This is a genomic window from Microbaculum marinisediminis (assembly GCF_025397915.1).
GTDB classification, from domain to species: domain Bacteria; phylum Pseudomonadota; class Alphaproteobacteria; order Rhizobiales; family Tepidamorphaceae; genus Microbaculum; species Microbaculum marinisediminis.
In genome coordinates, this window is record NZ_JALIDZ010000002.1 from 564,513 (window position 1) to 606,545 (window position 42,033).

General features: G+C 63.5%; 39 protein-coding genes and 1 pseudogene. 8 read left to right on the forward strand and 32 right to left on the reverse strand.

Annotated features, from left to right (window positions below; translation table 11 throughout):
• Window positions 1-171 precede the first annotated feature (171 nt).
• The 15 genes from MUB46_RS05960 to MUB46_RS06030 form a co-directional block, all read right to left on the reverse strand.
• Window positions 172-933, reverse strand: a complete 762-nt coding sequence (locus tag MUB46_RS05960; protein WP_261614958.1) for a gamma-glutamyl-gamma-aminobutyrate hydrolase family protein — start codon at window positions 931-933, stop codon at window positions 172-174.
• A 45-nt stretch (window positions 934-978) separates the two neighbouring features.
• Window positions 979-1,956, reverse strand: a complete 978-nt coding sequence (locus tag MUB46_RS05965) for a glutaminase (protein WP_261614959.1) — start codon at window positions 1,954-1,956, stop codon at window positions 979-981.
• A gap of 26 nt (window positions 1,957-1,982) precedes the next feature.
• On the reverse strand, window positions 1,983-2,927 hold the full coding sequence (locus MUB46_RS05970; RefSeq protein ID WP_261614960.1) for an alpha/beta hydrolase: 945 nt from the start codon (window positions 2,925-2,927) through the stop codon (window positions 1,983-1,985).
• 10 nt (window positions 2,928-2,937) lie between these two features.
• Window positions 2,938-4,185, reverse strand: coding sequence for a YlbE family protein (locus MUB46_RS05975; RefSeq protein ID WP_261614961.1), 1,248 nt, complete (start codon window positions 4,183-4,185; stop codon window positions 2,938-2,940).
• A complete protein-coding gene (locus tag MUB46_RS05980; protein WP_261614962.1) occupies window positions 4,182-4,946 on the reverse strand; it encodes an SDR family NAD(P)-dependent oxidoreductase in 765 nt (254 codons plus the stop codon). Before MUB46_RS05980 ends, MUB46_RS05975 begins: the two co-directional genes overlap by 4 nt.
• Window positions 4,947-4,988: 42 nt before the next feature.
• The gene (locus MUB46_RS05985) at window positions 4,989-6,377 is read right to left on the reverse strand and encodes a glutamine synthetase family protein (RefSeq protein WP_261614963.1); all 1,389 of its coding nucleotides are present in this window, start codon (window positions 6,375-6,377) and stop codon (window positions 4,989-4,991) included.
• Window positions 6,378-6,502: 125 nt separating this feature from the next.
• Window positions 6,503-8,134 carry a flavin-containing monooxygenase gene (locus MUB46_RS05990; RefSeq protein ID WP_261614964.1) on the reverse strand — a complete coding sequence of 544 codons (1,632 nt, stop codon included), beginning with the start codon at window positions 8,132-8,134 and terminating at the stop codon, window positions 6,503-6,505.
• A 160-nt stretch (window positions 8,135-8,294) separates the two neighbouring features.
• Window positions 8,295-9,668, reverse strand: a complete 1,374-nt coding sequence (locus MUB46_RS05995) for a glutamine synthetase family protein (protein WP_261614965.1) — start codon at window positions 9,666-9,668, stop codon at window positions 8,295-8,297.
• Entirely contained in the window at window positions 9,665-10,756 is a 1,092-nt protein-coding gene (locus MUB46_RS06000) for a hypothetical protein (protein WP_261614966.1), read from the reverse strand. Before MUB46_RS06000 ends, MUB46_RS05995 begins: the two co-directional genes overlap by 4 nt.
• Window positions 10,756-11,799 (reverse strand): branched-chain amino acid ABC transporter permease, encoded by a 1,044-nt coding sequence (locus MUB46_RS06005; protein ID WP_261614967.1) that lies wholly within the window; start codon window positions 11,797-11,799, stop codon window positions 10,756-10,758. Before MUB46_RS06005 ends, MUB46_RS06000 begins: the two co-directional genes overlap by 1 nt.
• Window positions 11,796-12,695, reverse strand: coding sequence for a branched-chain amino acid ABC transporter permease (locus MUB46_RS06010; protein WP_261614968.1), 900 nt, complete (start codon window positions 12,693-12,695; stop codon window positions 11,796-11,798). Before MUB46_RS06010 ends, MUB46_RS06005 begins: the two co-directional genes overlap by 4 nt.
• Window positions 12,696-12,697: 2 nt before the next feature.
• On the reverse strand, window positions 12,698-13,411 hold the full coding sequence (locus MUB46_RS06015; RefSeq protein ID WP_261614969.1) for an ABC transporter ATP-binding protein: 714 nt from the start codon (window positions 13,409-13,411) through the stop codon (window positions 12,698-12,700).
• Complete coding sequence (locus MUB46_RS06020; RefSeq protein WP_261614970.1) at window positions 13,411-14,577, reverse strand: ABC transporter substrate-binding protein; 1,167 nt, start codon at window positions 14,575-14,577, stop codon at window positions 13,411-13,413. Before MUB46_RS06020 ends, MUB46_RS06015 begins: the two co-directional genes overlap by 1 nt.
• A 4-nt stretch (window positions 14,578-14,581) precedes the next feature.
• Window positions 14,582-15,409, reverse strand: a complete 828-nt coding sequence (locus MUB46_RS06025; RefSeq protein ID WP_261614971.1) for an ABC transporter ATP-binding protein — start codon at window positions 15,407-15,409, stop codon at window positions 14,582-14,584.
• Window positions 15,410-15,520: 111 nt separating this feature from the next.
• Entirely contained in the window at window positions 15,521-16,285 is a 765-nt protein-coding gene (locus tag MUB46_RS06030) for an SDR family NAD(P)-dependent oxidoreductase (protein WP_261614972.1), read from the reverse strand.
• Window positions 16,286-16,386: 101 nt separating this feature from the next.
• Here MUB46_RS06030 and MUB46_RS06035 point away from each other — a divergent pair, with 101 nt between their 5' ends.
• From MUB46_RS06035 to MUB46_RS24260, 3 genes are all read left to right on the forward strand, one after another.
• Window positions 16,387-17,160 carry an SDR family NAD(P)-dependent oxidoreductase gene (locus tag MUB46_RS06035; RefSeq protein ID WP_261614973.1) on the forward strand — a complete coding sequence of 258 codons (774 nt, stop codon included), beginning with the start codon at window positions 16,387-16,389 and terminating at the stop codon, window positions 17,158-17,160.
• A 273-nt stretch (window positions 17,161-17,433) separates the two neighbouring features.
• Window positions 17,434-18,249 (forward strand): FadR/GntR family transcriptional regulator, encoded by an 816-nt coding sequence (locus MUB46_RS06040; protein ID WP_261614974.1) that lies wholly within the window; start codon window positions 17,434-17,436, stop codon window positions 18,247-18,249.
• Window positions 18,250-18,720: 471 nt separating this feature from the next.
• Window positions 18,721-18,852 (forward strand): hypothetical protein, encoded by a 132-nt coding sequence (locus tag MUB46_RS24260; RefSeq protein WP_315902711.1) that lies wholly within the window; start codon window positions 18,721-18,723, stop codon window positions 18,850-18,852.
• 57 nt (window positions 18,853-18,909) lie between these two features.
• On the opposite strand, the gene MUB46_RS06050 is transcribed toward MUB46_RS24260, so the two are convergent.
• Genes MUB46_RS06050 through MUB46_RS06060 form a run of 3 tightly spaced genes read right to left on the reverse strand, consistent with a single transcriptional unit; the run spans window position 18,910 to window position 22,618 of the window.
• Entirely contained in the window at window positions 18,910-19,554 is a 645-nt protein-coding gene (locus MUB46_RS06050) for a GntR family transcriptional regulator (protein WP_261614975.1), read from the reverse strand.
• Between the two features lie 51 nt (window positions 19,555-19,605).
• Window positions 19,606-21,273: a dihydroxy-acid dehydratase gene (ilvD, locus tag MUB46_RS06055; RefSeq protein ID WP_261614976.1), complete on the reverse strand. Its 1,668-nt coding sequence runs from the start codon at window positions 21,271-21,273 to the stop codon at window positions 19,606-19,608.
• A 10-nt stretch (window positions 21,274-21,283) separates the two neighbouring features.
• Window positions 21,284-22,618 (reverse strand): FAD-dependent oxidoreductase, encoded by a 1,335-nt coding sequence (locus tag MUB46_RS06060; RefSeq protein WP_261614977.1) that lies wholly within the window; start codon window positions 22,616-22,618, stop codon window positions 21,284-21,286.
• A 252-nt stretch (window positions 22,619-22,870) separates the two neighbouring features.
• On the opposite strand from MUB46_RS06060, the gene dctP reads away from it, so the two are divergent.
• From dctP to MUB46_RS06075, 3 genes are all read left to right on the forward strand, one after another.
• Complete coding sequence (dctP, locus tag MUB46_RS06065) at window positions 22,871-23,920, forward strand: TRAP transporter substrate-binding protein DctP (RefSeq protein WP_261614978.1); 1,050 nt, start codon at window positions 22,871-22,873, stop codon at window positions 23,918-23,920.
• Between the two features lie 67 nt (window positions 23,921-23,987).
• Window positions 23,988-24,527 carry a TRAP transporter small permease subunit gene (locus MUB46_RS06070; protein ID WP_261614979.1) on the forward strand — a complete coding sequence of 180 codons (540 nt, stop codon included), beginning with the start codon at window positions 23,988-23,990 and terminating at the stop codon, window positions 24,525-24,527.
• Window positions 24,527-25,855: a TRAP transporter large permease gene (locus tag MUB46_RS06075; protein WP_425256216.1), complete on the forward strand. Its 1,329-nt coding sequence runs from the start codon at window positions 24,527-24,529 to the stop codon at window positions 25,853-25,855. The genes MUB46_RS06070 and MUB46_RS06075 overlap by 1 nt, the downstream gene beginning before the upstream one ends.
• Window positions 25,856-25,983: 128 nt before the next feature.
• On the opposite strand, the gene MUB46_RS06085 is transcribed toward MUB46_RS06075, so the two are convergent.
• From MUB46_RS06085 to MUB46_RS06135, 11 genes are all read right to left on the reverse strand, one after another.
• Window positions 25,984-26,355, reverse strand: a complete 372-nt coding sequence (locus MUB46_RS06085) for a RidA family protein (protein WP_261614980.1) — start codon at window positions 26,353-26,355, stop codon at window positions 25,984-25,986.
• Window positions 26,356-26,366: 11 nt separating this feature from the next.
• Window positions 26,367-27,395, reverse strand: a complete 1,029-nt coding sequence (locus MUB46_RS06090) for an alanine racemase (RefSeq protein ID WP_315902712.1) — start codon at window positions 27,393-27,395, stop codon at window positions 26,367-26,369.
• An 86-nt stretch (window positions 27,396-27,481) separates the two neighbouring features.
• On the reverse strand, window positions 27,482-27,835 hold the full coding sequence (locus MUB46_RS06095) for a hypothetical protein (RefSeq protein ID WP_261614981.1): 354 nt from the start codon (window positions 27,833-27,835) through the stop codon (window positions 27,482-27,484).
• Window positions 27,835-28,836 carry a Gfo/Idh/MocA family protein gene (locus MUB46_RS06100; protein WP_315902713.1) on the reverse strand — a complete coding sequence of 334 codons (1,002 nt, stop codon included), beginning with the start codon at window positions 28,834-28,836 and terminating at the stop codon, window positions 27,835-27,837. The genes MUB46_RS06095 and MUB46_RS06100 overlap by 1 nt, the downstream gene beginning before the upstream one ends.
• Before the next feature lie 12 nt (window positions 28,837-28,848).
• Window positions 28,849-29,628: an SDR family oxidoreductase gene (locus MUB46_RS06105; protein ID WP_261614982.1), complete on the reverse strand. Its 780-nt coding sequence runs from the start codon at window positions 29,626-29,628 to the stop codon at window positions 28,849-28,851.
• Window positions 29,625-30,803: a hypothetical protein gene (locus MUB46_RS06110; RefSeq protein WP_261614983.1), complete on the reverse strand. Its 1,179-nt coding sequence runs from the start codon at window positions 30,801-30,803 to the stop codon at window positions 29,625-29,627. The genes MUB46_RS06105 and MUB46_RS06110 overlap by 4 nt, the downstream gene beginning before the upstream one ends.
• Window positions 30,800-32,017, reverse strand: a complete 1,218-nt coding sequence (locus MUB46_RS06115; RefSeq protein WP_261614984.1) for an amidohydrolase/deacetylase family metallohydrolase — start codon at window positions 32,015-32,017, stop codon at window positions 30,800-30,802. Before MUB46_RS06115 ends, MUB46_RS06110 begins: the two co-directional genes overlap by 4 nt.
• 52 nt (window positions 32,018-32,069) lie before the next feature.
• Window positions 32,070-33,155 carry a Gfo/Idh/MocA family protein gene (locus tag MUB46_RS06120; protein ID WP_261614985.1) on the reverse strand — a complete coding sequence of 362 codons (1,086 nt, stop codon included), beginning with the start codon at window positions 33,153-33,155 and terminating at the stop codon, window positions 32,070-32,072.
• A 68-nt stretch (window positions 33,156-33,223) separates the two neighbouring features.
• Entirely contained in the window at window positions 33,224-34,387 is a 1,164-nt protein-coding gene (locus tag MUB46_RS06125; protein WP_261614986.1) for an ABC transporter substrate-binding protein, read from the reverse strand.
• Between the two features lie 73 nt (window positions 34,388-34,460).
• Window positions 34,461-35,306: an ABC transporter permease gene (locus MUB46_RS06130; protein ID WP_261614987.1), complete on the reverse strand. Its 846-nt coding sequence runs from the start codon at window positions 35,304-35,306 to the stop codon at window positions 34,461-34,463.
• Window positions 35,307-35,326: 20 nt separating this feature from the next.
• Window positions 35,327-36,157, reverse strand: a complete 831-nt coding sequence (locus MUB46_RS06135; RefSeq protein WP_261614988.1) for an ABC transporter ATP-binding protein — start codon at window positions 36,155-36,157, stop codon at window positions 35,327-35,329.
• 254 nt (window positions 36,158-36,411) lie between these two features.
• Here MUB46_RS06135 and MUB46_RS06140 point away from each other — a divergent pair, with 254 nt between their 5' ends.
• Together MUB46_RS06140 and MUB46_RS06145 are read left to right on the forward strand one after the other, a co-directional pair.
• The gene (locus MUB46_RS06140; protein WP_425256217.1) at window positions 36,412-37,362 is read left to right on the forward strand and encodes a MurR/RpiR family transcriptional regulator; all 951 of its coding nucleotides are present in this window, start codon (window positions 36,412-36,414) and stop codon (window positions 37,360-37,362) included.
• Between the two features lie 72 nt (window positions 37,363-37,434).
• On the forward strand, window positions 37,435-39,210 hold the full coding sequence (locus MUB46_RS06145) for an NAD(P)/FAD-dependent oxidoreductase (protein WP_261614989.1): 1,776 nt from the start codon (window positions 37,435-37,437) through the stop codon (window positions 39,208-39,210).
• Between the two features lie 368 nt (window positions 39,211-39,578).
• Here the strand turns inward: MUB46_RS06145 and MUB46_RS06155 are convergent.
• From MUB46_RS06155 to MUB46_RS06165, 3 genes and pseudogenes are all read right to left on the reverse strand, one after another.
• Window positions 39,579-40,747, reverse strand: a pseudogene (locus tag MUB46_RS06155) (IS3 family transposase).
• A 269-nt stretch (window positions 40,748-41,016) separates the two neighbouring features.
• Window positions 41,017-41,517, reverse strand: coding sequence for a GNAT family N-acetyltransferase (locus tag MUB46_RS06160; RefSeq protein ID WP_261614990.1), 501 nt, complete (start codon window positions 41,515-41,517; stop codon window positions 41,017-41,019).
• A gap of 2 nt (window positions 41,518-41,519) precedes the next feature.
• The gene (locus tag MUB46_RS06165; RefSeq protein WP_261614991.1) at window positions 41,520-41,819 is read right to left on the reverse strand and encodes a type II toxin-antitoxin system TacA family antitoxin; all 300 of its coding nucleotides are present in this window, start codon (window positions 41,817-41,819) and stop codon (window positions 41,520-41,522) included.
• Window positions 41,820-42,033: the final 214 nt, after the last annotated feature.

A 42,033-nucleotide genomic window follows, 5' to 3' on the forward strand; every position in this document is an offset into this window, starting at 1 on the left:
CGGCTATTCAATCGTGTCAATCGGTAGCCAAAGCCGTCCCCTCGGTCACGGATAGCCGGCCAAGGCGGGGTGGTTTCCACGGCGCGCAGCCGGATCACACCATGGGCCCAGAAAGCGACCGTCGAGCCGCATAACGCTCCGACCGGCTGTTGCCCGCGTCGAAGGGTCCGCTCATCCCTCGATCGGAGCGTCCTCGCGGCAAGCGGCAAGGAAGGCGTTCAACAACGGGTAGAGATCCTCGACCGACGCCGCCGGATCCTCGGGGTGCCACTGGACGCCGAGCAGCCAGGCCCCATCGGTATGCTCCACCGCCTCGATCACACCGTCGGCCGCCCGAGCACTGGCCCGCAGCCCCTTGCCGAGCCGCCCGATGGCTTGATGATGGCCGGACAGAACCTGTCGCGCGTCCGTCCCCATGATATCGGCCAGCCTGCTGCCCGGCAGGACCTCGACCTCATGCCGGACCATGATGGCATTGTCCGACGTCGCATTGTGCAAGGTCGGCTGCCCGAGATCCTGAATCAGTGTGCCGCCATGCACCACGTTGATCAGCTGCAACCCGCGGCAGATCCCGAAGACCGGCAGCTTGCGAACCAGCGCGGCGGCGATCAGTGACGCCTCGAGCTCGTCTGCGGCCCGATTGACGCCGTAGAGCGTGTCGGTGTTCGCCTCCTGGGCGTATAGCGTCGGGTCGATATCGGCGCCGCCCAGCACGACCAGGCCCGCGATATGCTCCGACAGCAGGCCGCTGGCAGGCGCCTGAGACACGGACGCCTCGATAAAACGCACCTCGGCCCCCAGCGCCCGTAAATGGCGCATGGCGTTTTCGGCCTCGGCGCTCAACGCATCGCAGACCATCGGACTGACCAAGGGAGAGGCCAGTGAAGCCGTGACCAAAACCACAGGGCGGGACAAATTCGGAGGGTTGAGCATGAGGATATCTTGCAGAGGCGTTGAGGGGTCAGAAGGAGCGCAGAATCAGAACACCGACCAGCACATTCGGCGCGACAGAATGTCCAGCGCCTCGATGCCGAGCAGCGAATTGCCCTGTGCGTTTAGGCCGGGCGACCAGACCGCGATCGAGGCCACCGCCGGCACGATGGCGAGGATTCCGCCGCCGACCCCGCTTTTCGACGGGAGGCCGGTACGGAACGCGAAATCGCCCGACCCGTCGTAGTGGCCACAGGTCATCATCAGCGCGTTAACCCGACGGGTCCGTTCTTCCGAGACCACGCTATGGCCGGTGGCGGGATTGCGCCCCCGCGCGGCGAGAAAACGCCCGGCCATGGCCAGCTGTCGGCAGGACATGGCGATGGCGCAATGATGCACATAGACCCCCAGGACATGCTCGGGGTGGTTGGTCAGATTCCCGAAGGAACTGAGGTAATTCGCGAGCGCCGCGTTGCGATAGCCGGTGGCCTTCTCCGCCTGCGCCACGACCGGGTCGATGGCGATCCCGTCGTCTTCGGCCACGAAACGCAGAAAGCGCAGGATTTCGCCGATGGTTTCTCGCGGCGCGCGCGCCGAGGACAGCAGCGCATCGGCCACGACCAACGAACCGGCATTGAGGAAAGGATTGCGCGGAATGCCGCGCTCATACTCCAGGAGAACGATGGAGTTGAACGCATCCCCCGAGGGTTCGCGCCCGACACGACGCCACAGGCTGTCGCCCAACATGCCCAGTGCGAGGGTCAGCGTGAACAGCTTCGAAATGCTCTGGATCGAGAAGGCCTGCTCGGCGTTTCCGGCCGTGAAGACACGGTTGTCCACCAGCGCCACGGCGATGCCGAAACAGGCGGGATCGACGCTTGCCAGGGGCGGGATGTAATCGGCTGGAAGACCACGTTCAGCTCGGCCGGACATGTCGCACACGATCTCATCCAGAACAGCCTGAAGCCGCGGGCCGACGATCTCCGCCGACCCGGCGGCTAGAACAGGGCCTTCCCGGTCGATCATGCCCAAGCGCCCGGCATCGGGGACCGTCAGAGCAGCCGCGCCAGTGCGGACCCGGCCTCGCGCAACGAGGCGTCGGCCTCGTCCAGAAGGCCACGCAGCGAGCTGAAACCGTGGATCATGTTGTCGTAATGCAGGTGCACCACCTCGCCCCCGGCCTCGCGGAGCTTCTCGGCATAGGCGACACCCTCGTCGCGCAACGGATCGTAGCCCGCTGTGATGACGATGGCGGACGGCAGCCCGGCGTGATCCTCCGCCAGAAGTGGCGAGGCCAGTGGATCGGCGGCATTACCGTCGGGCCCGAGGTAGCTCGCGGTATAGAAGGGCATCGAATTCAGAAGATAGCCCCGGGAAAACAGCCGCGCCGAGTCGGTCTCGTTCAGCAGGTCGGTCACTGGGTAGATCAGCAATTGCGCCTTGATCGCCGGGCCGCTGCCGTCCCGCGCCATCAGGGTCAGCGCGGCCGAGATGTTGCCTCCGGCACTATCCCCGCCCACCGCGATGCGGGCCGGATCAACCCCGAACTCCGCCGCCCGCGCGACAATCTGCGCGACGGCGGCGTGGGCGTCCTCCACGGGCGCGGGGCACCGCGCCTCCGGGGCCAGCCGGTAGTCGACCGAGATCACCGCGACGTTGGCGGCCTCAGCAAGAACGCGACAAACTGAATCATGGGTGTCGATGTCGCCCCGGATGAAACCGCCGCCGTGGAAATAGACCAGGCAGGGTCGGTTCTCGGCGGCAAGACCGGCCGGAACATAAAGCCGCGCCGACAGGTCGCCCGCCGGGCCCGCCAGGACGATATCTCGCGTCTCGGCCATCTCCGGCGCGGGGCCGTCCACCGCGCTCATGTCGCCCTTCCACTCGGCCCGGGCCTCGTCCGGCGTTTGCTCCTCGACCGCGGTGGCATCCGGGTTCTCCGGAACCGCCAGGATCTCCTTCAGTTTCGGATGCAGCTTGTCATTGATATCCGTCATGATTGCCTCCTCAATCGCCATACCGCGCGGCATACAGCTCCGCCGCCTGCCGGAAACAGTCCATCGGAGCCGAGACGACGCCGGCGCCGATCTGTCCCCCGCCCTTGCCCGCAATGCCGATATCCATCACCGGCAGGATCCCGGTTTTCAGTACCTTGAACAGGTCGATCCCGGTCGGGGTGCCGCGATAGCCGAACGCCGCGATCTTGTAGTCGGGGTTCTCGCCCTCGACGATGTCGTACAGCGTCTCGTTCCGGGCCATCATCGCGGCGTAGCTGCCGCCCTGATAGGCCTGCAGCGTGGGGGCCCCGCCCTGGGCGAACCCGCCCAGACCGATGGTCTCGGTAATCGGGCTTTCCCCGCCCATCCAAGTAATTTCAGAGGCGTCGTGCCCGTCGAAGAGCTTGGCCTCGACCGAGGCATGCGGGCCGCGGATCCAGCCGTCCAGACCGGACACCCGGATCGAGAACTCCCGGCACGAAAACGCCATGGCGGTGACAATGGACGCCCCTTCGACACCATGGGCGAGATCGGCCGACACCTTGGCCGCCGCCATCGACAGCCGCAGGAAGAAATAATGATCCTCCGTCAGCAGCTCCACCGTCTTTTCCACATGGCTGCCGAGTTTAGAAAACAGCCTCAGGAAACCCGGCGTAAGTTCGCGGGCGAACATCAGGGACGCCGCCGTATTCCGCGAATGCAGCTCGTCCCCCATGTTCAGCGCCCGGATCATCAGCGGCTTCAACGGAACGCCGCCAATGTCCCGCACCGTTTCGGCCAGAGTCGGAGCAAGGATCGTCTCGACCATCTTCAGCTGGCGATGGACGGTCTCATCGTAGGTGCCGTAGTTCAGCCGCTTGCGCGACTTGCCTTCGTACATGTTGCAATAGGCCCGGCGACCAGTGGCACGGTCCTCGACCACGAATACCGGCATGGACGGCGTGTAGATGCCCGCAAGCGAGCCGACACAGGCATGGTCCTGGCAGGCGCCGACGGCAATCCCGCCGCTGTCGAACAGCGCGATCGCCTCCTCGCGGGTGCCGGCCCAACCCTCGTAGAGAGCGCCGCCGATCAGCCCTTCCCGCTGGCCGCCTTCATAGTCTTCCCAAGGCAGCGGCGCGCCGGAGGTCAGGACGATCCGCCGGTCCATCCCCGGCACCACATCGCGAGCGGGGAGGATGTCGACGAGCACAGGCTCGGCTGCGGTCATCCGGCGAAACGCCTCGGCATTGGCGGCGGCGCGGTCGATCCCGGTCATCGCGCGGCCACCCCGCCGTCAACGAGCAGCGTGGTGCCCGTGATGTAGGACGCGCGCGGCGACAGCAGGAATTCGACAGAATCCGCAATCTCCTCGCACTTGCCGAAGCGGTTCATCGGGATCTCGGCCTTGAGCCGGGCAACCACCTGTTCTTCAGAGCCGCCCCAGCCGATCGCCTTCATCGACTCAGACAGAGGCAGGGCAAGGATGAAGCCGGGGGCGATGGCATTCACCCGTATTCCCCGTTCGGCCAGCTCACAGGCGAGATACCGGGTATAGGCCTGCAGGGCCGATTTCGACGCGCCGTACATCGAGGCGCCGGGCAGCCGGCCGAGCCATGCGGTGACGCTGGAAATATTGATGATCGCGCTGTCCGCGCTCATGTGCGGCACCGCCGCCTGACAGACCCGGGCCGAGCCCGCCACGTTGACGTTCCAGACCATGCCCATCTGATCGTCCGTCACGGTTTCGATCGGCGTATGGCGCACGATCCCATGACAGTTCACGACGCCGGCCAGTGACCCGCCGCCTATCTCGACCGCCGATTGCACGCAGGCCACGACACTGTCGCTGTCCTGCACCTCGACCTGGTGCAGATAGACTTCCGCCGTCCCGGTCCGCCCCAGCGCGCCGTTCTGTGACGGGTCGATATTCAGGTCGGCCGCGACCACCTGATAGCCCTCGGCGGTCAGGCGCTCGTTGATCGCCGTACCGATGCCGCCGGTGCCTCCGGTCACGAGGACGGTTTTCTTTGCTGTCATATCTGTCTCCTTGAAGGACGCATGGGGGGCGGGCCCCGGTGCCTAGATGCGTTCGAAGTATCGGGTGAGTTCCCAGTCGGTGACGGTCTCCTGCTCGAAAGCATCGAGCTCCTGACCGGCGAAGTTGACCAGGTGCTGGTGAACCTGGTCGCCCAGCGACGCGCGCACGGTCTCGGCGGCGGCGAATTTGCGAATGCTCTCGCCCATCGTCACCGGAACCCGCGGTAGCGCGGGGTTGAGATAGGCGTTGTCGTCATAAATCTCGGGCGTGGCCATGCCTGCCTCGATGCCGTCCAGGCCGCTGGCGATCACACCCGCGAGTGCGAGATAGGGATTGGCGTCCGCACCGGGGATGCGGTTCTCGACACGGAAGTTCGCTCCCTCGCCCACCAGCCGAAAGCCGCAGGTCCGGTTGTCCTTCCCGACCACCAGCTGCACCGGCGCGAAGCTGTCCTTGCGGTAGCGCTTATAGGAGTTGATCGTCGGCGCGCTGAGCCAGCAGTACTCCGCCCCGCCCGCGATCATGCCGGCGACGAACGCGCCGAAGCGCTCGGACATACCGCCCGGTCGTGCCGGATCGTGACCGGCGGGCGCACCGCTGTCCTTGTCCCACATCGAGATGTGGACGTGACACGAGGAGCCCACCTCATCGATGAACGGCTTGGCCATGAACGTGGCGGAATACCCCTGCTGACCGAGGATCTCCTTCACCCAGGTCTTGTAGAGGGCATGCCGGTCGGCCATCTCCAGCGGATCGCAGTATTTCAACGCGATTTCCTGCTGGCCCAACCCCCATTCGGTCTTGGCGTTCTCGACCTCGATGCCGACCGCTTCCATGTGATCGCGCAGACACTGGAGGAAGGGTTCATCCAGGCTGGATTGCAGCACGTGGTAATCCGCCCGATACCGCGACGTAGGCGTCAAATCGCGGTAGCGCCGGTCCCAAGCGTCTTCGAAACTGTTGCGGAAGGTGAAGAACTCCAACTCGGTGGCGCATTTGAAACCGATGCCGAGCTTCGCCGCCCTGTCGATCTGACGCTTGAGGATATTGCGCGGCGCGATGGGCAGATCCTCGCCCTGCGCCGTCACCGCGTCGCACAGGCAGAAGGCGGTGCGCTCATGCCAGGGAAGAATACGGAAGGTCGACGGATCCGGCCGCAGCGTGAAATCCTGAAAGCCCTTTTCCCAGCCGGTCAGCCGGTAGCCTGGTCGCGGGTCCATATCCATGTCGGTGACGAACAGGTACACCGACGACGCGAACCCTTTCCCGCCGCGCAGCGCGTCGAGGAAGTACTTTGCCGTTAGCCGCTTTCCGACGAGCCGCCCCCAGATGTCTGGCAGGGCGCAGACCACCGTATCGATCCCGCCCTCGCGGATCGCCTGCTCCAGTCTCATGATATCGGGGGCCTGGGTGGTTTGACCGCTGTTCATGGTGATGTCCTCCCCTGTATCGCTTCACACATCTGGCTACCTGTCCGGCGGCCGCGACACGGCCGCCTCCAGACAGGATGTCTGGAGTTTATTGGGTCCGGCCCGGACGTCGGGCCGGACCGGTCCTATTTGAGGAGAAATCCCGAATAGCCCGCCTTCGCCGACTGTTGGCAGGCCTTGAGGTATTCCGGATAATCCATGTGCGAAACGAACTTGCGCGGCTTGCCCGGTACATTGGCGCCGACGTACCAGGAGTTCGCCAGCGGGTAGATCGAGGCTTCGGCCATTTCGGTCAGACGTTCGGCCCACTCCGATTGCGCGGCCTTGTCCGCCTCGATGGTCTCGGCCCCTGCGCGCTCCATGTGCGCGATGCAATCGGCGATCCAGTTCACGTTGTCTTCGGCGAGTACAACCATGTTGGCCAGACCGGCCGGGCTGCCCGGACCGTTCACCAGGAAGAGGTTGGGGAAGCCGGCCGTGCCGATACCGAGCCAGGTTTCCGGCCCGTCCGCCCAAGCCTCGCGGAGCGATAGTCCGTCGCGCCCCCGGATATCGATCTTGAGCAGCGCCCCGGTGATAGCGTCGAACCCGGTCGCGAACACGATCACGTCAACCGGGATCTCCCCCCTTTCCATCAGGAGACCGCCTTCGGTGATCTCGATCAGGTTGTTCTCCCGCAGGTCGACAAGTTCGACATTGTTGCGGTTGAACATCTGGAAATAACCATTGTCGACACACAGACGCTTGGCGCCGATAAGGGTGTCGGGCATCAGGTGGTCGGCGAGACCCTGATCCATGACGATCTGGCGGATCTTCTTGCGGACAAATTCCGCCGCCGTTCCGTTGGCCTCGACCGAAGTATAGAGATCCCCGAACGCGGCCGTGAAGCCGAGGCCGCCCATCTCCCAGCGTTCCTCGTAAATGCGGTCGCGGGTCTCCGCATCGACGTCCAGCGCAGAGTCGTCGCAGACGTCGATCCCGAGGTTCGAGCGGTTCTTGCGCGCCCGGGCCCGGATCGCATCGTAGTTCTCGAGAACCTCTCTATGCTCATCGTCGCTCAGCGGACGGTTCTGCGAGGGGACCGAATAGGCCGGTGTGCGCTGGACAAGGTAGAGCTTCTCCGCCTCCTTCGCGAGTTCCGGCGAAACCTGCGCGCCGGTCGAACCGGTCCCGATCACGGCCACGCGCTTTCCCTTTACATCCGGACCACCCTGGGCCCATTGGCCGGTGTGGATGGACACGCCCTTGAAGCGGTCAATTCCCTCCACGCGCGGAAAGATAGGCTCAGACAGCGGACCTGTAGCCAGGATCAGGAAGCGGCAGTCGACCTTCTCGCCGCCGTCGGTTTCGACATGCCAGCGGTTCGTCGCCTCGTCGAAGCGGGTCGCGGTCACTCGGGTGTCGAAGGTGATGTATTCGCGCAAGTCATAACGATCGACAACATGGCGGAAATACTTCTGCAGCTCAGGCTGAGCCGAATATTTCTCCGGCCAGCGCCACTCCTGCTGCAACTCCGGATCGAAGCTGTAGGAATATTCATAGCTTGGAATGTCGACGCGGGCGCCGGGGTAGCTGTTCCAGTACCACGTTCCGCCGACGTCGCTGCCAGCCTCGAAAAGGCGGACGGACAGACCGCGCTGCCTCATCTGGTAAAGAGCGTAGATGCCGCCGACACCGCCGCCGACGATCACAACGTCGCAGCTTTGAGGGATATCCCGGCCGTGTTCGCCGACCAGCACGCTTTCGGTTTTTGGCATAAGTACTCCTTGCCGTGCGCCAAGCTCCTGGCGCCGGTTCTGTCTTTTTCGGCCCTGGTTCTAATGGTCTATTTTTTAGACCAATAATTTTAGCTATTCAATCCCGGCTGCGGTGCGCGGCGCCACCTCGCAGTTTTTCCTTTGGTTTTCAGGATTTCGGTTAACTGGTCTCGAAGTATCGTCGGAGCTCGAAGCTGGTGACCTCGCTGGCCAGCCAATCGTTCCAGTGCTGCAACTCGACTCGCCTCGAGGCGGCGTACTGGTCGACAAATTCGGCGCCGAAGTAGTCGCGACAGAACTCAGAGGCGGCAAAAACCTCCGTCGCATCGCCCAGGTTGTCCGCCAATCTCGGGAAATTCCCCGCCTTGACCGCATTGCCCTGAGCCGCGCGCTGCGGCACCAGCGTCCGGTCGATCCCCAGATGCCCACCTGCGAGCATCGCCGCGACCGCCAACCATGGGTTTACGTCCGCCCCTGGCACACGATGCTCGATCCGGCAGGCATTGGGCGTCGGATAGGTGATGACGCGCAGAGCGGCGCTGCGGTTGTCGTACCCCCAGGACACATTCTCCGGCGCCCAGGCCTGCACGCTGAAACGGCGGAAGGAATTGACCGTCGGTCGGAACAGAACACCGCAATCGGAAAGCCCGGCCAGAAGGCCGGCCAGATACTGTCTGCCCACCAGCGAGAGATCATCGCCCGCCTTGGGATCGTAAAAGGCGTTCTCGCCATCCTTCCAGACGCTCTGATGGACGTGGCCGCCGCAGCCGGACTCATCGGTCTTCCATTTCGCCATGAAGCTCGGGACCAGGCCGCGTTCGGCGCAAAGCTCGCGGAAATAGGTCTTGGCCCGGGCGGCGTTGTCGGCGGCCTGCATCGCCGGTGCCGGCGCCAGCGCGAACTCCACCGCGCCATAGCCCAGCTCGGTATGAAAGACCTCTACCGTGATGCCGATACTGCGCATCCGGCGGATGAATTCGGCCCCGAGTTCGCGCGCCTCTTCCGCCTGGGTCAACCGGTAGGCGTTGTGCATCCGTCCCAGAGACGTCAATTCGTGATGACGGTTCTCCGCGAGGACCCCGCGATCGGCATGAAAAATGAAGGCCTCAAACTCCATGCCGAACATCGGCGTGTAGCCGGTCTCCTCGAACCGCTCCGCGACGCGGCGCAGGACACTGCGCGGCGACAGCGGAAACTGCGTTCCGTTCGGATAAACCACGTCATAGAGCACCGCCGCCATTCCGTCGCGCCAGGGCAAACGGATCGCCGTGGACATATCAGGCACTCCCAACGCATCGGGAAAGCCGTTGTCGTAGGAGCTGTGTTCCGACTCCCAGACATCGTCCGCCGGCGTGAGCTGATAGAGCACAGTGCAGACAGCGCTCTTGCCCCCGGCCGCGACCTTCTTCGCTGAGACGAATTTGCCCCGAAGGGTCCCGTTGAGATCGGGGACCTCCATCTGCACCAGATCGATCTCACCGGAGACCATTCCGTCGAGCGCAATCTTGTTGAGCGGGATCGCCTGTTCCGTCATCTTCCCCCCTCCTGCTCCGCTTGTGCGCGGCCGCCGAGCCGCTGGGGGGGCGTCGCCCCAACCCTTGCATAGATCTCGTCCGGCACCAGCGCGGGGTCCTTGTAGACATACCAGGTGCACTTGCCGCCCTTGCGGGACGCAGGCCAGACCGGAGGTTCCACCACCCGGGTCGGGTAGCCGAAGCGCCGTATCGGCATGCGCTCATTCAGCTGGCAGCAATGCACGCAGTAGAGGCAGACGCCCTTCTTGTTCCACGACCAGTCGTATTCCTTCTGGGTGACCCCGAGGTTCCAGGGGGCCTCCATCCTCGGGCCACCGCCGGTGTCGGGATCGTCGCGCATGGTGCGTCCACCCGATCCGCAGGGATCGAACCGGATTGCCCAGCGGTCCTCTTCTTCCTCGATTTCCAGAGCGCCGGATCGGCCCGGGCCTGTCAGATGCCCGCGGATCCCCTCGAACGCATAGTGCATCAGAAGATCGAAACTGCGCGGCCAGGGATGGTTGTCGATGTCATAGCGGACGTAATAGTCGTACATCGGCTGCATCAGTACATCCCAGAGCTCGCCGGTGATCTCTTCCCCGAGAAGCCGCGCGGCGGCGTCAACCCAGAAATAGACCCCGTCGCACAGCCGATCATGTGTGTCTCGCCAGATCTCGCGGGCCTCGTCGAGCATACGGGGGTCGCCGCCACCCGCCGCCGCAGCGGTGGCGAACGTCTCGATCAAAGCCCTGTATCGGTCCCAGCCAGCGGCCGCGTCGAAGGCATCGCCACTCGCACCGTCCCAGAGCTCCCGCAAACGCTTCGTTTCTGCGGCAAGTGTCTCTGCCGGGATCCCGCGCCCGGCAATGAAATCCGGAATTTCGTCGCACCAGGCGGTGAAGAGTTCATAGGCCTCCAGCGCCTCCGTCACGGTATAGCGTGCCAGCTCCGCCGCGTCCGTGCCGCGCCCCTCACCGAGTGCGATCTCGGCCAGCGCATAACTCGAAGCGGCATGGTCGGCGTAATCACCGGCGCGAACCCTTGCGCCGATCGTGGGGTGATAGACGAGTGGTCCCGCGTCCGTCCGTTCGTTGGGATTCATCGTCATCACGCCACCTCCAGTGCGGTCTTGCGCACCTTCCGGCGGTACCAGACATCATCCACTTCGTTCGAGCCCATCAGCCCGGACGGGCGGAACGTCATGGACAGCACGATGATCAGGCCGAGGAAGAAACCGGTCAGACCGAACATGTCCGGCAGCTCCATCCCAGCGATGGTCGGGCCGCTTTCGAGATAGCGCATGAGCTCTACGCCGACGGTGACCATGACGCAGCCCAGCACCGAGCCGGTCACGCTGTGCATCCCGCCGAGGATGAGCATCGCCAGCGTCAGGAAGGTCAGGTCGAAATAGAAGCTCTTCGGACTTATCGTTCCCACGAAGAGCGCAAAGAGCGCTCCGGCGATAGCCATCAGAAAGGCGCTGAGCATCCAGGCGGCAAAGCGCAGTTTGCGGATACGCACGCCAACCGCGCTTGCCGCGGCCAGATCTTCGGATGCGGCACGCAGCTGCAAACCCCACTTTGAGTCCCGGAACACCCGAGCCGCCACGATGGCGAAGACGGCGGCGGCGACGGCCCAGCTCAGCGTGGCCGCAACCGGGATCCCGTAGAAGGCCCGCGGACCACGGGTTAGATCGACCCAGTTCACCAGCACCACATGAACCACGACGAGGAACGCCATCGTCGCGATGGTCGCGGGCACACCGTTCTGGCGCACCATCATCACCCCGACGAGGGAGGCAATCGCGAGCGTGACGAGAACCGCCACGATCACCGCCACCACCGGTGATATCTGGATCGTATTCAGCCCGAAAGGCGCGGTGGCCAGGGCGGTCCGCTTGATCGCGATGGGCGTTGCGAGGATCGCAACCACATAGGCCGAGATCCCCATGAAGCCGACATGGCCGAAATGGGTGATGTCGGAATTCCCCATGAAGACCTGCAGCCCCACCACAACGATCAGGTTGACGAGAAAGGTGAAGAATAGACGCTGATGATACGGTTCGGCGAAGGACGCGACGAGAATGCCGGCAAGGATGACGACAGCCGCCAGTACCAGCGTCCCGGACAGAGTGCGTTTATGAATCTTCATGATTTCTCTCCGAAATCCGGACGCTCACCAAGGATGCCTTGGGGACGGACCAACAGGAGCACGCCGACAGCGGTAAAGATGAAGGCATCCCGGAAACCCGCCATGTAATCGGGCAGGATGACCTGGAGCATGACCTCGGATATCCCCAAGGCGAAGCCGCCGAGCACGGCGCCGGGCAAGCTGCCGAAACCGCCGATCACGGCCGCGACAAAGGCTTTGAGTACCGGGGTGAAGCCCATGAAGGGATCGACGGCGCCGCGGCGGGCCAGAATAAAGACGGTGGCAAGTCCCGCCAGGAAGCCCGAGATGGCGAAGGCCGTGGTGACGACGCGGTCAGCGCGAATCCCCATCAGGCGCACCGTGCTCACATCCTTGGCGGCCGCTCGCATCGCCATGCCGATGGTGGTGCGGCGCAAAAAGACGACCAGAAGGGAAATCGCGACGACGGTCACGGCCGTTTCCAGGATCTGGACCATCGGAATGCGGACCGAGCCGATGGTGATGTTGGTCATCAGGAAATCGGCGGTTGGTACCGGCTTAGGACGGGTGCCGACGAAGATCAGCGCGATGTTCTGGATCAGGATCGAGATCCCGAAGGCCATCAGCATGCCGGTCGTGGGCGGCGCGCCCCGCACCGGCTTGAACGCAACCTTCTCCAGGAAGACGGCGAACAGAACGACGGAGAGCACGCCTACCGGCAGAAGCATCACCGGGTTGGAGAGCCCGAGATAGACGACCACCAGGAACATCGCATAGCCGCCCACGGTGATCAGATCGCCATGGGCGAAATTCACCAGCCCCATGACGGAAAAGACGATGGCCAATCCCAGGGCCAGAAGCGCGTATTCGCCGCCCAGGCTGAGCGCGTTCAGCAATTGCTGCAGAAGGTAATCCATGCTCAGTGCGCCTCTAGCCCCAGGTACATTTCCATCACGTCGCCGGTTTCGCGCAGCTCTTTGGCGGTGCCTGCGAACTGCAACGCGCCGCTCGCCAGGACAAAGGCCCGGTCGGCAAATTCGAGAACATCGCCGGCATTCTGCTCGACGACCAGAATGGTCAGCCCCCATTCCCGCAACTTCACGAGGAACTCGAAGATCTGATCGACGATGCGGGGGGCGAGCCCGAGCGAGGGCTCGTCGAGCATCAGCAGCTTCGGGCGCGACATCAGCGACCGAGAGATCGCCAGCATCTGCTGTTCGCCGCCCGACATGTATTTCGCCGCCGAATGGAAGCGCTCCCTCAGGATCGGGAACATCTCAAGGTATTTCTCGGTATCTTCGGCGATCCCGTCATGGTCTTTGCGTGTCGCCGCGCCGAGGCGCAAGTTCTCCGCCACGGTCAGGTCGGCAAAGACCTTCCGTCCCTCGGGCGTCACCGTCATCCCCCGCCGAACGAGGGCTTCGGTCGACAGGCCGGTGACATCTTCGCCGCGAAACGAGGTCTGCCCGCCGGCCTTCGGAACCAGCCCGATCAACGCCGAAATCAGGCTGGATTTCCCTGCGCCGTTCGGGCCCAGCAAGGTGACGATCTCCCCTTCGGAGACGTCGATACTGACGTCTCTTACGGCCCGGATAGGGCCGTAAGAAACCGATATGCCGTCTGCCGTGAACATTACGGCTGCGCCACCCAACTCGGGATGATGCTCTGCACCGGCGTGAAGGCGCCGTCCTTGACCTGAATGATCACCATCTTCTTCAGGGGCGTGCCGTTCTGGCCCTTGTAGGTGATGGAGTCGGCGACGATGCCCTTCATCCCGTCGATCTCGCGGATCGCCGCGTTGATCGCCGAAGGCTCGAACGAACCTGCGGCCTCGGTCGCCGTCTTGACCACTTCGACCGCCTCGCCGCCGAGACCGAAGAAGATGTTCTGGACGGTATATCCGCGCGCGGTGCAATCCTCGTAGAACGCCTTCAGGGCACTGCCCTCGGACGGGAACCCGTGGGTGGAGAATGTGGCGAGACCGGCCCCCTTCCCGGCCACCTCGATGAAGGACGGATCGTCAAACCCATCGGTGCCATAGACCGGGATGTTCACGTCTGAACTGGCCAGCGTACGGACGAGAACGCCTGCATCGGGCACCAGGATAGCGGCGAAGATCATATCCGGCTGTTCGTCGAGATTGCGGATCTCCGTAACCTGCGGGGTATAGTCGGCCAGCCCGTGGTGATAGGCGACGCGCCCCACGATCTCGCCACCCAGCCGCTCGAAGGCCTGGGCGAAGTATTCCGGCGTCAGCAACGAGTAGGCACCGACGTCGTGGGCGATCATGAGAACCGCCTTGCGATGCCCGGCGGCATAGGCGGCCTCGGCTGCAGCGGCGGCCGAGGCATTGTCACCATAAGGCACGAGATAGCCGTTATCGGGCGCTGCCTGGGGGAAGGCCGGCTGGGTGGCACCGACCGCCAGGACCGGGATGCTCTGCGCCATCGCCATGCCCGCGATCGGGATCAAGCCGTCATCCGTCGGCGGGCCAAGCAGGACGTCGGCGCCCGCGTCGATCAATTCCTGCGCCACGTTGGCGGCGGTGACCGGATCGCTCTTGGTGTCGCGGATTTGCAGTTCGACAGGCTTGCCGTTGATCCCGCCCGCCTCGTTGATCTGGTCGACGCGGCAGGACACGCCGTCGGGGCTGTCATAGGGCGCATAGGGTCCGGTGACGGCGGCGGCATAGCCGATAACCAGACCGTCATCCTCGGCTACGGCCGGCACGGCCGCGGAGGCAACCAGCGCAGCGCTGGCCAGAAGGGCGGGAAGACATTTATTCCGAAGTTCAGACATTGACTTACTCCTCTCTTGATTTGGTCTTCTTGTTTTTCGAATGGCCGATATAGACCTCGATCACTTTGGGATCCTTCGTCACCTCGGCGGGCGTGCCCGATGCGATAATCCGCCCGGCGTCCAGCACGAAAATCCGGCTGCAGAGCGTCACGATGAAACGAAGGTCGTGGTCGATGACAATCACGCCACAGCGAAACTGGGACGAAGCCTGTCGTACCGCCGAGATAAGTGCCGTGGTCTCGGCAGCGTTCATCCCGGCCGCCGGCTCGTCCAGAAGCAGAAATTCTGGCGCTAACGCCAGTGCCCGGACAATCTCCAAACGGCGCTGGCTGCCGTAGGACAGAGCACCAGCCTTCCAATCGGCAAAGCGCGACAGGTCGAACTGGTCCAACAGGGCATCGATGTCGATCCCGGCACTCAGAGAACCGCGGTCTCGCAGCCCCGAGGTATGGGCCACCTCGACATTCTGGCGCACGGTCAGGCGCGTAAAGAGTTTGATATTCTGGAACGTACGACCCAGCCCCGAGGCCGCACAGAATTGCGGCGTGGTGTTCGACACCCGCACACCGCCTAGCGTCACCTCGCCAGAGGTGACCGACATCAATGAGGTTATCGCATTGATCAGGGTGGATTTGCCGGCGCCGTTCGGCCCGATCAGCCCGACAATCTCGCCAGCGGCGCAGTCGAGCGAGACGTCTTTCAGCACCTGGAGCCCGCCGAAGCTCTTGCAGACATTCGTCACGACAAGAGACTGTCCAGCGGCCGCCCCGACGGCCGTTTGGCCAAGCGCTACCTGCGACGGGGTTGCCCCCGCCTCCTTCATCTGAAGCATTTCTCTCCCCTTGCTCGGAAAGCGGCGCCGATTTTTCAGCTTGCCTTTGGTCTAATAATCGGACCTTTATTATCCGTGTCAACCGTATTTTTTGCCGAGGGCCGTCCGATCCTAAAGTTTCGCCATCAAACCGCCGTCTACCGGGAGGTCCACACCCGTAATGAAGGAGGCGCGGTCCGACAGCAGGAAAGCCACGGCAGCCGCTACGTCGTGAGGTCGTCCGATCCTGCCGATCGGCGTACGCCTCTCCATCGCGGAGACGCGGTCGTTCTGGGCATAAATCTCCTCGGTCATCGGCGTCACGATCGACCCCGGGCAGACCGTGTTGGAGCGGATATTCTCCGGCGCGAGCTGCATGGCGAGCGACCGCGACAGCGATACCACCGCGGCTTTGGAAAGCTGGTAGGCGTCGGCGGGTCCGCCGGCAACGATATTTTCCATGTTGCGCAGCCCCACGACGCTGGCGATGTGCACCATCGCCCCACCACCGCAGGCGCGCATATGGGGCACGACGGCGCGCACCATCCGGATGACCCCGTTGAGGTTCACGTCAAACGTCAGGTCGAAGGCCGCGGGCTCGGTGCTCAGAACCGAACCGTCGCGTTCGAAAAGGCAGACGCCGGCACAGTTCACCAGATAGTCGATCCGGCCATGGGTCGCGGCGATCCGCTCCACCGCCCGGCCAATCGAATCGCCGTCACGCAGATCCACCTGGGTGAACTGCGCCGCCTCCGGCAATGCGCCCTGCGGCGGCGTCTTCAGGTCCAGAGCCTCGACACGCGCGCCCAACCGGGCGAGTTCCTGCGCAACCGCCAGACCGATGCCGCCGCCGGCTCCCGTGACCACGGCGATCCGGTTTTCCAGAGTTGCATCCATTCCTATTCCCTTCCCTGTTGCGCGGCCGACGACGCCGCAGCCCATTCTTGCGGACGGCACTCCGCCGCTCCGGCCATCCCGAAGACCGAGGAGAAACCGACATGAAGCTGAAATCTAAATCCGCCGTGGTCACGGGAGCTGGCGGCGGCATCGGTGCCGCCATCGCCCTGAAACTTGCACGCGATGGCGCGCGGGTGGCGGTCGCGGATCTGAACCTGGCGAATGCCGAACAGACCGCGCAGAGTGTTCGCGACGCGGGCGGAGAAGCCATCGCCATCGGCGCCAATGTCGCGGTGGATGCCGAGGTCGCCGCAATGATCGCCAGCACCGTGGAGGCTTTCGGCGGCCTCGACGTCCTGGTGAACAATGCCGGCATCGTTCATCCGGCGGACAACGCGCTGGAGGACACCACGGAAGAGGCCTGGGACGCCACGATGGCCGTGAACCTGAAGAGCATCTTCCTCACGTCCCGCCACGCGCTCGCACCGTTGGAGAACGGCGGCGGCGCAATCGTCAACATCGCCTCTGTCGTTGGCCTGATGGGGTCCTATCCGTCGCAGATCGCCTATACCGCTTCGAAGGGCGGAGTGATTTCGCTGACCCGGGAACTCGGCGTGGCGCTGGCGCGCAGGGGCATCCGGGTGAACGCGATTGCCCCAGGCGTCACCGCAACGCAGATGGGGGCGCAAATCGTGAAGGAAGACGAGGCATGGCAGCTCCGGCGGCTGCACATCCCGATGGGCCGCCTCGGCCTGCCCGAGGAGATCGCGGCCGCGACCGCCTTTCTCGCGTCCGAAGAGGCCAGCTATCTCACCGCACAATGCATCGCGGTCGACGGCGGGATGACCGGCGCCTATCTCACGCCGTCCGATTGAGCCCGGCCGCGCCGTGCGTGCCCCCCGCCCGTGCGGCGCACTCGAAACACCGGAATTTCGCCTTATACGGGACACGGTCACGCCGATGCAGCCATACGTAATTACATTGGTCTTATCATTAGACCATTGGAATTTGGCCGACAAGCTTCTGCATCGGCCCCTCTCCGCTAGCATACGGACTTGGAGAAGAACCGAAACCAACATAAAGTAGACCAATAGCCCAAAGCACCCACCCTAGGAGGTTTTCGGAGCGCGCTTTGCATGGGGAACAATGTGAACGACAACGAAACACACGATCGCACACCGTCGGATCCGCCGGAGCCGGATCAAGGAGATGAGCATCTGATCCAGGGTGTCATCGGCAGCATCCGCCCCGCCGCCACCTATGAGCTCGTCGTGGAGCAGGTCAAACGCGCGATTTTTCTCGGCCGTTTCATGCCTGGCGACAAGCTGCCGGCCGAACGCGATCTCGCGGCTCAAATGATGGTCTCGCGCACCACCATTCGCGAGGCCATGCGCGTACTGGAGGGCGAGGGCCTCATCCAGGTCAAACGCGGCATGATGGGTGGGCTGATCGTCAAGGCGCAGAACGAACTGCAGCCGCATGAGATCCAAAGCTATATGGAGACCAGGCGGGCGCAGCTCGACCATATTTTCGAGTATCGTATCGCAAACGAATGCATGGCGACCCGGCTCGCGGCCACCCGACGCACCGAAGAGCAGCTCGACCGTCTGGAGTCCATGCTCAAGGCCATGGGCCGGCTATGCGAAACGCCGGAGATGCGCGCGATCACCCCCAACATCGCTCGTTTCCGCGCACTCGATTCCGAGTTCCATCTGTTGCTGGCCGAGGCCTCGGGCAATCCGTTTCTCTTCCGCGCAGTGGAGGACGCCCGCACCGAGATGTTCCTGCCAATCGGGAAGGTCTTCAAACGTCTCGAAGACACGGCAAACGAACACCACGAGGCAATCTTCTCTGCGGTCCAGAGCAAAGATCCCGACCGCGCCGCCGAGGCGATGCGCCAGCACATCCTGACCAGCCGCGAAAGCCTGGAAGCGCTGATGCCGCAGAATGAGGACCAAACCTAGGTTTGGTCTTGATCTGTTCAATTGGACAGGCTGAACCGGTGCGGGCACTGCCGGATCTGACGCAAAGCGGTATCCGGCGAGCGCCCAACCCGGGACAGACAGCATCCGCCGCTGGGGCCAAATCATCGGCGAGGCCGGACGACATCCGATCGACCGTGCAGAACTCGAACGCCTGCAACGCATCGTCATCGGCGATGCGCGCTTCGTGTATCTTGATCTGCGCCGGGACGGCAGCTTCATCGGGGAACATGAACGTGCGGCGGGAGCCCACTGCCCGATCACGTCAGCGCCCGGCATAAGGATCTGCCCGCGCTGATCGCCGCGCGCGGCTTCAACCCGCCCGGGCTCGTCTTCCCGGTTTCGGCCGTGATCCTCGAGCGGATCGAGGCCTACCGGCAGGTGCTGGAAAGCTATTAGCGCCGGCTGCGTCCTCATGTCGACTGGCGCCCGACGGACCGTGACAATGTCGAGGTGCTGAACGACACCGGCGATTTCTACCGCTTCTTCGACGCCACGCCCCATGCCGAATTCCTCTTTGCATGCGGCGCGCAGGTCTACGCCGACATCCTGCATGTCCTGCTGAAGGAGACGCGGCCGGCCTGAGGCGGCCGCCCTGCTCTGTCGGAAAGTCGGAGCCTGGGTTATCGCGGGCCCGCGCGCTCAGCTTGTGAGCCAGCTGCGGTCGAAATCCAGCGTCGCGCGCGTGAACGCCTCGACATTGTCGATCAGGCGATCGAGGCGCACGGCCGCTTCGGCCGCGTCCCCCTGCGAAATGGCCTGCGCGATTTCGGCATGAAGCCGTATCGTCTCGGACAGATTGTCGTAGTGGCGGTAGTAGGCGAACCAGAATCTGCGTGACAGGCCCTGGTTCAGGCGCATGGTTGCGGCGGCGAACTCGTTGCGCGCCGCCTCCACGATCATCTCGTCGAACTGGCGATCCAGATCGAGAAAGGCCTCGCCATCCTCGGCGATCGCGGCGCGGCGCATCTCGGTCGTCAGGTTCGCGAAGCGCCGCTTTTCGAGGTCGGTCGCCCGCTGCGCGGCGCATTCCACGACCAGGCGCTCAACCACCCGGCGCAGTTCCAACAGGCGAAGCTGCCGCGCGATATCGATCTCGGCGATCACCACACCCCGTTTGGGCATAATGGTCACCAGGCCTTCGCGGCTCAGCTCGCGCAGGGCTTCGCGGATCGGCGTTCGCCCCAGCGACAATTCCTGTGTCAGCGAGTTTTCCGATACGACCTGGCCCGGCCGAAACTGGAGCGAAACGATGCGTCGCTCCAGTTCGGCATAGGCTCTCGCCATATGGCTTTTCTTTGCGTCAGGTTGGGCTACGGTCATCGGGTCATCCGATAGTCATTCCTCGGCGCGAAGCACCGCGCCTTTCGACAAGGGCTGCACCAGCTTTCCATACATGGCTAGCCATCCGCGCTCCAGTGTCGTCGGGCGCTCGGGCAATGCGGCGATGCGCTCGGCCAGAGCCTGCTCGGAGACTTCCAGCGTAATCCGGCGCGCCTCCAGGTCGATCTCGATGATGTCACCGTCCTGCACGGCGGCAAGCGGCCCTCCTTCAGCCGCCTCGGGCATGACCTGACCGATGGTGATGCCACTGTTCAAACCGGACAGCTCGCCATCGGTGATCACGGCCACTTCCGATCCGAAACCGGCCCCGACCAGCGCGGCCATGAAGGATGCCGCGAAGACCGTGCCCGGCCCGCCCTTCGGGCCCAGCATGCGCAGGACCACCGCCTGCCCCGCCTTGATCTCTCCGCGCTCGATCGCGTCGATCGCGGCCGCCTCGTCCTCGAAGACAATAGCAGCCCCCTTGAACCGGCGCACGGCAGCGGGCACCGCAGAGAGCTTCACGACCGAGCCGTCCGGCGCGAGGTTGCCCCGCACGATCACCAACCCGGGCTCGGCGCGGAACGGGCGTTCCAGCGGCCTGATGACCTCGGGATCCGGCGCCGGCCGGGCGGCGAGATTTTCGGCAAGCGTCGCGCCGGTGACCGTCAGGACGCTTCCGTCCAGCTCCGACAGCAGCGCGATCATCGCGCCGGAGACGCCGCCTGCTTCGGCGAAGGCCTCGATGCGGGTCGGGCCGTTGGGGCGAATCTGGGTGATCTGCGGGAGCCGCGCGGCGGCGTCGAACTCAGCCAGCACGTCGACATCGCATTCGGCCTCGACGGCTGCCGCCGTCAGGTGGCGCACCACATTCACCGAGCACCCGATGGCTGTGGCGACCCGTACGGCGTTGCGGAAGGCCGTGGGCGTCAGGATGCTGCGCGGCCGGATGTCCTGATTGATGAGTTCCACGATCCTCGCCCCGGCGGCGCGCGCGTACTCGTCAAGCCGCTCCGAACCGGCGCGGATCGGCGCGTTGCCCGGCAAGGCCATCCCCAAGGCTTCGGCCATGCAGTGCATGCTGTTGGCCGTGGCCAGCCCGGCACAGACGCCCGGCCCCTTGATCGCGGTGCGTGTCATTTCCTTCAGGTCGCACAGCGTCATCCGCCGCGCCTTGACCGCGCCCACGGCCTTGTAGACCTCTTCGATATCATTCTCGCGGCCGCCACAATCGGCCCCGAGCTGAAAGCCGCACGTCAGCAAGATCGCGGGCACGTTCAGGCGCCCCGCGGCCATCAGGTGCGCCGGCGTCGTCTTGTCACACGAGGACAGCAGCACCATGCCGTCGAGCTCCGCGCCTTCGACCTGAACCTCGATATCGTTCACCAGCAGATCCCGGCTGGGCATCAGATAGCGCCCCTGCTTTCCCGCAGAGGTGACGAAATCCGACGGCGCGACGGTACGGATCTCGAAGGGCAAGCCGCCCGCGGCCCGGATCGCCTGCTTGACCGTCTCGGCGACACCGTCGAGATGCTGGAAACAGACCGAAAGGCCGGACGAGCTGTTGACCACCGCGATCTTCGGCTTGTCGAAATCTTCTTCGCGGATCCCCATGGCCAGCCATTGCGCGCGCCGAACGGCCCATCGGGTGGTTCCAGGGGTAAAATTGCTGCGATAGGTCATCTTGGGTCTCCTAGCCGTCCAGGCCTGCGCCGTCCTTATTGAGCAGCGCACGAATGTCGCGGCCCTCGATGGAATGAACCGAAAGCCCTTCGCGCACGGCCATTACCGCGGCATGGCCGATGGCATGCCCGTAGGAAAAGCACTGCGCGGTGACACGGGCGGAGGCGACCGCCTCGTGTTCGGCAGACAGGCAGCGCCCCGCCGTGAGCAACCCTTCGCCCGTTTCGGGAACGAAACACCCGAAGGGCACCTCGTAGACATCCTCGAGCAGCCATTCGACCCGTGGCCTGGCCCCGCTGTGCAGTTCGATCGGCCAGGGCGACCGCGCGATCCCGTCGGCGAACTTGGCACCGGTGAGCACATCCGTATTCATCAGCATGGACCGGCCCTTCACCTGGCGCGTCTGGCGAACGCCGACCTGCACCCCGGTGTCGTTGACCACCGCGGCCTCGCATCCCGCGAGTCGGTCGCGGAAGAACCGGGCATATTCGCGCGCCTGCCGCCGGCCCTCGATCTCGGCTTCCGAGAAATCCCGCCAGAACGTCGCGTTGAGCTCGCGCCCGTCGGCGCCGACGATCCGGGTGCAGTTGCACATCAACTCGCCCGGCCGCGTGGTGGTGAAGATCCAGATCTTGCGGCGGGGCAGCGTGTAGCCGTTGCCGTCGGCGTCGGCGATAATGTCGCTGACCTCGACCGGCATGATCGTGTCCGACCCGTAGGCGGCCGCGAACCGCGACACGTCGACGTTCAGCATACGGAAGATCATCGTCGGATTCTGCACGGCGCCGCCGTCGCCCATATAAGTCTGAAGGCCCGCCATGGCCGACAGGGCCCCGTCGCCGGTGGCGTCCACGCACAGCTTCGCGCGGATCTCGAGCCTGCCGGTGACCGTGGACAGGACCGCCCCTTCGACCCTCGACCCCTCGCACAGCGCGGCGAGGATTTCGGCATGGTAGATCACCCGCACGTTGGCCTCTGCGAGCAGGGCATCGGCGGCCTCGCGCCAGACGAGAGGATCGTGCACGCGGGTCCAGGTCTTGCCGTACCGCACCGGAGGCGTCAGCCCCTCCCGCGCCTCCATCTCGGCGATGAAGTCGTCGACGAAGCCGTGAACGACCTTGCGCAGCTCCCTGCCCTCATCGTCGCTGGCTTCGTAGAGGCCGCAAACGGTGCCCGAAAGCCCCGCCACGGCCCCGCCGCCACAAAAACCATAGCGCTCGACCAGGATCACGGAGCAGCCCGCCCGCGCGGCCGTGATCGCCGCCGCAATCCCTGCGGCCCCGCCGCCCGCAACAAGAACGTCCGCGTCGAGCCGCTCGACAGGTCTCAGGTCAATTTCGGCCATCGGCTCCTCCTCCTTAACGGCACCACAGTCACGCTCAATCTGATTCCGCATCTAATATGTTAGATGCACAGCCATCAATGCAAACTTTTTCAGTCGTTTATATACCTTTCACGATCTTTGTTGACTACTAATATCTTAGTGATATCCTAACCCTCCCCGGTTCCCGCGGCGGCCTGCCACGGCCGAAACGCGGAGCGGGGACAGTCTTCCGGCCCGTGCGTGGCCCGGTAATTTCTATTTTGGGAGGACGGAATGAACCGTAGAAAACTGCTGGGCGCAGCCCTGGCGACCCCGGCACTGACGTTTACCGCCGGCACGGCACGAGCCCAAGACGAACTGAATTTCCGCATGGCGACGAGCTGGAGCGGTGGTTTCACCATGGAGCTCATGGCCGACGCCTATGCCAAGACGGTCGCGCGGCTGAGCGATGGCCGCATCACCATCGAGACCTATCCCGGCGGAACCCTGGGCTCGGCCCTGGAAGTGTCCGATCTGGTGCGCAACGGCGTCGCGGACATGGGTCATACCTGGATGGGGTACGATTGGGGCGAGGACCGAACGACGATCCTGTTCGGCGGCTTCGCCGGCTCGTTCGACAGCGAGCGGATGCTGCACTGGCTGTATGGCGCGGACGGGGCCGAGCTCTGGCGGGAGTTTCGGCGCGATCGCTTCGATCTCGTCTCGATGCCGCTGGGGATACGGACCCCGGAAGTGTTCCTGCATTCGAACAAGCCCGTGCGCACCCTCGCGGATTTCCAGGGGCTCAAGCTGCGCACCGTCGGCGCTTGGCTCGAGATCTCGGCCGAACTCGGCGCCGCCCCGGTCACCGCGCCCATGGGCGAGGTCTATACCATGCTCGAGCGCGGTGTGGTGGACGCGGTGGAATCCGGCAGCCTCGGCGAAAACGTGTCGACCGGCTTTCACCAGGTGGCAAAATACGTGATCCTGCCGGGCGCGCATCAGCCCGTGGCCCCGTTCGAACTGATGATTGCGCCGCGCGTGTGGGACGGTCTTTCCGAAGCCGACCGCGCCCTGCTGCAGGATGCGGCCCGGCTGGTCACCATGGATAGCTGGATCGCCTTCGGACAAGCCGACGCCAAGGCCAAGACCTTCTTCGAGGACCAGGGCAACGAGGTGATCGACCTTGATCCCGAGGTTCAGAAGGCCGTGTTCGACGCAGGCGTCGCCTATGCCGACAAGATCGCGGCGGACAACGAATGGTTTGCCCGTGTCTGGGAAAGCCAGAAGGCGTTCGACGCGCTCTGGCAAGGTTCCGAGCGTTACCGCAGGGTCGTCCGCTGAACCCGCGCCGCAATAAGGGCCGGCCCGCACGGGCCGGCCACCTTATTCCAATCGCCGAGGTCCTAACATGTCCCCTCCTCACCAGCGGCCGGGCTGGCTGAGCAGTCTCGCGGCGCGGCTCGACGCGTTGACACTCTGGGTCGGTGTCGGCGCCGCTCTGCTCTTTGCCCCGCTCGTCCTCGTCACCGTCTGGGAAGTAATCGCCCGAAAAATTCTGGGCAGCCCCACCTCCTGGAGTTTCGAGCTCGGATACATGCTGACCGGCGCCTATTTCCTGCTCGGCGGCGCCGTGACACTGCTGCGCAACGAACACGTGCGCATCGACCTTGTCTACGGCGCCTTCGGCCCTCGGGGGCGGGCGGCAATCGATCTCGCCTTCCTGCTCGTCCTCTTTCTGCCCTTCTGCGCCCTCATGAGCCACGCGCTGTGGGATTACGCGGCAGACGCCTTCGCCTCCGGGCGGACCACGGGGAAAAGCGCTTGGAACCCACCTGCCTGGCCGTTCCGCGCCGTGATGTTCGCCGGGTTCGCGCTGCTGACGCTGCAGGTCACCGCGAAAATCCTGCACGCCCTCTCCGTGCTCACAGGAAGCGAGGAACGGTCATGATGGACCTGCTGCCCATCCTCATGTTCGTCTGCCTGTTCCTGCTGATCTTTTCCGGCGTTCAGGTGGCTTTCGCCCTGATGGTCTCGGGGTTCGTGGTCGGACTGATCCAGTTCGACTTCAATCTCCGCCCGATCCTGTTTCAGTTCACCCAGAAGATCGACGAAACGGCGTCGAATTTCGTGCTGGCGGCGGTGCCTCTGTTCGTGTTCATGGGCGCGATCCTTGAACGCTCCGGCATTGCGGAGCGGCTGTTTCACGCGGTCCAGCTCTGGACCGGACGCCTCCCCGGCGGCCTGGCCGTCGGCACCATCGTGATGTGCATCGTCTTCGCCGCCTCGACAGGCGTCGTCGGCGCGACCGAAGCGGTGATCGGCCTGCTCGCGATCCCCCCGATGCTGCGCCAGGGCTATGACAAGAGCCTGATCAGCGGCACGATCTGCGCCGGCGGCTCGCTGGGCACGATCATCCCGCCCTCCGTGGTGGTGGTCATTCTCGGCCCGATCGCGGACGTATCCATCGGCGACCTGATGGTGGGCATGATCGTTCCCGGCGTGATCCTCGCCGCGCTCTACCTGACCTATGTCGTTGGCGTCGCCATCGTTCAGCCCCACAAGGCGCCGCGCCCCGACGTCTCCGAGATCGACGCGATTCCGCTATCACGGAAGCTGCGGATCACGACGACGGCGCTGGTCCCGCCGCTTCTGATGATCACGGCCGTGCTCGGGACCATCATCGCCGGGATTGCGGCGCCGACCGAAGCGGCGGCGATCGGGGCCATGGCGGCCCTGGTGCTGGCGGCGAGCTACGGGGCGCTTGATTGGACGATGCTCCGTGCCGCCGGCTGGCGCACGCTGATCGTGACCGCAATGATCATGTTCGTCCTGCTGGGCGGCGCGATGTTCACCGTCGCGTTCGGCTCGGTGGGCGGGATCACGCAGCTGCGCGGCGTGCTCGGCGATCTCGACGTCTCGCCCGCGATGATGCTCGCGATCTTCCTTGCGATCGTCTTCGTGGCAGGCTTCTTCCTCGAGTGGATCTCGATCATCCTGATCTTCGTGCCGATCTTCATGCCGTTTGTCCGCGATGCCGGGTTCGATCCGGTCTGGTTCTGCATGCTGATCCTGCTGATCGTTCAGACCAGCTATCTCACGCCGCCGCTGGCGCCAGCGATCTTCTACCTCAAGGGCATCGCCCCACCGGAACTGCGTCTTCCGGACATGTATCGTGGCGTGGTGCCGTTTCTGGCGATGCAGGCAATCTGCCTGCTGATCCTCGTCGCCTTCCCCGGGCTTGCAACGTGGCTGCCGCGGGTCCTGCTGGGGTTCTAGGTCCAGCGAGGCACAGACGGCCACCCATCGCGATAAGAGGCGGATCGGCCGGCGTCTGCGGATCCGTTCCTTTCCGGCTCAGCAGACCGAGCTCGCGATCGGCTACGCCGCAAGCACGCCCTCGAAACTCAGCGTGGGAGTGGCTTGTAGGCGATTGCTTCGATTTCAACGAGGATGTCGATCATCAGTCGTGACTCCGCGGTTGATCGCGCTGGCGGGTCCTTAGGAAAGAAGGGCTCATAGGCCGCGTTGAACTCCGCGAAATCTTCCGCGTGCTTCAGCCAAACGGTCGTTTTGACGACGTCCGACAACTCGCAGCCCGCAAGCGAGAGGACGGTCGCTATATTCTCCAGAACTTGCTTCGTCTGGGCGCCCACCCCACCTTCGACGATCTTGCCGTCGGCCCCGGCCGGCACCTGTCCCGAGACAAAGACGAAATCGCCTGCGCGCACCGCCGGCGAAAGCGGGACGTGCGAGGTGCCAAAATGCTCTCTGGTCATCGTTCTTCCTTTCAATTCGACCTGCCACGCGCGTCGACCGGCAATGTGCCGAGGAGCTTGCCCCCGCGCACCACGAGCATGCGGTCGAATAGATTGGAAACGACGCAGGTATGGTTAGGCAGTATGCGCACGCGGTCGCCGACCTCGGGCCTGGTCTCGCATTTCGACACGTCAATCAGGCCGTGCTCCTCGTTGAGCTGATAAATGACGGCATCGGGAAGCCCAATCAACATTCCGTACCCCTGTAGACCGAGCAGGTCCGAAGTAAGCGCCTTCGAGCCAGCATCGATGATGGCGCGATCCGGCGTCGGCCGGCTGACCACGGTGGCGAGCACTGTCATCGCGCACTGATCGAGGCTGGCCGTGCCACGCGAAATCAGGGAGCGATCGTTGTAGATATAGGTGCCGGCGCGATATTCGGTGACGGGCTCCAGCCCCTCGTCGCTCCACATGTCGGGGCTGCCACCCGTAGATATGACGGCCGGCTCGAAACTCGCGGCGCGCAGCGCGGCAATGGTGGCCTCGAGCGCCTGAGCGGATTTCCGCCGCGTACCGGCTGCCGGGTAGGTCATCAGCCCGCCGAAGGTGAGGCCTTCCGCGGCCGCGACATAGCGGGCCAGATCGACTATGGCGTCCGGCTCGGAAAGTCCGCACCGTCCGCCGCCGGTGTCGCACTCAATCAGGATGCGTATCCGCGCGCCTGCCGCGCGCGCGCTGCCGGCAAGCGCGTCTACCACCGCGACGCTGTCGGACACGCTGGCAAGATCGCAGCGGGCGGCGAGCGCGCCGAGACGGGCCAGCTTGGCTGCCCCGAGCGTGTTGCTCGTCAACAGGATGTCACTTATCCCGGCACCGACCATCACTTCGCCTTCGCCGACCGTCTGCACCGTGATGCCGGCTGCGCCCAGTTCGATCTGGCGCAGGGCCCAAGCGATGCTGCGATGCGTCTTAATGTGCGGCCGGTTGGCGATCCCTGCCTCGTCGCAACGCCGTTGCCAGCGGGTGAGATTGGCATCGGCAATGTCCGCGTCGATCAACACGACGGGGGTTTCCACCGAATCCAACGTGCGATCAATCGGCCGAAGCAGGCTCCGCACAGCTTCCGGCAAGTCAGACTCGGAGGGCTTCAATTGTCGAACCAGCCTTCCTTCAGGTAGCGCATATATTCAAACACCATGCCATGCTTGCGCACGAATGCCACTTCCAGAAAATCGCCGACGACGAAGGGCGGTATCAGCACCTCGACGCCTTCGGCCGCAAGATGCGGTGCGATATCCTTGACCCGGTAGGCCACATGCGGGTTGTCGCGCACCGCGGCCGGCACAGTGCTGTCCTCGCGGTAGCGCAGAAACTCGATGTGTTCGGGATGATTGCGCGGGTTGGTGACCCAGATCTTGCTGGCCTCGACCCAGTCTTCCTGCGACTGCGGTTCAGTCGTCGTTATGCCAACGTGGTCGAAGACGTACTCCAGATCGGACATCAGCCTATCCTCACGATTTCGCCGGTACGCGCCGACTCTTCCGCCGCCAGAGTGGCTTCAAGCGCAGCCGTTGCATTCTCCGGGGTGCCGATCGTCACCGGCTTTCCACCCAGCGCGCACGAGGCGAAATAGCCGAATTCCTCGCGCAGTGCGCCGCCACGAACACCGTTGAACATCGGCCAATAGGTGGTGTCGGGCGAATGCAGCCTCGTGCCGTCGACAATGCCGATATTCGGGAAGGTGTCCTGAACGTGGATGATCCCTTCTGTACCAATGATCGACATGCGCTCATCGATGTCGAACGGGGTTTTTTCCGGCATGCACCAGACGGTTTCGAGCGTGGCGCTGGCGCCGCCCGCGAAACGGTACATGGTCTGGCCGATGTCGGGGAATTTCAGCCCTCGCACGTCGACCGTCTGCGCATAGGTCGACACAACGCGATCCCCGGTGAACCACAGCATAATGTCTGTGTCATGGATGGCGTCGCCGACGATCGGGCCGATCTTCTCGAGGATCGTCGGGGTCCATGCGGCCGGAATGTTGCGGCGTGAGCTTAATGCGACGATCCTGCCGATGCGGCCTTCATCGATCGCCTGCTTCGCCATGCGATAGCGTGGATTGAAGCGCACGATGTGGCCGATGAACAGGATGCCCTTTGACCCTTTCGACGCCTCGGTGATGGCGCGGGCGTCTTCGACGGTCGAGGCTATGGGCTTCTCGAGGAAGACATGCTTGCCGGCCTGCAGCGCGGCGATGGCCGGTTCGCGATGCTGGTCCCACATCGTGCAGATCGAGACGGCATCGATCTCCGGATCGGCCAGCATGTCGTTGTAATCGCGGAACAGCTTCTTCACCCCGAACTTCTCGCCCATGGCAGCGAGCCGCTCGGGCGTGCGCGTGCACAGGGCAGCAAGCTCGATCTCCGGAATGCCGGCAATGGTTTCGGCATGAATTTCGCCGAACCATCCAAGCCCGATGATTCCCATGCGCAAGCGGTTCATGGGGTTCTCCCTTCAGAAATCTTCCAGCGTCAGTTCGCGCGCCATGACGATGTTGCCGGCCGTCAGCCCGCAATCGACAGGGATAGCAGCACCGGTGATCGCGCTGGCGTCGCTGGAAGCAAGGAAAGCGATGACGCGCGCGACCTCCTCCGGCTCGACGATGCGGCCCAACGGATACCAGCGCTCCAGGGTCTTGAGGACGCCGGGATCCTTATTCTGCCGATCGACCCAGATCGGCGTGCGGACAGTTCCCGGCATGACGCAATTGGCGCGAATACCATAGCGGCCATATTCCATCGCCACCGCCTTGGTCAGCGCGATCATACCAGCCTTGGCAGCGCTGTAGGCGGGATCGCCCAGCGCCATCAGCCCGTTGATCGAGCCGACATTGACGATCGCGCCGGCGCGGCGGGCCGCCATCTGCGGCAGCACGGCGTGGGTGCAGGCATGGGCCCCATTAAGATTGGAGGCGACATCGTCGCTCCAGTCGTTTGGGCTGGTGACTGCCAGCGTCGGAGCACGCGACAGACCGGCATTGTTGATAAGCACGTGGACGTCGCCGAAGCCCTCGAAGGCAGCCGCCACTGCATCGGCCGTGCCGATGTCCACGACCGCGCCGGTTGCCTCCATTCCCTCGCTTCTCAGCGTGTCGGCGAACTCCATCACCGCCGCGCTGCGATCGAGAGCGGCGATGCGCGCGCCTGCGGAGCCGAAGAACCGGCACAGCCATTGGCCGATCCCGCCCGCCGCGCCGGTAATCGCGACCGTCTGGCCATGGTATTGGTTCGTCATCGCCCGCTCCGAAGCGCCTCCGCAATCCAGCCAAGATTGGCCGGCCGCAGATGGCCCCAATTGTAGAACGCCAGTTCGTCAACGCCGCCTTCGCGCAACGCGTCGACAGCGGCAAGGAATTCGCCCCTAGCTGCAATATCCGGATGTGACGGCCGCAGAATGCCGCGCAGCTTGCCCTTGCCGTTCATGCGGCGGCGGATGTCGAGCAGGTCGGCTTGCACCCGCGCAGCACTCGGTTCGTAGAAGCAGGCTTCGATGATGCCCGGGCTTTCTGCGAGTGCCGCGAGGTCCGTACCCTCATACCAGGCGGCGCCGGTCGGCCGCGCAACCGAAGGGATGACGGCCACCTCCGCGTCAGGCCGAGCCGCAGCGCGAATTTCCGCGACGAGCGATGTGACGACCTCCCGACGCATCGCCAGATAGGCGGCAAGATCGCCATTGGTGGCGACATCGGCGGTCCAGAACGCAGCGGCCATGTCGTCGGGATAGTCGACGTCGCTGGCAAGGTAGCCGTCGATATCGGCGACGACCTTCGCTTTGAGGCGGCGAGCATCGATGCCGCGCTTCTGTGCGGCCGCCTCGCAATGGCCGCAGAAGCAGAGGCCGAGCATGTTGTCCAGCCAGACATTCGTCTTCATCAGCGCGAACTCGTGGTGGTAGCCATGGGCGTAGGGGGCGAAGCCCGGCGATTCCACCGAAATGCCGCGTACCGGATAGTTCTGCGTCACGTCGCGCGCCAGGCCGACGGCGTAAGCCCGCGCCTCGGAAGAGGACGGGCACAGATTGTAGAAGTACGGGTCGCCGAATGCGTTGCGGACGACGGCGTCGGGATGCGACATGCCGAGCCGCGTATTGTGCAGCATCACGAGCCAGACATTCACCCCCAGCGTGTCGCGCTCGACCAGTTCGCGCAGCACGTCCCGTCCGCCGAGCGGCCCGTTCTGAACCGGCTTTATCGCACCGTAGAGTGACCGGTCGGCCTCAAAGTAGACCGTGCCGTCATCCGGGAAGTACACCTTTCCGGTCTTGCCGTGCGGCCGCAGGAACTTGCCCGCGTGGTAGCTTCCCGCAATGGTAACGGTATCGACGCCGAGTTCGAGGAACTCGCGTTCCGCCGTCTCGATGCCGGCTTCTGCAAGATCCCAAGCGTAAGCGTAGATTGCCTTGTAGCTCAAAGGTGACCTCCGCAACTGTGCGCCCCACCAATAATGAACGGCTCCTCGAACGGGCGTCGCGCGACTTCCATCCTTTTCCCGCCGAGATAGACCGCCATTGGCTGCAACAACGTCGTGCCCTGGCGTCTCACCCCTTCCACGTCGGCGAACACGTAGTTGCCGTCGACCTGCCTGAGGACAGTCACATCCGCCGGGGCGCCCACGCCGAGATGGCCGAGCTCCGGGCGGTTTATCGCCAGCGCCGGCCGGCTCGTCGCCATGCCGATCGCCTCGGAAAGCGAAAGCCCGCAATTGATGAGCTTGCTCATCGTGTGGAGCAGGTCATATCCCGGTCCCTCGACGGCGATCACATGCACGTCGGAGGAGATGAGGTCGGGCGGGAAGCCTGCCTTCAGCGCGCCCTCGGCGATGGTGTAGCTGAAGGCGCCCATGCCGTGGGCGATGTCGAACAGCACACCGCGTGCGCGAGCAGCGAGTACCGCGTCGATTATCTTCCCGTTCTCGTCGAGCGCAGCGTTGGGCGCTGGGCGGTAGCAATGGGTGAGGATGTCGCCCGGCCTCAGCATCGATACCACGTCCGCGTAGCTCGGCGGCGCGGTTCCGATATGGGTCATCAGCGGAAGGCCGACCTCCTCCGCCGCCTCGAGCGCCAGTTCCAGCGCGCCGAGGCCGAGCTTGTTGGTCACCGGACCGCCGATACGTACCTTGACCCCGACAATACGGTCGCGGTTGGCCTCGATCTTGGCGACGCAACGGTCCACCGGAAGCATCTCGCGCAGCCGCGCCTCGCCGAGAGACAGGCCCCAATCGAAGCCGAAGATGCCCGGAAACGAGATGTTGAGGAAAGCGAGAATGCGATAGGGGGACTGCGCCATCACATAGTCGCGAAAGCCGTCATAATTGCCGGCTCCGGCGCTGCCGGCATCTACCAGCGTCGTTGTTGCCGACCGACGCGCGATGAAATCGGGATCCACACTGAGAGAGGTCGCCTTGTTGTAGACGTGAGTGTGGATGTCGATGAGACCTGGAGCGACAATCGCCCCGCGGACATCCTCGACCCGCGCGGCTTTCGCCGCCAGGCCTTCGCCGACCGCGGCGATCCGACCTTGCCGGAAAGCCACGTCCAGTACAGCATCGACGCCGTTTCGTTCGTCGAGGACGCGTCCTCCTTCAAGCACGAGTTCGTAGCATTCGGCGGCTGCCGGCTCGCTCATAAGGGTGCTCCGTTGGGTCGGTCAGCCCGCTTTTTGGGCCGGCAAGGACGGATTAGTTCAGCTCGATGGCGCGCTTCTCGTGGATCGACTGCTCGGCGGCAAGCACAATGCGCAGGCTGTTCACTGCGGCATCGTTCGCCTCGCTCAGGTCGAGATCTTCCTGGATCGCCTTGAGGAAGAAGGCCTGCTCGCGGTCGCAAAGATCCTGATGGCCCGGCTCGCCTTCCATTTTGAAGAGCTCGTCCTTCTTGACGAAGTTCTTGTCGGGCCCGACCTCCGCATGGTGATAGCGGATGGCGTCGGTCTTGGTGTGCTGGTCGATGTCGGCAGAATCGGAGATGTCGGCCAGCTGGTCCTTGCCCTCGGAATGGTCCGGCACGATGGAAACGGCGCCACGCGGGCCGACCACGTCCTTCACGAAGAACGCTTCCTCGCTCATCATCGGCCCCCATCCAGCCTCATACCAGCCGACTGAACCGTCGTCGAAGGTGACATGAAGGTGGCCGTAATTCTGCTTGGACGCATCGTCCCAGAGCTTGGCGCCGATGCCGTGCACGCGCACCGGCTTTGCGTCGGTGAGCTGGCACATGACGTCGACATAGTGGACGCCGCAATCCACGATGGGGATCAGGCTGTCGATCAGGTTCTTGTGCCAAGCCCAGGCTGGACCGTTGCTCTGCTGGTTCAGATTGAGGCGCATGACTAGCGGCTTGCCGAGCGTCTTGCCGAGCTCGATAAACTTCACCCAGCTCGGATGGACGCGCAGGATGTAGCCGAGCATCAGCTTCCTGTCCTTCTCACGCGCCAGCTTCACGACGGCTTCCGCGTCATCAATATTGGTCGCCAGGGGCTTCTCCATGAAGACGTGGGCACCGGCGTTCAGCGCCTTGATGGCGTATTCGGCATGGGTGTTCGGCCAGGTGTTGATCGACACCGCGTCCGGTTTCGTCTCGGAGAGAGCCTGCTCGTAATCCTCGAACAGCGGATAGTCCTTCAGCTCGTCCGGAATCGTCTTAGACCTGATCGTGCGGCTCATCAGCCCGACGATCTCGAAGCCGGGGTTGCGGTGGTAGGCGCTGGCATGGGACGCGCCCATATTGCCCAGCCCGACGACCAGAACCTTTACTTTGTCGGCCATCAGGCCCTCCCCTTCATGGTGTGGTGCGGGCGGACGCGGCCGTCCGCCCTTACGTTTTCAGCGACGGATCAGCCCGGAACCGCCTGGTCGTAGAGACGGGCCTTCACGGCGTCGACGTCGATTGCCGCAAACTCGTCGGTGAGTTCGTAGCCGTCGGCATCTGCCTTGACCTTGTCGTGGTCGAAATCGTTGGCGGCCGCGACGCACTCGTTGGTACAGACATCTTCGGCTCTTACCGGAGAGCTGATCTGGCCGAGCTTGTGGATTTCGTCGAAGAAGGTCTGCCATGCGGCCATGTTGTGGTCGCCCCAGCCCGCCCGCTGATCCATGTCGCCGCGGAAGACGGCGATCTGCTGGAGAATCGAAGTCACGCCCAGCTCCGGACCGATATTGCTGGCAAGGGTCGGGAACTGCTCGAACACCGCTTCCACCGCCGCGCGTGGATTCAGGTAGCCGAATTCGAGGCTCATCGCCCAAGCCCGCAGATACTTGTCGAGGAAGGCCTTCCTGTCTGGGTCCTCGAGATCCGAGGCGCGGACCACGAAGGTGTTGGCGAACAGCGGCGAATGCTGGACGCCGAGCCAGTACTCGAATTCCAGCCCGGTGCCGATCCACTCCGCCCGCAGGCCCTCCCAGCTCAGCGCGGCGTCACCCTGGCCTGCCTTGAGCGCCGTCGCCCAGGTCGGCCAGCCGGCCTCGACATAGGTGACTTTACTGACATCGACACCCTGCACGGCGAGCATCGGGTCGACGATTGACTGCCATGCGGCCGAGCCGAGCAGGATCTTCTTTCCTTCGAGCGTCTTGAGATCGTTGGTGCCTTCGCCCTTGCGGAAGGCTAGGCTGAACGTGTCCTTGGCTCCCATGTGGAAGGCCGATTTCAGATTCATCCCGTTTTCGATCGCGAAGGAGAACACGCCGGGTGAGGGAAAGCCCATGTCCGCCTGGCCGACATCGACGAACTTGACGGTCGCGGTACCGTCGGAGGGGCCTGGCTCCATTGCGATCTCTACGTCGAGATCGTCGAAATAGCCCATCTTCTTGCCTATCCAGTAAGGATAGTCGTCCAGCACTTCCAGCGTGCCGCGCGGCGAGATCCATGTGAATTTCGGATAGGGATCGGCAAGGGCGCGACCTGCGGAGCCGAGCGAACTGGCGGTGACGACGCCCGCCGCCGATACCTGCAGGAAGGTTCTGCGGTTCATGTGACTGGGCATGGAGAACTTGTTCATCGCTTTTCCCCTTTTTCGGAACGTTCTGGACTGTTGGTCCCGATGCCTCTTCCTCCCGACATCGGATCTGTGCTCAGGCCTCCCAGCTGGCGAACTTCTTTCCAAGCAGGAAGAAGATGACGTAGATGAAGATGCCTAGAATCGAGAGGATCAGGACGACCGCGAAGAACTGTGGCATCTGGATCATCGAGGAATAGGATGTCAGCCGGTTGCCGAGGCCGAAGCCGCCGCCGACCATTTCCGCACCAACCGCCGTCAGCAGGCCGAATATCGAGCCGACCATCAGTCCGACGAAGATCATCGGCAGTGCCATCGGCGCACGGATCTTCCAGAATATCTGGAGGGTCGAGGCCCCGTAGGATCGCGCCAGCGCGATCTTGCCGTGGTCGACGCGGCGGAAGCCGGTTGTGGCGTTGATCATCACCATCGGCCCCGAGGCGAGCGCCACGGCGACGATGCGCGGTTCGTAGCCGAAACCCATGCGCAAGATGAGCAGCGGCACCAGCGCCAGCATCGGTGTCGTCACCAGCAACAGGATGTAGGGAGTAACGATCTTCTCGACGAATGGGAACTGGGTGATCACTGCCGCCAGAAGGAGCCCGACTGTCGCTCCGATCGCAAAGCCGACCCCGAGTTCAACCAGCGTATGGCCGAGGTGCGGCGCAATCCTGGGAAATTCAGTGACGAGCGCTACGGCGATCTCGCTGGGCTTCGGAAGCACGTATTGCGGGACTTCGAACGCCCCGAGCGCCAGCTCGGTCCCGCCGATCACGACGATGGCGACGAGCAGGATAGCCACCACCTCGCCGAAGGACTTGATGCCCGGTCCGGCCGTCAGGGCGGACATGTTGCTGATGCCTACGTCACCACCAACTCCGCTCTTGGTCCCGAATTCGGGGATGGCGTCCGTTTCACTCATCTCGTCCCCCCGTGTGCGATTCACAGCGACGCGTTTGAAGCCGCCGGTGAGACGGTGCCCCCACCCTGCAGATAGCGGCTCTTCCTCTCCCCGACGATTTCCCGCTTGATCGTATTGGTCAGGTCGAAGACTTCCTTCGTCGACATGATCTCGAGCGAGCGGGGACGCGGGAAAGGCACCTCATGGATGTTAGCCACGCGGCCGGGTCGCGCGCTCATCACCACAACACGGTCGCCGAGGAAGATCGCCTCTTCGATCGAATGCGTGATCAGCACGATCGTCATGGGCATATCGAGCCAGATCTCCTCGACGAGCCGGTTCATCTCCTCGCGAGTGAAGGCGTCGAGCGCCCCGAAAGGCTCGTCCATCAGCAGCACTGACGGCTTGTACGACAAGGCGCGCACCAACGCGGCGCGCTGCTGCATGCCCCCGGAAAGTTCGCGCGGATAGCGGTTGGCGAAGCCCTCAAGCCCGACGCGGTTCAGCAATTCGTCGACCCAGATCCGATCGGATCTGGTGCCCTTGATTTCGAACGGGAAGTTGATGTTGGCGGCCAGATTGCGCCACGGGAGCAGGTTCGCCTCCTGGAACACCATCCCGATCTGCGGGTTTGGCCCGTTCACCGGAATGCCGTCTAGTAGAACTCTGCCTGAGGAGAGGCTGTGGAGCCCCGACATCGACCACAAGAGCGTGGTCTTGCCGCAGCCGGAAGGCCCGACAATTGTGACGATCTCGCCGGACCTGATGTCGAGGGAGCAACGGTCAATCGCCAGAAGGTCGCCGGACCTGGTGTTGTACACCTTGGTCGCACCATCGACGCACAGCTTCGGCTGACTGGAACGGCCAGACATCTTGAGCTCCCCAACATATCTTGCAGCCTCTATCGGGCCATTGACTACAGTCTGTAACTATCCGCCATTTTAAGTCAAGTGGGTTGAGTGCGGTCAACCTTCACTCTTGTAATCCCTTAGATTCTCTGGAACTTAAGGATTGAAATGCATGTAAGTTTCCTACAAAATTGCGATCGTGCTAATACCGTCGCTCACCGAAAATGATGCGATACGACTGCAACGTCTCTGGCTAACGTTGAAGAGGTCTCTGCCTGATGGAGCTCAAAACAGGAAGACAAGAGGCGGAAGCGGGCCGGCGCGACGACCCGGCGGATATCCAGTCCAGGCCGATTCCGGACATCCTGTCGCAGATCAAGGATTCCTATAGCGAATTGCGGCCTGCCGAGCGGCGCGTAGCCGACGTAGTGCTATCGGCGGTATCGTTCTCGGTGGATGCGTCGAACGCCGAAATAGCCCGCCGGGCCGGCGTCAGCGAGCCGACGGTCACCCGATTCTGCCGCGCGATCGGCTGCAATGGCGTTCGGGATTTCAAGCTGAAGCTGGCCCAGAGCGTTGTCGTTGGCCGGCTCTATCTTTCACCTACCCCGCCGCCGGAACCCGGCGATGATGCCTCGCCGCTGTGGAGCGTGGTCTTCGGCGAGGCGCGCAACGCGCTTGCCGCCGTCGAGCGCAGCATCGGCCCGGCAGATGTGTTGCGCGCCGCCGACATGGTTGCCAGTGCCCGGCAGGTGGTGGTGTTCGGACTTGGGGGGAGCTCCGCAACGCTAGCGCTTGAGACGCAGAACAGATTGTTCCGCTATGGCGTTGTCGTCTCCGCCCATTCCGATCCGTATGTGATGAAAATGATGGCTTCGTCGCTGAAGCCGAACGATCTGGTCGTCGCCATATCGAGCACGGGGCGCACGCGCGAGGTAATCGAGGCCGTTGCGCTCGCCAAGCATTATCGCGCCGGGACAATGGCGATAACGGCCCCGGCAAGCGGACTTGCCGCCGAGGTGGATTTGGCGCTCACGGTCGAGATCCCCGAATTTCCAAGCGCGCTGAAGCCGACAGCGTCGCGCTACGCATTCCTCCTCATACTCGACCTCGTTTCCACGGCGGTCGGATACCGCCTCGGCTCGGATGCGCGCGAGACGCTCCGCAGGATCAAATACACCGTGATCAACCACCGCAAAGGCAATGCGATGGAGCCGCTGGGCGACTGAACACCTGCTCTGCGCCGCCACGGAGGAGCAGCGGAAAGCCATCGAACCACAGTCAATCAGGGATGAGATCGAATGCACGACACTGCACCCGCTTCCAAGGCGTCTGCCTGGCTTGCAGATTTTTCGGAAGCGCTGGCGCGCGGCGACATCGACGCGGTGCTAGACTGTTTCGTGGAGGATTGCTACTGGCGCGATATCGTCTCGTTCACATGGAACGTGAAGACGCTGGAAGGCAAGCCGGCTATCGCCGCGATGCTCACTTCTCAGCTTCCGGCAACGCGACCTTCAAACTGGCGTATTACCGAGGCGCCGGAATCCGTGCCGGTACAGGCATGGTTCGACTTTTCCACGGCAGCGGGTGCAGGCAGTGGGATATTTACCCTCGAGAATGGTCGATGCCGCACGATCCTGACCACACTGCAATCACTTGCCGGACACGAGGAGAAGGCCGGACAAAGGCGGCCGATGGGCGTGAGCCACGGTGCTGACCGGAACCGGATGAGCTGGAGCGAGCGCCGGGCCGCCGAGGAAGCCGCCTTCGCGCAGGGCGCGGACCCGTACTGTCTGATCATAGGCGGCGGCCAGGGCGGCATCATGCTCGGCGCACGGCTGAAGCAGCTTGGCGTCCCGACTGTGATCGTTGAAAAGAACGAGAAGGCAGGCGATTCCTGGCGCAACCGCTACCGCTCACTCGTCCTCCACGATCCCGTCTGGTACGACCACCTGCCCTATATTCCGTTTCCGCCGAACTGGCCGATCTTCACCCACAAGGACAAGATGGGCGACTGGCTGGAGATGTATGTGAAGGTTATGGAGCTCACCTATTGGGGTTCCACCGAATGCGTCTCGGCCAGCTTTGACGAAACGGAAAAGCGCTGGTCAGTGGAACTGGTGCGCGGGGGCCGTAAGTTGACGCTTCGGCCCACACAACTCGTCTTCGCCACCGGCGCCTACGGGCCGCCGAAACGGCTCGAAATTCCTGGCGCCGAGACGTTTGCCGGCGAGATCATCCATTCCATCGAGTATTCGAGCGGGACGAAATTTGCGGGCCGGAAGGTGGCCGTGATCGGCGCCGCCAGCTCCGGTCATGACGTCTCCGTTGATCTGTGGGAGGCCGGAGCCGACGTCACGATGATCCAGCGGTCGCCGACGACCGTGGTGCGATCCGAGACGCTGATGGAATTGGGTTTCGACCTCTATTCGGAAGAAGCGGTCGAAAGCGGCATCGACGTCGACCGCGCGGACATGATCGCGGCCGCGACGCCGTTCGCCATGCAGCCGCCGATCCAGAAGGCGCTGTATGATAGGATTCGCGCGCGCGACGCGGAATTCTACGAAAAGCTGGCCGCAACCGGCTTCCTGCTCGATTTCGGACCGGACGAAACCGGGCTGATGATGAAGGCCTATCGGACCGGCTCCGGATACTATGTCGACGTCGGCGCCTCACAGCTGATCATCGACGGAGAGATTAAGGTGAAGAGCGGGACGGAGATCGACCACCTGACATCGACTGGCATGCGCTTTGGCGACGGGTCCGAACTGGAGGTCGATGCTATCATCCAGTCGACCGGCTTTCAGTCGATGCACGAGGTCGTGGCGCAGATCGTCTCACGCGAGGTTGGCAATAGCATCGGAACCTGCTGGGGCCTGGGCTCCGGCACACGAAACGATCCCGGCCCCTGGCATGGCGAGCTGCGCAACATGTACAAACCCGTGGCGCAGGAGAATCTGTGGTTCCAGGGCGGAAACCTTGCGCTGTCCCGCTTCTTCTCGAAATTCGTCGCATTGCAGATCAAGGCCCGTATGGAAGGCATTCCCGTACCGGTTTACGCGCCACCGCTGACCTAGACGGTGTTTTGAAATTCAGGATTGCAGTGCCCCTATCCGCCGAAAAATAGAGACAAGGGAAGAGCGGCAACCAGTACGTATCAAGCATGATGGTTGGGGGGGGGGTGACGTCGCCTTAACGGGGCGCGGATTCTCTTAAGGCTCTGGGTCTTCTTTCAGGCCTCGATCGACAATGCGATCTCCCTTCAGGTCGCAGTGCCATGGGCGCGAAGTTGTTGACGGCCGGCAGCGATGAGATGTCTTCGATTAAGGTGGAATAGGCTGGTGATCTGGCCGTGTATCGAGACAAAACACTGGCATTGTCGCCCCGATTTGAACCGCATCATATGAGTAGTGGCCGGCCCCCAATGGGTGATCCGGTTTTAATGTTAGTGGAAGCCTATTGCGGGCGCCATCGTCGGCGTGGTCGGCGAAGCTGGTCCGGGATGCGAAGGCGGCCATGAGATGGCTTCCGGCGCTGGTGGTCTGTAGCCCAAGGACGAGTGCGGCCGGACCGTGTTGTAGTGGTGGCGCCAGCCTTCGATGACGACCTTGGCCTCCTCCAGCGTGTAGAAGATCTCGCCATTGAGCAGCTCATCACGAAGCTTCGCGTTGAAGCTCTCGCAGTAGCCGTTCTCCCAAGGACTGCCGGGCATGATGTAGGCCGTGGTTGCCCCGACAGCTGCAATCCACTAACGTACCGCCCTGGCGACAAACTCCGGACCGTTGTCGGAACGGATGTGGCCCGGCACGCCGCGCAGGATGAACAGGTCCGAGAGCGTGTCGATCACGTCGACGGCTTTCAGCTTTCGACCGATCCTGATCGTCAGGCATTCCCTTGTGAACTCGTCAATAGCGTTGAGCATGCGGAAGCTCCTTCCATTGTGGGTGCGATCCTGAACGAAGTCGTAAGACCAGACATGGTTGGGATGTTCCGGGCGAAGCCGGATGCAGGAGTTCTCATTGCACCAGAGCCGCCCGCGCCTGGGCTGCTTGTGCGGAACCTTCAGCCCCTCGCGTCGCCAGATCCGCTCGACCCGCTTGCGGTTCACAACCCAGCCGGCTCGATGCAGCATCGCCGTGATGCGACGATAGCCGTAGCGGCCATACCGAGTGGCGAGCGCGATGATGTCGGCGGTCAGCGCCGCTTCATCGTCAGGCCGCGTGGGGATCTTGCGCTGCGTCGATCGGTGCTGGCCCAGAACCAGGCACGCCTGTCGTTCGGACACGCCAAGCTCGCCAACCACACGATCCACACAGGCACGGCAGCGCGCGGGGCTTAGTAGTTTCCCCGCGCAGCTTCAGCCAGGATCATCTTGTCCAGCGTCAGGTCCGAGATCGCGCGACGAAGCCTTGTGTTCTCGGCCTCCAGTTCCTTCAGCCGCTTCACCTGGTCGCCCTTCAGCCCGCCATACTCCTGCCGCCACCGGTAGTACGTAACTTCCGTCACGCCTATCGACCGAACCGCATCTGCGACCGGTCGCCCTTGCGATGTCAGCACGTCAACCTGACGAAGCTTCGCAACGATTTCTTCTGCTGTGTGCCGTTTCCTGGCCATCTCGTCTCTCCTCACTCGGCTCAAAAGCCATACCTAATTGAGGACCACTTCTTTGGGGGCAGACCACGATCTCTTCGGGCATGTTGAATCCGATCTGCTTGATAAGGGCGCGAACTACTATTGGGCCGTCAAATTGGCAAACAAAGGCGATCTCCGTCCTCTGATGGAGATTGTACATAAGGCCGTGGCACTCTAGGCAACCAAGCGCTAAGAGAACAAACTCGGCGGTAGCGGTCCGGCGTTTCAATCGTGCGATCAGAAAAATTAGACTACAAAGCCAAAGAAGCAGCAATCTCGGACAGGGGACGGAACAGAACAAGCGGGTCGTCTTTTGAAGGCAGGAAGCCGCGACGCTGCCAGAAGTCCGCAGCCTCCGCATCGACAGCGTTGACCATCAGCGCGCGTCCACCGACCAGAGCAGCCGCCTGAACGCAGCGTTGCAGCGCGTGTTTCAGTAGTCCCGTCCCGATACCCTGATCAGCCCATGCTGTGTCGGTGGCCAGTTGGCCAAGAAGGAGACAGGGAACGGGATCTGGTGGCTGACCTGTCCGAACCGAGCGAGGCAGCAACGAAGGAACGACGGACGTCGGTGCAAGACCGTAGTAGCCGATGACACGGCCGCCGTCGTGGACGACCATGACGGCGGTAAAGCCCTTCTCTTGGTTGGACAGTGCCCGCGTCCTAAGCCAGTGATCGAGTGTCGGCTTACCGCAGGAGAATTCGGAGACATCATGCGCAGCGGTGAGCGGCTCAGGCGCCGATAGAGACACGACTACCGCTTGGCGTCGTAGCCGGGCTCCCACGGAGCGGCCCGCTGCGCCAGATCGACCATCTCGGGAACCGGAGCCGCCGGACGGGACAGGACATCCATGAACTCGGCGAATCCTTCGGGGCTCATGCGGATCAGCCGATTTTCCATCACAACCTCCTCGGCGGCGCGAACGGCGGCATCGCGCACAAAGTCGGTGCGCGAGCGGCCACGCAACGTAGCGGCCCGATCGATCATCGCGACATCCGACTCTGGCAGTCGCATCGAGATGGGATATTCTTTACGGTCAGCTGTGGTGGCCATGAGGCACCTCCTTCGGACCTGAAGATAACGCCTTGTAGCGCAAAATGCAATACGCTATGATCGACACCATCAGGCCTTTCGCTCGAGATCGGACGATCGCGGGAGCAAGAGGAGTTTCAGGGCGTCAATGATCTTGGTCTGCCCCATCGAGGTGGCCAGGCTCGTAAGTTAGAGTCCGGCGGTCAAGGTCGGCGGATGTGCCGACGCAGCGACA

What these genes read in the sequence shown, in the direction of transcription:
- MUB46_RS06120 (WP_261614985.1), bottom strand. Translation starts at nt 33,155, where the DNA reads ATGGCCGACAAAGTAAAGGTTCTGGTCGTCGGGCTGGGCAATATGGGC.
- MUB46_RS06050 (WP_261614975.1), bottom strand. Translation starts at nt 19,554, where the DNA reads ATGGCGAGAGCCTATGCCGAACTGGAGCGACGCATCGTTTCGCTCCAG.
- MUB46_RS06135 (WP_261614988.1), bottom strand. Translation starts at nt 36,157, where the DNA reads ATGTCTGGCCGTTCCAGTCAGCCGAAGCTGTGCGTCGATGGTGCGACC.
- MUB46_RS06105 (WP_261614982.1), bottom strand. Translation starts at nt 29,628, where the DNA reads ATGACGAACCAATACCATGGCCAGACGGTCGCGATTACCGGCGCGGCG.
- MUB46_RS06165 (WP_261614991.1), bottom strand. Translation starts at nt 41,819, where the DNA reads ATGGCCACCACAGCTGACCGTAAAGAATATCCCATCTCGATGCGACTG.
- MUB46_RS06125 (WP_261614986.1), bottom strand. Translation starts at nt 34,387, where the DNA reads ATGAACAAGTTCTCCATGCCCAGTCACATGAACCGCAGAACCTTCCTG.
- MUB46_RS06020 (WP_261614970.1), bottom strand. Translation starts at nt 14,577, where the DNA reads ATGTCTGAACTTCGGAATAAATGTCTTCCCGCCCTTCTGGCCAGCGCT.
- MUB46_RS06140 (WP_425256217.1), top strand. Translation starts at nt 36,412, where the DNA reads ATGGAGCTCAAAACAGGAAGACAAGAGGCGGAAGCGGGCCGGCGCGAC.
- ilvD (WP_261614976.1), bottom strand. Translation starts at nt 21,273, where the DNA reads ATGACCTATCGCAGCAATTTTACCCCTGGAACCACCCGATGGGCCGTT.
- MUB46_RS06095 (WP_261614981.1), bottom strand. Translation starts at nt 27,835, where the DNA reads ATGTCCGATCTGGAGTACGTCTTCGACCACGTTGGCATAACGACGACT.
- MUB46_RS05995 (WP_261614965.1), bottom strand. Translation starts at nt 9,668, where the DNA reads ATGACGGAACAGGCGATCCCGCTCAACAAGATTGCGCTCGACGGAATG.
- MUB46_RS05975 (WP_261614961.1), bottom strand. Translation starts at nt 4,185, where the DNA reads ATGACCGGGATCGACCGCGCCGCCGCCAATGCCGAGGCGTTTCGCCGG.
- MUB46_RS06075 (WP_425256216.1), top strand. Translation starts at nt 24,527, where the DNA reads ATGGACCTGCTGCCCATCCTCATGTTCGTCTGCCTGTTCCTGCTGATC.
- MUB46_RS06130 (WP_261614987.1), bottom strand. Translation starts at nt 35,306, where the DNA reads ATGAGTGAAACGGACGCCATCCCCGAATTCGGGACCAAGAGCGGAGTT.
- MUB46_RS06070 (WP_261614979.1), top strand. Translation starts at nt 23,988, where the DNA reads ATGTCCCCTCCTCACCAGCGGCCGGGCTGGCTGAGCAGTCTCGCGGCG.
- MUB46_RS05990 (WP_261614964.1), bottom strand. Translation starts at nt 8,134, where the DNA reads ATGCCAAAAACCGAAAGCGTGCTGGTCGGCGAACACGGCCGGGATATC.
- MUB46_RS06035 (WP_261614973.1), top strand. Translation starts at nt 16,387, where the DNA reads ATGAAGCTGAAATCTAAATCCGCCGTGGTCACGGGAGCTGGCGGCGGC.
- MUB46_RS06060 (WP_261614977.1), bottom strand. Translation starts at nt 22,618, where the DNA reads ATGGCCGAAATTGACCTGAGACCTGTCGAGCGGCTCGACGCGGACGTT.
- MUB46_RS06100 (WP_315902713.1), bottom strand. Translation starts at nt 28,836, where the DNA reads ATGAACCGCTTGCGCATGGGAATCATCGGGCTTGGATGGTTCGGCGAA.
- MUB46_RS05965 (WP_261614959.1), bottom strand. Translation starts at nt 1,956, where the DNA reads ATGATCGACCGGGAAGGCCCTGTTCTAGCCGCCGGGTCGGCGGAGATC.
- MUB46_RS06010 (WP_261614968.1), bottom strand. Translation starts at nt 12,695, where the DNA reads ATGGATTACCTTCTGCAGCAATTGCTGAACGCGCTCAGCCTGGGCGGC.
- MUB46_RS06030 (WP_261614972.1), bottom strand. Translation starts at nt 16,285, where the DNA reads ATGGATGCAACTCTGGAAAACCGGATCGCCGTGGTCACGGGAGCCGGC.
- MUB46_RS06115 (WP_261614984.1), bottom strand. Translation starts at nt 32,017, where the DNA reads ATGAGCGAGCCGGCAGCCGCCGAATGCTACGAACTCGTGCTTGAAGGA.
- MUB46_RS06025 (WP_261614971.1), bottom strand. Translation starts at nt 15,409, where the DNA reads ATGCTTCAGATGAAGGAGGCGGGGGCAACCCCGTCGCAGGTAGCGCTT.
- MUB46_RS05960 (WP_261614958.1), bottom strand. Translation starts at nt 933, where the DNA reads ATGCTCAACCCTCCGAATTTGTCCCGCCCTGTGGTTTTGGTCACGGCT.
- dctP (WP_261614978.1), top strand. Translation starts at nt 22,871, where the DNA reads ATGAACCGTAGAAAACTGCTGGGCGCAGCCCTGGCGACCCCGGCACTG.
- MUB46_RS06005 (WP_261614967.1), bottom strand. Translation starts at nt 11,799, where the DNA reads ATGAAGATTCATAAACGCACTCTGTCCGGGACGCTGGTACTGGCGGCT.
- MUB46_RS06015 (WP_261614969.1), bottom strand. Translation starts at nt 13,411, where the DNA reads ATGTTCACGGCAGACGGCATATCGGTTTCTTACGGCCCTATCCGGGCC.
- MUB46_RS05970 (WP_261614960.1), bottom strand. Translation starts at nt 2,927, where the DNA reads ATGACGGATATCAATGACAAGCTGCATCCGAAACTGAAGGAGATCCTG.
- MUB46_RS06145 (WP_261614989.1), top strand. Translation starts at nt 37,435, where the DNA reads ATGCACGACACTGCACCCGCTTCCAAGGCGTCTGCCTGGCTTGCAGAT.
- MUB46_RS06085 (WP_261614980.1), bottom strand. Translation starts at nt 26,355, where the DNA reads ATGACCAGAGAGCATTTTGGCACCTCGCACGTCCCGCTTTCGCCGGCG.
- MUB46_RS06000 (WP_261614966.1), bottom strand. Translation starts at nt 10,756, where the DNA reads ATGACGATGAATCCCAACGAACGGACGGACGCGGGACCACTCGTCTAT.
- MUB46_RS05980 (WP_261614962.1), bottom strand. Translation starts at nt 4,946, where the DNA reads ATGACAGCAAAGAAAACCGTCCTCGTGACCGGAGGCACCGGCGGCATC.
- MUB46_RS05985 (WP_261614963.1), bottom strand. Translation starts at nt 6,377, where the DNA reads ATGAACAGCGGTCAAACCACCCAGGCCCCCGATATCATGAGACTGGAG.